Origin of the sequence: Paenibacillus oryziterrae (assembly GCF_042610485.1) — a bacterium.
GTDB lineage: Bacteria > Bacillota > Bacilli > Paenibacillales > Paenibacillaceae > Paenibacillus_AQ.
The window spans coordinates 1-40,991 of sequence record NZ_JBGJZO010000033.1; the positions used below are offsets into that span (position 1 = coordinate 1).

Genomic DNA, 40,991 nt, shown 5'->3' on the forward strand with positions numbered 1-40,991 from the left:
TTGCCTTAAGCTAATGGCTACTACTGCCTTCGCCATTCGGGACTTCAACCCTAGAGATAGCGCCCATGCTGGGCGCACTAAAAAAGACAGCCGGTTTTCGACCGGCTGTCTTTTTTCGTTATGATCCCGCTTATTCAAGCTTGTCACATTATTCGTAGGAAAGCTTCTCCATAATCAGCTTATTCAAATAGGCTTCAATGTCTGATCCATCTTCACGAATCCACTTTTCGTAAAAAATTTGGCGCTTCATCGCTTTATAGAAATCCATGAGCGCTTGCTTCAACGTCATATTTTGCATCATCAGCCACTTAGGATCCAGCAGTTTTCTGATCATTAGATCCATTTGCACCAAATAAATTTGAGTGCTCGTGATGGGATGAAATATGCCAAACTCAATGCCGCTCTCGAAGTAGGCGACGAGCTTCTTCTGAAATTGGTCCAGAGCTTGGGTAAGTTTGACGGACAATTGGGGATATGACCCATTTAAATCCTGAAGCAGTATATCCGTCAGGAAGAACGTCTGCTTAATCATCAGCCTAAACGCCTTGGCGAAAGATTCGTTATAAACCTTCAGCTCTTCTTCGGACGGCTGCGATATCCTCTCAGGTGACAGCTTTGTGGGAGCTTCCAGCAGGATCAGATTGGAAAGAAACCGGACATATTGCTCAAGTAAACGTTCCACAATTTCATCCTTGGAGTCAAAATATTTATACATGGTTGCCTTGCTGATATCCATACATTTTGCAGCATCTTCCATCTTCATCTGGCTGATGCCCTGTTTTTGGATATAGGGAATCAAACGTATGAGAAGCTTTTCTCGTTTCGAGGACAACGGATCGCAATCTACCACCGACATGTTCCAGCACCTCCTATATTGCCAATATCATTATAAAGCAAATCACGAACAATTTAAACTAGGTATACGTTTTAAACTTTTTTAATAAAATTCGTTTACTTCGTTTAGAAATTGTGCTAATTTATTTGTAGACAAATTACGAATAGTTAGGAGAGATTTCCATGCCCACAAATTCCGCAGTAAGTGAGTCCGCATCACTCCGTTCACTCATTGCTCCGTTGATCGCGATTATCGTAGGGTTGTTCATGGTTATTCTGGACAGCACGGCGGTTAACGTCGCCATCCCGGTTCTTGCCGAAGACTTTCAAAGCTCGTTGAGCCTTATTCAATGGACAATCACTGGTTATGCGCTAGCCCAGGCTTCCGTAATTCCGATAGCCGGGTGGATGTCCGACCGGTTCGGAGCCAAGCAAGTATTTATTGTATCCATCATCTTGTTCGTCAGCAGTTCGATTCTATGCTCGTTCGCGGGCTCGGCCGAAATGTTGATATTCTTCCGGATCTTGCAAGGCTTAGGTGGAGGTATGGTTACTCCGATCGCCTTCGCGATGATCTACCGAATCAGTCCTGCCGAATCGGTAGGCAGAATCATGGGCATCATGGGAGTGCCAATTCTGCTTGCACCTGCACTTGGCCCAATCGTATCCGGGTATTTGGTCGACTACGTCAGCTGGCGATGGTTGTTTCTAATCAATATTCCGGTCGGCATTGCGGGGGTTATCTTAAGCATCCTGTTGCTGCCGAATCTACCGAAAAAAGCTTTTGCTCCGCTGGATTCCTTAGGAATTATACTCGCTCCGTTAGCATTCGGCGGCCTCTCATACGGGTTAAGTGAAGGTGGCGAAGGGTGGACTACGGTGAAGACGATTACTGGTCTTGTCGTAGGCGCATTCGCTTTGATTCTGTTTGTCATCGTTGAACTCCGGAGCAAGAAGGAGCCATTGCTGGAACTGAGGGTTTTTCGTTCCAGCCAATTTACTCTTGGGATTCTGGTGCAATGGGTCTTACAGCTCGCTTTGTTCGGCATGATCTTCGCTGTTCCGTATTTCATGCAGCGGCTTATGGGAATGAGTGCTTTTGAAGCTGGCTTCTGGTCATTGCCCCAGGCTATTGCTTCCGGTCTCATGATGCCGTTCAGCGGACGGTTGTTCGACCGGGTCGGCGCACGCCCCCTAGTGGTCGGCGGCTTGATTCTCATAGCGGCTGGCGCCTATATGTTCTCCATGATCGATCCAAGCGACAGTTCGTGGACATTCCTGCTTCCACGCATACTGCTCGGACTCGGTTCCGGTATGTCTTTCATTGCATTAAACACACACTTGATCCAAACGGCGCCTAAGGAGTTGGTTGGAAGAGTCACCTCCCTGACAAGTGCCGCTCAACAAGTCGTTTCATCCTTCGCTATCGCAGGATTGACAACGTTCCTTGTCAACCGTACCAATCATTATGCGAGCAATGGCGAGGCACCCGTGCCAAATGCAATGACGCATGCTTTTCACAACACCTACCAATTACTCGCCATCATTGCGGTGGCCGGGTTATTGCTGGCAATCACATTAAAGCGTCCGGCTGCTAAGGATGCAGGCCTTACGCCTGGTGAAGTAAACCACCCTCCTGTGATTGTGATGGAGTAAAGGTTAGGAGAGCTTATTACAGCGGCAAGCGAAACGAACAGGAGGACTGCGATTTATGCGGTCCTCCTGTTTTTGTGTGAAATCGGTTTGCCGTAACTTTCCAAATTTTTAATCGTTGTACCCAGCTAGTGTTTAGTGTAACGAAAAATGAGGTTAACCAGATTAAACTGGTCAACCTCATAATACGAAAGATCTTGGCCAGACCCCTTTTCGTTGTTGCCATTCTACAGCGATGCGTTTATTCGGGTCTTATTTCAGTGATCGGAGATACATCAGGATACATTCTCAATACATCGGACGGGAAAAGTAGCTCCTTATTCATTCCCCATCGTGCTGATATCGATTACAAACCGATAACGGACATCTGAAGCGAGTACACGCTCCCAAGCTTCATCAATCCGGTCGGCAGAAATAACCTCGATCTCAGATGCAATATTGTGTTCTGCGCAGAAATTAAGCATTTCCTGTGTTTCACGGATTCCGCCAATCATCGATCCGGCAAACGAGCGGCGGTGACCGATCAGTGAGAATGCGTTAACTGACAAGGGATCAGCGGGCGCACCGACATTGACTAATGTACCATCCAGCGCCAGGAGCGAAAGATAGGCATCGATATTAATCTGTGCGCTTACTGTATTTATGATTAGGTCGAACGAACCGGCAAGCTGCTTAAATGTCTCCGGATTGCTAGTGGCATAATAATGGTTCGCACCTAATTGCAAACCGTCCTCCTTCTTCTTTAGAGACTGTGATAAAACAGTAACCTCAGCCCCCATGGCATGAGCGATCTTCACAGCCATATGTCCAAGTCCACCAAGACCTACCACAGCTACTTTTTTGCCTGGAGCAGCTCCCCAATGTCGCAGCGGTGAATAGGTTGTGATTCCGGCACACAAAAGTGGTGCAGCGGCGTCAAGCGGAATAGCATCAGGAATCCGAACCACGAAGTCCTCTGTTACCACGATATGGGTGGAATACCCGCCCTGCGTATATTGCCCGTACCGGTCGATAGCTCCGTAGGTGCCCGTATTTCCATGCAGGCAATACTGTTCCTCGCCTTTATGGCAATTACTGCACTCTCCACAGGAGTCAACCATACAACCTACCCCTACCCGGTCACCTACAGCAAATTTGGTGACATGTGATCCCACCTGACTGACAATGCCGGCAATCTCGTGTCCAGGAACGAGTGGATAGTTGACTGGCCCCCACTCTCCGCGGGCGGTATGAATGTCCGAGTGGCAGATTCCCGCGTATTTAATGTCAATAAGAACATCGTGCGGTTGCAGATCCCGGCGCTCGATGGCGGTTAGCTTGAACGGCCCCTCCTGACTGAATGTAGCGCGTGCATTAACTTTTATCATAGTATTACCTCCGCAATGGATAATGTAATTCCTGTATTACAAAGCCCATGTTATTACTTAAAGTTAACTCTAAGTCAAGTAAATATTAATTCACCCTATAACTGAAGCATGATAATGAGCAATGAGATGAACGATAGGAGATACATGATGAAGACTTACTCCATAAGTGAAGTTGCAGAATACTTTAACCTGGCACCGAATCCCTTTGCGTTATTAGACTAAGAAAGACTTATGCCTTTACAAATATTCATATCCCCCCCAACCACAACTTCCTTCTCCCGGTCATCCAGGATGTCCAGGTTGCGATAGATTTTGCTCTTCTCAATATTCAGATCCACTGTCACCAGCAGATCGTCGGCTCCCGAGCCTAAAATATCTATTAAAGTAATTTCATTACCCTCTTTGTCCGTTCCTATGGCATCGTGCAGCGACACGTCCTTGCGTGTCTTCTTCAGGGAGCGGAGATGCATTAGGATCTCATTCTCAATACACGGCAAAAGTAGCCAGCTTGGTCCCTTTGTTGGGGCGGTAGCTCTCAATCGCCTAAATGAGACCGATCGTTCCGATGGAGATCAGATCCTCCATGTCCTCGTCGGTGTTGTCGAATTTTTGAGGTTATGGACACGATACGATGTCATTATATTTCGGCTAATCGAGCAAAAGCAGCCTATCCTCTAACGAGTGAATAGACTGCTTTTGGGTATTCCTGTTACTATTGAAATCGCTGAGAATGGCTATTTGCGAACGGAGAGAATGAACTTCTCCAACGCTGCTAAATCGGTAATACTCTGATTACATTCCTGACTATTCAAACATACATATTGACCAATAGAATGGATATTACCCGGCAAAGAATTTGCAGGTTTGGTCTTGACCAATAAGTAGGCCAACTCTTGCTGTCGATTACAGAACAAACAATACCCTTTCCTGTGTATCGGTGTGAATGTTCCTTCGATACCAATAAACGTTCCTTCGAATGGATATACAATGAATAATTTGTTTGTACTAATATCACTCCAGCTCAGATAAGTCACATATCTAAAGTCGATGGAGGATAGATCCGGCATTTTCATTTTCTTATTCTTAGGGAACAGCTTCTGGATCTGTTTGAATGATATGGCAGGATAGGAATCCAGATACGGTTCCAAATCGCTGATATATTTCTGGAAGTCATGTGCCATCTCAAAGACCGATATTTGTTCCAGCATCTGCTCCTGGTTCTCTGTAAGAGAAGGGAATACTTCAATAATGTTCGTTGCAGCACGGTAGCGTACCGTTTCCAAAACTCGGCGGTCCGCAACGGTCCGCAATGTATGCAGAACAAATTTTGTTTGCTTCTTAATAAAATTATATTGATGGTTTCTAATAAATGGTGTACTCATGCTTTTCAGCTCCTTATTTATCTTAAAAGTTCATAAGGTGCAAAGCCCATTATTAGAAACGATAAGTCAGTTTGGGCGATGTAATCCAGTCCATTCTATCGCACCTCACACAAAGTATCGCCCCGAATTAGGCTTTGCATGAGGACACCCTAGCTAATGAACAATTCAATTTTGCCATCTGCACCACCCCCAATGAAATTCATCAAAAGTATAGCAAGAAACTTTGGAACGGGCAATTTAAAATGATCTTGCAGGTACAAGCGAACAGTGTTTAGAAATTGACAGCGCCTTAATCAAGGCTTTACTCTTCAGGAGGATTTCTTCATACTCTTTTTCAGGGTCCGACAGAATGATTACAGCCCCTCCAACTCCTAAAGTCGCTTCTTCCGGAGTTAATACAAGTGTGCGGATCACAATGTTTAAATCAGTTGAACCATTAAGTCCTAGAAACCCGATTGCTCCGGAGTAGATGCCTCGCGCCGTAGATTCAATTTCATCAATGTATTTCATCGTTCTTATTTTGGGTGCGCCTGTCATTGAGCCTCCCGGAAAAGCAACACGGATACAATCGATTGCTCCCAGTTCTTCTCTCAATTTGCCCTCAATGGTTGAGACTAATTGGTGTACGGTTTGATAGGATTCAATGTCCATTAATTTGGTGACCTTGATCGTTCCAATCTCGCAGACCGACCCTAAATCATTTCTGAGCAGGTCGACAATCATCAGGTTTTCCGCTCTGTCCTTGTCACTTGATTGCAGTTCATCGGCCAATTGAGCATCAATAACCGGATCATTGCTTCTGGCGATTGTGCCTTTAATCGGCTTGGCTTCAACGATGCGGTCCTGGTTTATTCTAAGAAATCTCTCCGGCGAAGAACTTAGCACATTGAAATCATTGAATTTAAAATATGCAGAGTATGGGGCAGGATTAATTTTTCTCAGAATGCGGTAGGTCCGCAAAGGATCAAATTTCTCCTTAATGCGAAGCTGATTGGTCAGGCAGACCTCATACGTCTCTCCCTCCTTTATGTAGTGCTGGCACAGCTTGATGCTCTCCAGGTACTCTTCGTATGTCTGGCTCCAGCACATTTCCAATCCCTCATTACCGGATTCTGGATTAAACTCTACGGGTACCCATTCAGGCATCGTCTGCAATCTACTCTCTGTATCATCAAACCATTGTTCCGCGTCTTGAATTCGATCTGGTGTCACCAGACTAACCAGATATATACATTTTTCCTCATGATCAAAGGCAATCAGCTGATCGGCAAGAATGAACATGGCATCGGGGTGTTCTGAAATATGCTTGATTTCGGCACCGAATTCCGCTTTTAATTCATAACCGAAATAACCCACATAACCAGCATTGAAGTCAAACGGCAAATTGTCATTTTTAGTGAACAAGTATTCTAATTGCTGATCCAGAAAATCAAAGATACTGATGGCTGTATCCCGTTGCCCGTTCTTATCGAGAATAGACAGCAACTTTTTATTGGTATCGTAACTGAGAACATGGCTTAGTGCACCCTGATTGGAGCCCATGAAGGAAAATCTTGAAAGGTTCTGGTTAACACGGCTGCTGTCGAGCCAATAGGCGTAATCTTCGTGAGCAAAAAAGTGCATAAACACTCTTTCCGGGTCAAAAAAATAATCCAGTTTTCGGCTCACTACTTGTATTTTTGAATTCGTTTGTTCCGAAGATCGGCTATGGCCGCGCGGTACTATCGATTCTTGGGGAATGGTCTTCATTAGGCAGGCTCCTTTATTGAAAATAAACCCTCACCAAATTTAGTTAGCTGTGCAAAGTTTTCCATAAGCTGCTGGCCGTAATCCGTGCAAATCGACTCCGGATGGAACTGCACACCCCAAATAGGTTTGTCGATATGCTTTAAGCCCATGATTACGCCATCGGCAGTCCATGCAGTCTTCTGCAAGCAATCCGGCAACGCCACATCTACGGCTAAGGAGTGATAACGCACAACATTAAAACCTTGTGGAATATTCGCAAACAGCTCTGAATTGTTGTGATACACTTCACTTATTCGTCCATGCATCGGCTCAGGAGCATGAATCACCTTTCCGTTAAAGGTGTGGGCAATGCCTTGATGCCCAAGGCATACGCCAAGGATAGGCACATTCGATTCCAGCAATGCTTGACGGCAAACCCCGAAGTCACTCGTTTTAGCAGGAGTACCCGGACCCGGAGATATGACGATATTGTCAAATGAAAAAGCCGATAATTCAGACCAGCTGTACTGGTCGTTTCTTATTACAATCGGATATTCATCTTGAATGGAGGCTATTAGTTGATAGAGATTAAATGTGTAGGAATCATAATTGTCGATCAATAATGTTTTCATAAACATATCCCGCTTTCATTTAAGGTAATAAAAACTAATGCATTGCTTTATCTTCCAGCCTGCAGGCCTCATCAATAATAAGAGAATACAGCCGGTCAATGAAATGGGCGTCTACTCCAAACTTTTCTCCGATTCCAATGCAGCGCTGCTTCACCATTTGTATCCGGTCCGGCTGCATCATAGGGATATCGTTTTCTTTTTTGTAATCAGCCACCTTAAGGCATATTTCAAATCTTTCCCCCAATATCTCAATCAACTGGCGGTCCAATTCATTAATGCTGGCTCTATAGGCGCTTAAGTCATGTACGGCTTCATCGGATTTGATAGGACTCAACTCTGCTCATCCTTTCGTTATGACTTTTATTGATGCCTTGGATCAGGTTTCTTGAACATTCACTTAGTTTATCCGTAAAGTATCCGCCCTCTTGAACAATGCAAATAGGAACAGAAGCTTCTTCTAGAAGTTTTCCAACTTCTAAATAAATGGAAGTCGGCAGATCCCAAGTACCGTGGTGATCGCCTTGAATAATATCGTAGCCCATGGATATAACCAGTGCAGTGCAGCCAAAACCCATAGCTTTACTGAGGAGCTGCACCAAACTTTCCAGATATTCGCGTTCCGTAGGGGTGTCCTGGTAACTGATCAATACTTGCTGCGGACCTAAGGGCTCTGTAGGCTGAAACGGGAAGTTATCGATCGTATTGCCGTGAATGGAGCCGTAAAAAATATCCGGCTTCTCCTGAAGTATAGCCGCCGATCCATTGCCGTAATGAAAATCCAAATCCAGCAATCCTACTCTGCCGTGTCCCCGCTCCTGTAATGCCAAAGCCGCGCCGACAGCGTTATTGAAATAACAATAACCTCCCGCCCAGGCAGGGCCGGCATGATGACCTGGCGGACGGCACAAGGCATAGTTGACCGATCCGGGGGCATTTCCAAGCTCAATGGCTGCTTTCACGGCTGTTCCAAATGCGGCAATTGCAGAATCATATATTCCGGCAGTTAACGGTGTATCCTGATCAACACCCGGCTCCGCTATGGAAGAGTCGATCACCAGCTCCCCTTCCCGGATGGTATCGCTGGATGTGCGGATATGATCGATGTAATCGGCATGATGCGATTTGAATAGAACAGATTGAATAATACCGTTGTCTTCCGCTTTATGTACCGCCGCAGAGTCATGGATTTGAAGATTATCATCCTTAATGGCGGCAATCCCTATTTCAATTTGTTGAATTCTTTCCTTCGTTTCGAGGCTTGGGACTTCTTGCAGGTTCCGATTGAGTATTGTGGACACTTTTTGCTCTATATTATTTTGTTTAAATACATTTATCTTCATGTCAGCTCAACTCTTTTCTTTAAACGGGGTCCCAATTCTTCGAACCCGTTGTTCATATAGAATGACAGTGTTTTAGCAAAGTTAACGAACGATTTTTTGGGAGTGCATACTTCCAGATTCGCTGTGCCGTTGTCCTCACAGTAGTGTTCGACCCTCTTAATCAGCTGCTCTCCAATGCCCGAGCTGCGAAAGTCCGGATGAACCCACAATTCTTGAATCAGCGTGTATTTCCCGCCGACGTGGATAGAGTTAACTATGCTTACCGTTATCAAGCCTGCGATTGAATCCGGAAGACTCGAAGCTTCCGCAATCCAGACAGCGCCTTCCCCAGGATGTTCAATCACATATTGATACGCTTGCTCAGACTCCGCAGGCAAAGTCACTTCTTCGACATTTCTAAGTTCAGCCAGTAAGCGCCTGATCCCCTGCAATACATTGCGACAATCCCCTTGATGCGCTGAACGGATTATCCAACCCATAAAGGTCCCTCCTTGAAATCAATTATTGTAAAATCCCGCAGGCAGCACAGACATAATATCTCCGCTAAAGGTTGAGGATTTGCTGTACACCAGCCATGTGGTCAGAATAGCGCCAATGTATCTGCGGATACGGAAACGGTTTTTATTTTCCTCATAGTATGAGATTTGAGTCAAGCCGGCATCATATTTCCCGTCAAGCAATCCCTTACCCACAACCGGCTTGCTTGGTTCGTATATAATCTCGGGATATACCAGACCATCCAAATATCCTTCAGCTGCTTTGACCAGCCCGAGTGTCCGCGGATTCTCTACTTCTTTGTTTTCAAGAATCACCAATTCCTTAGTGGGATAAATAAAGGTATCCAATATTTTCACCGTTTCGAAATACTTCTCGGTAATCAGATGGACTTCCGGATGGGCGCTGCATTGCAACAGAAAGTCTGCCTGATCCGAATAAATCAGCTCTAACCCTTCGAGAAAATTGGTAATATATATAATTTCCGCATTTGGAATCTGATGATATTGCAGATAATGGTGCAGTGCATATTCATGACAGGTGCCTTTAGGACCCAGAGTAACAAATTTCATGGTCTCCCTCCCTTCATCTCAGCGCAGATATATATTTTTCCAGCCGGTTCAAACCATTCTCCAGCTCAAGCATCGGGCTTGCAAAGGATAATCTAATATAACCTTCACCATAATCCGAAAAAGCACTGCCAGGTATAACGGCTACTCTGGCCTTCTTCAACAAATCTTCAGAGAATTGCACAGAGTTCTGTCCAAACTGTTGTATGGAAGGAAAAAAATAAAAAGTACCCTCAGGTTTGATGACCTCTAGACCCATGCCGCATAACCGTGCGTACACATAATCCCGGCGTTCCAGATAAATATCCCGCATGGCAAGAGGATCTTGACTCCCCGTGGTCAATGCTTCGATTGCAGCCATTTGGCTTATGGATGAAACCGATACAACGGAGTACTGATGGATTTTTTTCATTTGTTCAGTAATGTATTCCGGGGCAAATATCATTCCAACCCGCCAGCCGGTCATGGCATGGGACTTCGACACTCCATTGATGACTATCGTTCTGTCTCTCATTTCCTGAATATGAGATATGGAAGAGTGCGGCAGGCCATATGCAAGTTCACTATAGATTTCATCAGAGAGCACAAACACTTTATGGTCTGCCAGCACCTCGCTAATTTGCTTAATGTCTTCCCGGCTTAAAGCTACTCCCGTGGGATTCATCGGATATGAAAGAACAATGCATTTCGTTCTATCGGTAATGGCATTCTTCAAGTCCTCTGCCCTTAACTTAAAGCCTGTCTTTCTGGTATCGACGTACACCGGCTTTGCACCGGACAAAGTAATTATGGGTTCATATCCCGAGTATATGGGCGCCGGTAAAATCACCTCGTCCCCCTTCTGGAGAATCGTACACAACGCGATATATATGGCTTGAGTAGCACCATTCGTTATAACCACTTCACTCTCAGGGTTATAGACCTGTTGATATTTCGATCCGACATAACTGCATGCAGCTTTAAGCAAATCAGAATACCCTGCAGACGGGGGGTACGTCGTCCGGTTCTCCGTTATCGCCCGTTTCCCAGCTGTTTTAATATGGTCAGGTGTTAAAAAGTCAGGTTGTCCAATCGTAAAAGAGATCACATCCTCGTACTGCGCTGCCATATCTGAAAAGGCGCGTATTCTGGACGGCTCGATTTGTTGAACAAGCGGATTCAAATGCTCATGCATATCTATGCCCCTTTAAATTCGGTATATTGCGCTGCCGCTTCCACCGGGCCTTGTTCCATGATCCGGCGAATCTTCCCAAGCGCCAGTTCAATGTCTTCTTCGCTTATGCCTGAATGAGTGACAGCACGAATGCGCCCATATCCCAGTTCTGCCACATTTACGCCCGCATTTCTGGCTGATTCAACGAATGCCTGCCAGGTAAAGCGCGAATCGGCAATTTCAAAAAAGACAATGTTAGTCTCCACAGACTCCGCATCGCAACGGATTCCGTCAATGGCAGCCAACCCTTCAGCCAATTTCTTGGCATTGAAATGATCGTTCTCCAGCCGGCTAACCATACTCTTTAGAGCTATTAATCCGGGGGCGGCAATCACTCCGGCTTGGCGCATGCCGCCGCCCAGCATTTTGCGTAAGCGGTAAGCCTTCTCGATCATGACCCGACTCCCTACAATCATAGAACCAACCGGAGCAGACAACCCTTTAGACAGGCAAAATTGTACAGAGTCGGCGTATTGCGAAATTTCTGCTACAGGAACGCCGAGTGCCACAGAAGCGTTAAATATCCGCGCCCCATCCATATGTACCGGTATGCCTTTAGCTTTTGCAAAGGCTTGTACTTCGGCTAAATAGGAAAGCGGTAAAATGCGCCCGCCCTTGCGGTTATGCGGATTCTCCATACAAATCAAAGCAGGCAAGGCGAATTGGGGATCGCTGGTGTCTTCCGGAAATGCCTGTGCCAAATCTTCCAGCAACAGCCGTCCATCCGCTTGGGTAGGAATGGCTTCATAGATAATGCCGCCGCATACCGCTGCCCCGCCTGCCTCATAAATGTAAATATCCGTCTCATCTCCAACCAGCACTTTGGAGCCGCGGGGGCAATGGACCATCAATGATATCAAATTGGCCATAGTACCGCTCGGTACAAGAAGCGCCGCTTCTTTGCCGCAGACTTCGGCAGCCCGCTTCTCTAATTGCTTGACCGTCGGATCTTCGGCGTAGACATCGTCTCCAAGCTCAGACTCCAAAATGGATTGAAGCATTTCTTGTGTTGGTAGTGTGAACGTATCACTGCGCAATTCAATCATGATAAAGTCCTCCTATCTCGTATTCAGTGATCCGAATCCTTAAGAGATCAATCGCTGCCTGCAGACTGGCCCGGGTCTCCTCATAGGAGGGGCTGTGCACTATGACATATCCCAGACGGTGGTATGCATTTCTCGCCGGTTGGACTCTGACGCCTGCTTTGGCTGTTATCGCTAAACGTTTCACGAAAGCCAGCCCTTCTGCGGCCTTAGCCCCTTCGATACCCTCCAGAATCCCTTCATACTCCGCGAGCAGGAATTGAATCCCCGCTACACCCTTTGCTGCGGAATCTTCCAGAGTCGGCCGTCCCATTGCACATAAAATTTGCTGCTCCAGCACATCAACTCCGGTTGTTAAACGAATTAACTCAGGAATCATCCCTCCGGCTAAACGTGCATTGATTTCTATAATCGCCGCTCCCTCTGGGGTCCATTTCAATTCAGTATGGGTTGCACCGTACTGGATGCCGACGGCTTCAAGCGCGCGGCCAACCACATTCTTCATTTGCCGGGCGGCTTTTTCTGGAATGGGGGCAGGAAATATATGCCCTGATTCTACAAAATGGGGAAAACAGGCCAATGACTTTTGCGTGATGCCAATGCATGTTGTTTTTCCCTGCCATGTAAACATCTCCACACTAAATTCAGGTGCATCGATATATTCTTCGGCAAGAATAACCCCTTCCCGTTTCTGTCCGCGCGTGTTGAAGCCGATGCCGAGTATTCTCCTAGCGTGTTGCTTCGCTTGCTCCACCGAAGTGACCAGAATAACATCATTGGAAGCGGAATCGTCGGCAGGCTTAAGGATGCAAGGCAAACCGATCTTTTCAACGGCCTGAGAAACTTCCTGTAACGAACAGATCACTTCAAAGCGCGGTTGGTGTATGCCTGCCTCAGCCAAAGTTCGCCGCGTCAAGTCCTTGTGCCGGGCAATTCGAATGGATTCTTTCGTATTTCCCGGCAAATCAAACGTTAAAGTCAGCTCTGCCACTGTTTCCAGATAGAAATCGCTGGTAGTGACAATGCCGCAGATATCCTCGCGTTTCACTCGCTGCCTTATTAGTTCCCCTAAAGAATGTGAGTTATTGGTATCACAGACAATGATCTCACACCCTGTTTCCGCTAATCCGGCATACCGCTCGGGGTCATTGGTGAAGAACAGGGCTTCCAGCCCCCACGAAGCTGCTTTTTCCAATGCAAGCATTCCTGTGCCTGTCGTATTAGACTCAATAAACAGAAGTTTGTCGGGCATCTTTATACGCTCCCTCCTTCAAGGAAGCATAGGACCAAGCGCCAACGACAGAGTCATAAGAAACTTTGTTGGGCATTAATGAAGGCAGCCGGTTTTGCATGCCTTTAGATAACCGGTAATCGGCATTGTAAATGGTATCGGTATACCGGTCTCCGCGGTCTGGAAATATAGCAACAATCTTCGTATCCTGCTCAACCTGACCGCTGACCCAATTTGCAACAGCATAGACTGATCCGGAAGAATTGCCCGCAAAAATCTTTTCCTTCTTCGCCAACTCCAGTGTTGCAGCAAACGCTTCTTCGTCATTCAGCCAGTGCACTTCATCAACAATGGAATGATCTACATTGGAAGCGATCAGGGAATTTCCCAATCCGCCTTGCAAACGCCCGGGGCGGTCCGGCTGCCCAAAGATTACGCTCCCTGCCGCGTCGACAGCGATCACTTTCAAATTCGGATTATGTTTCTTCAATTCTTTTGCAGTTCCGGAGAGGGAACCACCGCTTCCTACCGAAGCGATCAGAATATCCACCCGCCCAAGCTCCGATATCAGCTCATGCGCAAGTTCAGCATAGGCAGCCGGATTCTCCGGATTGTCATATTGGCGTGGCCAGTAGGCACCAGGATACTGTGCAAGCAATTCGGACAACCGCTCCAGACGGGCGCTCTGCCAGCCCTGGGCTCCCATTTTATCAACGACATGAATGTGGCAGCCGAGTGATGTCAGCTTGGCAACTGTAATGGCATCCATACGCGGGTCCGTGACAATATGCACCTCATGCCCTAGATAGGTTCCGACCAGAGCTACTCCGCAAGCCATCGTTCCTGATGAGCTTTCGATAATCGGGGCGCCGTCCCGAAGTTCACCTGAACGTTTGGCCGCCAGAATACATTGCTTGGCTACACGGTCCTTCATTCCGAATGGATTCAGCAGCTCCAGCTTGGCATACACCTCTCCTTTGGTTTGATCATCCCCTTGCAGAAGAACCAGCGGGGTATGGCCGATGACGTCGATCATACTGGTATGCAGCATGTTGATTACCCCCTTCACTATTATTTCTCAGCTTATTGGCTTACAACTTGACGGTTGGCGAATTCCCGTTGACTGGCTTCAGTCCAGCTGCTCCAGGTCTGGTAAATGGTTATTTCACCGCCGAGAAGCCTTAAGGCTGTATAGGCTGTATTGAGTTTTGTCTCGTAGCCCTCGTGATCCGGGGACAGAAGAATACCTAGGCAGGTACCGCTGTGTGCAGCAACAACCCCCAGACCCTCAACCTCTGTACAGATATCCAAGATCAGATTGAAAAATTTCTTGTGCCGCAGTTTTTGATTTAACACGGCACTGCGTGTGGCCACTTCCCCGATAACTTTAATATCCCCCTGACGAATAGCTTTGGAGATTTTACGCCGAAGCTCGTCGTATTCGCTTTTTTCCTGCTGGGTAAAGGGTTTAGGCAATTTGTTAAAATCGATCGTATCCACCTCTCCGCCCTCATCGAACCCGATAATGGTTAACTTGGGAAGATCGCCAAGGAACTCATTCACTTGAACCATGCGGTGGTAGAAAGATACCACACCTTCATACATCACTCCGTCGGTAGGCTCAATATGTCTAAGGAAAGACTGTATTTCTTCGGTAGTCATCTGCAGATCAAAGCATTCATTCAGTGCGCGTGCAGTCGCCACCAAGTCCGCTGAAGAACTGGCCAGCCCTTTGCCCACCGGAATGTTGCTGTTTATCTCCAGAACTCCCCCTTCTTCATATCCGTAGTACCTTAAGATCAAAGCGGCAAGTTCTCTCGACTTCTGCTTATTGCTTGGTGAAACTATAATGCCAAGTGAGGGATAATAAGTGAATTTTGCATTCGAGAACCTGTTTATCGGAAGGGTCACCAGGAAATCTCTTTCTTTGGTATCCACTCCTTGCAGCAGCTCCCCAAATGTACCAAACGCACAACCCGTTCCTGATTTGAAAGACCGCGTCTCTCTTTGCATGGAATACACGGTTGTTACCTCCTTTAGCTATGCCAGTTATAGATGAGCCTTTACAGCTTTCTGCCACTGAATGCGTTGAATATTACGCTCGTCCTTTTGTCGAATTAGAAGCGAAGCTATTTCAACTGGATTCGTGGAACCTAGCGTTTTCTTGCTGTAAATACTATGCTCAACATTAAAAACATCCCTCAGATTCGACTCAGAAAATCCAATTGTATATCCCTCAGCTTCGCAGATCTCCTGCAAGCACTGAATATCGGTATGCTTCGGCTGACGGTCACACTCCAGCATTTTGACGATATACCGTCCGGCGATGACCTGTGCCTTTCGATACGGTATTTTTTCCTGAAAACACAGCTGATTGGCAAGTGTAAGCCCTCCGAAGAACTCTTGCGAACAGATTTGATAGGTCCGTTCTTCTTGAAAGCGGATCTGCTCTACAACCGTCGTGAACAATTGGAACAGCAGCTTGACGTTGTCTATAAGATGAATAAAATTCTTTCCTCCCTCTTTGCTTGTTTCAACCAGGTTGGTAAAGGGGGTATTGCGCTGTGCAAGCGAGAAATCCAAATAATAAGCAGTGATATGCGCCGTATTGCCACGGATTCTTTCAAGAATAGGGAAATTTTTCTTTTGCGGCATGGCCGATGATATTCCCGCTAATTGGTCCGGTAGATCCATTAACCGGTATTCACTGCTGCCCCATGTGATAAGATCTGTAACGAATCGGCTTAATGTCACAGAAAATGTTGAAAGTTCAGCTCCAATATGCAGCATCCACTCTCTGGAGGCTACACTTACCAACGCGTGGCGGCACGAACGGGCAAAACCTAATTGGCCGGCCAGCCATTCCCGGTCCCAGGCTAATTCAAGGCCCGCCATAGCACCGGCTCCCAACGGGCATTCATTAAGCTCTTCGTATACATTCATCAGGCGGTTAACCGTCTTACCGATCCGTTCATTGACCGCCGTCCAGTAGAAGCCTGCCGTAATGATTTGTGCAGATTGATAATGCGTATAACCAGGCATCGGAAGATCGACTTGCTGCTCCGCTTGTTCCAGTACAGCATCTGCCATTGCCAGCAGTTCTCCCACCAGTCCAAGCAGTTGTTCCCTCGCAAACATGAGCTGCGCTGTTGCTTGAACATCATTGCGGCTTCGATCCGCATGCCAGGCTATGATCGGATGCGTTAAGCGGGATTCCACATACCGTTCAATGGCAAAGCAAATGTCCGACATATTTTCCTGCGGCTCCGCTGTAAGGGTATGCTTATCGATCTGTCCCAGCACCAGCAATAGTTCTTGGGCTTCTTCCTCGGTAATCAGTGAAAGTCTTTGATATTCAGATACCATCACTTTTTCAATTTGGATATAAAAAGGGAGCAGGTATTCCGACTCATAAGCAAACTGCGGCTGTAAAATGGCTTCATTTATTAAAGAATTGGGGGGCTCTTTGATCCGACCCGTCAAAACTCCAGCCGGACTTTGAATTCCGTGATTCATCCTGTCCTCTCCTTCCCGTGAAACTAGTTGGCAACGTAAATCCGGGTTTCTGAATCAAGAAGATGCGGGAGATATTCCGAAAGACCGGTCTCCAGCAAATGCAGGGCATGCTCAGTCGTTTCCGGCGAATATACTAATGGAACGCGGATATACGGCCCGTTCAGTCCGGCATAATTACTTGTCGTCGTAAGGGCAAGACCATAGGTTAACAGCATAAAATCAGCGAATTCATCAATATCGTCTACAGGAAGTTTTACTAAGAACTGTGTTCCTCCAACAGGACGGTTATACTCAAGCCGGCTCATATGTCTAAGTCTCTTTTCAATCAACTCTTTTCGAGATCGAACAATTTCGACAAGCTCCCCATTGCCCTGCTGAATTAAGCAGTAGGCCTGTAATTGCGATACACCACTAATGGATACACACTCTGCCTCACATAATCCCGACAGCCTGGATATATTGTGCGCCGTTGAGGTGATCCAGCCAATTCGCAGTCCAGGTGCTCCATAATTTTTGGACATTGAGTTAACTGTATAAAGCTGATTCCAGTCCGCTGTCACAGATAAAGGAGAACATGCCGCTCTGCCCTCAAAGGTATAAGAGTCATACAACATATCGGCCACCAGTGCGATTCCTTTGTTTTGAACAAAATGAACTAATTCTTCTAAAGAGTTCTGTGGCAGAATGGTGCCCAGCGGATTGTGCGGAGTGTTGACGTAGATGAGCTGAACATCAGATGTATACAACTCTGATAAATGTTCCACATCAATCTCCCCGCTTTGGGTAGAGGAGAAGAATATAATCTTATAACCTGCCGCTGTCAGAACATCCGCTACACTGCCCAAGACTGGTGCTTGCAAGAGAGCAACCGCTCCCGGCCGGTAGAGCGAACGGAATATAAGCGACAGCGCATGCATGGCCCCGTTGGTCACCAATAAATTTTCACGCTGAAGAGGTAGTCCGTACTTATTGTGATCCCGGTTCTGCAACGCTTCAATTAAGAAATCATAACCATTGCACGGCGCGTAATCGCGGATATACATTTCCTCCGGCTGTGCTGGATGGAGCCTTGAATCCCACTGGGGAACGTTCTCTAAAAAATAAGTAAACGAGCGTTCCGGATGCTGGGCAATGTACTGCAGGCGCTGCTGGAGCACCGTGTATGGACTGTCCTGATTCGTTATACGGATCATTTTTTCACCCTCGTCTTTTTAACAGATAGCCGATCTCAAGCCCGGTTGAATCAACATTTGGATCTGTTGTCTCTTTTGCGATAATACTTAAGCCGCAGCGTTCAAAAAGCTTGTCCCAATAGGACTCCGTCTCCAGCCTTTGTTCAGTGAAATAGTGCAACAAATAGTAAGGATTATAATAAGCGAGTGAAAGGCCATGGCGCATGATCGCCGGATCGTCGATACGGTTGTCCACTTCGATAATTATGATATTGATGTCGGGATAGCGCTCAGTGACCGTATTTAAGAACTTGGCAACACCTTCTTCGCCCTCCTGTCCGAGAATTTCATGCAGCACGAATCCAAGAACTATGAAATCCGCGTCATAATCAATGTTCTGTTCAAAAAATTCAATGGCCCCCAAATTGGATACCCAGACCCGGTCGGACAGCCCGTTTTCATGGATAAGCCGCTGTGCTTCCTGATAACCGCCGATACTCGGCTCCGTCCCCCATGCCTCAATGTAAGGGAACTGCTTGCAGAACTCCACCAAATACATCCCGTTCCCGCATCCCAGATCAAGCAGCTTGCTGCACCCGCTGTCTGCCTTCTGCATTAAACGTTTAGTAAGAGGAATGGCATCATAATGGCTGATACCGCAGGAACCTATGCCGACTTTCATGGCATCACGGGTAGCCCAGCCCGCATTCTGGTATAATTTCTCTCCAATCTGGAAAAAGGTGTTCGCATACCCGCCGATCAGCATCATATACCAAGGGCGGAAGTCAGAATATTCCCGGCCCTTTTTAGTTAACGCATAAGCATCATGCTGCTCCTCGACAATTCCTTCAATCTTCAAATATTTAAGAAATCCTTGCAGCTTGTATTCATCCATCCCCAGCTGAGATGCAATGAGTGCCAGCAATATAGGGGTCTCTTCATCCAATAAATCAAACAAACCGGTATCAAAAAGATGGTATAAGGCTACTGCCAGAACATGCTGGCGGATGGGGAGCGTAGCGTCTATTAGCCGGCCCTCCAAATCTCCGTTGAACATACGTATTACCTCCTGGACATAAGTTGTTCGGTGCTTAATGCTCTACACATGCTCTTAATCTCGGCAGCGGCAACGGCGACATTGGACTGGGACAATATTGAATAGTGATTACCAAGCATACTCACAGTTCGCAGTGGATGATGAATGAGCTGCTTCCACTCTATACTAAGTTCTAAAGCGGCATCGCCGTCGCCGTCATTAGCTGCAATAAGCAAAGCAGGTACATCTAAATGGCAATTTGGTGCGTACATGCTCTCAGCTTCACTGTTTATCCTGAAAATGTGATAAAGATGATCTACCGTTTTTTGCTCAATATCATGCGGCAGGAAGCTGTTCTCTTTAAGCCACGATAAAAGCTCTGCTGTATTCTGACAGCTCTGCAGCCACTTCAATTGATCCCGTGTCATCTCGCTTCCCAGGGTCCCTACCAAATCACGTACGAAGGATTGCAACAATCTCCCTTTAAAGTATTCGTCAGTCCGGGATATTGCGAGAGGAGCGGTGCTGTCCAGCAATATCAACAAACCGATTTGTTCATTCATCGCCTGCAGCTGACGTGCGATTTCGAAGGCAATCACACCACCGAACGACCAGCCGCCAATATAATAAGGCCCTTCAGGCTGAATGCTGCGGAGTGTGTGAATATATGAAGCCGCCATCTCTTCAACATTGGTTTGAGGCTCAACATTAACATCCAGTCCAAGCGATTGAAGAGCGTAGACATTGAATGTTTCTTTCAATTCTTCTGCCAGCAGAGCATAACAGAATGAATTTCCGCCGATGGGATGAATGAGAAACAGCGGAGTCTGCACCGATGATGAAGGTGTGAAGGCTACAACCGGCGAATTTTGCCCCACTGAATGAGTTCCTTCACGGATTAATACTGCAAGCTCCTGAATGGTTGCATGCTGTATAATCGCTGACAGCGGCAGCTCAATATCGAAATGTTTTGAAATACGGGACATCAGTCTAACTGCCGCAAGTGAATGACCGCCTAGCTGGAAGAAATGATCATCTATGCTAATTGGGGTGCGGTCTAGAATTTGCGACCATATGTGCAGCAGATCTGCTTCCACGCTGTCGCGGGGTTCAATCCATTCTCGTTCACTGTCAAAAGACTGGCCTTCCCCGAGAGCAGCAAGTGCTTTTCGATCCGCCTTGCCATTATGGTTGACTGGAACATGATCAATGAATATAAGCCGCGGGATCATATAAAATGGCAATTTCCCTTTTAGCTGCTCCCATATATCCGCCCTTCGGTCCTTTTCGGCTACCACGTAGGCAACAAGTGATAACTCCCCAATATTATTGTTCGGAGCTAAAACAATGGCTTCACGAACCCCCTCTTGATTCAAAAGTGCGTTCTCGATTTCACCAAGCTCAATGCGAACGCCCAGAATCTTAACTTGATCGTCATTGCGCCCCAAATACTCAATATTGCCATCCGGTAAATAACGCGCCAAATCTCCTGTTTTATATATGCTCCCTTCTCTTCGGAAAGGGTCCGGAATAAACCGCTCTGCGGTAAGCTCTTCGCGATTAAGATAACCGCGTCCAACCTGTACTCCGCCAATATACAGCTCACCGGGTGTTCCTACGGGGACTCTCTGTAAATGATCGTCAAGTATATACATTTGTGTGTTGGCGACAGGTCGCCCAATCGGTACTATATTCTTCAGATAGTCCCGCCGGCATTTCCAATGCGTGACATCTACAGCCGCTTCTGTAGGACCGTAAAGATTATAAAGCTGGGCATTGAAGCGGGAGAGAAATTCCTCTTGCAGCTGGTAAGGCAGAGCTTCACCGCTGCAGAATACCTGCCGGAGATTGCCGCATTCTTCAGCGGATACTTGCTCCATAAACACACTCAACATTGAAGGAACGAAATGGATCGTAGTTACCTTGTGCTCCTTAATTAAATCAGCCAAATAACGCGGTTCCTTATGTCCTCCTGCCCGCGCAATGACGAGCTTGGTTCCCACAAGGAGCGGCCAGAAAAATTCCCACACGGATACATCAAAACTGTAAGGCGTTTTTTGCAAAACAGTATCACTTGCGGTCAGCCTGTACTCTTCTTGCATCCAAAGGATTCGATTACAGATATTGCGGTGGGAGATCATGGCACCCTTGGGATTGCCCGTAGAACCGGAGGTATAGATCACATAAGCTAGACGGTCCGGGTCAAATGAGTCACATACAAACTCCTCATCTTCTGCCTCACCCAGAATGTCCTCCACGATTAGTGCGGTTGCTTGGGATGGCGGTAGTTTATTCTGCCATTTGCGCTGTGTGAGCAGAACTTCAACACCCGCGTCATTTGCCAGAAACGCCAGACGGTCTTCGGGGTATTCCGGGTCAAACGGTACGTAGGCTCCCCCTGCTTTTAACGTGCCGTACAAAGAAGCCACCATCTCCAGCGACCGTTCAAACAGCACCCCGACCCTAACCTCCGGTCCAACTCCGTGCATTTTGAGCGCATGGGCGATCTGATTGGCCCTCTTATCCAACTGCTTATAGGTCCACTCTTCTCCCTCGAAGTGCAGGGCAATGCAATCGGGTGTATTTAGAACCTGCTCTTGAAAAAGGTCATGTAGACACCGAACCGGATAATCCCTCCCGGTTTTGTTCCACATACAAAGCAAATGGTTCTCCTCTTCCGATAGAAAGCTTCTGCCTGTGTAGCTGCCGTTCTCATCCTCTGCCATTAGACTGAGCACAGCCAGGTAGTAGCCGCCTATTTGCTTGACCTGTGTATGCAAGAGCTGGCTGTTGTCCCACCTTAGATCCAAATGAAGATTGGAAGTCAAAGAATCCAGGTTGAATTCTGCCCCAAAGGTAAAGCTGGTCTCCGCGTGCGATCTTTCATCAAGAATTTCCAGGTGTGTTCTATCTTGTATTTCGTGAAGCACATGGAAATTCGTGAAGTTAAAGAACACCTCAAACAGCTCCAGTCCACCGTTATCCTGTTGAATTTGTGCAAGCGGGTAATGCCGATGTGCGAAAATATTTTGTTCAAGCTCAAACACTTCGCAGATCAGCTGGCTCCACGAGCCAGACTGCAATTTATGGCGGAGCGGCAGCGTGTTGAGAAACATCCCCAGCACACGGTCACTGCCTTGCAGCTCCGGTCTTCCATGGAACACCAGTCCCGTTGTAACATCAGTCTGATTGCACACCAGACTGAGTACGCGCAGATGGGCTGCAAGCAATACGCTCTTGATGGGAACCTGCAATCTTTGTGCAAGTCCCAGTAATCGAGGGGACAGGGCAACCGGAATATCTATAGTATCCGACTGCATGTCCGTCTCGCGGGACTTGGAGTCTTCTTGTATTCTGGGCAGCTTATTGCAATCGATGCTACCCAACTGCCGCTTCCAGAACGTCCTGCTTTCGGATGAATGGATGGCCTCCTGTTCCAAACAGATGAAATCTTTATACGTAACTGCGGGTGTTTCCGGCAAAGGCTCCTCTGCCAGTCCCATGCTTTGAAAGTACAAATTAAACAGCTCTACCTGCAGGGTCGCCACACTCCAGCCGTCCAGAATCGCATGGTGCTCTGTAATCCCCAGCTGAAAGGTCTCCTGATCCAGTTTATGAACACTGAAACGGATTAGAGGGGCTGCTTCCCAATGGAAAGGTTTACCGCGTTCCTTCTGGATAAACTGTTCAAGCAGGACCTCCTGCTCCCCGATGCTGGTTCCGCTGACATCATAGAAGGACAGCGGCACATCCACTTTTTTATGCACGATTTGCATAGGCGCACTGAAACGGGTTAGCTCGAATGAGGTTCGCAGAATAGGATGACGGGCGATCAGAGCTTCAACTGCAGACTCCCATGCCGGCTTACTGTATGGAGCCCGTATCCGAAAGGTGTGCACATTGTGATAGACGGATGTCTTTGAATTCAGTTTACTGTGATACAGCATGCCCAGTTGAGATTGCGCCATTGGAAAAATATCCTCGTACTCTTCCGGCACCTGTATTGGCTCAACCGGCCACGGAGTTGCCAATTCCTGCTTCACGACAGTCGGCACATGGACCTGAACCAAACCTCTGACCGTAGGATGTTTAAAAAGATCCTGCATATGAAAGTTCAGGCCAGCCTCACGGGCTTGGTACAAAATCTGCAGGCTGCGGATTGAATCTCCGCCTAATTCAAAATAATTGTCCGTCACTCCGACCCGGTCCAGTTGCAGTACCTTTGCCCAAATCCGGCTCATCAGCACTTCGTCCTCTGTCGCCGGCTCCACATAACGGCCAGCCCCATTGCTGTGCTCAAAATTCGGCTCCGGCAAAGAATCCACATCCACCTTTCCGTTAATCGTCAACGGAATGCCGGCAATCGTTATCACTTGTGAAACGACCATATAATCAGGAAGCTGTTGTGCCAGGAAATTGCGGACCTCTTCTGTCCCCAGCTCAGCTTCAGGCGAAGCGGGAACGACATAGCCGACCAGCCCCTGGCCGCCGCCCGGGAAGGCCTTGAGCGCAACCACGGTCCCGGCAACCTGCGGGTGTTGGAGCAATACCGCCTCAATCTCGCCAAGCTCGATTCTAAAACCGCGGATTTTCACCTGCTTATCGGCGCGTCCGCGAAATTCCAGCTCACCGTCTGGCAGCCGCCGGGCTACATCGCCCGTTTTGTACAGCCGCCGGCCCGAATCTTCACTGTATGGATGAACAATGAACCGTTCCGTGGTCAGTTCCTTTCGGTTGAGGTACCCGCGTGCTAAGCCTGCTCCCTCGACGTACATTTCACCATAGATGCCCGTAGGAACGGGTTGAAGCAGATCATCTAATATGTATACTTGCAGGTCCCGGATTGGCGTTCCAATAAGACTGCCTTTTCCTTCAATGGAATCGTTCGCTTGGATGACCCGATGTGTAACGTGGACGGTTGTTTCTGTAATCCCGTACATATTAACCAGCTTAGGATGCGAATCCCCCCGGCGTTCGAACCATGAGCGCAAAACACGGTAATCCAGTGCTTCACCGCCAAAAATAACATAACGCAAGCTCATCTCTGACTTTAACCGCTGATCCACCTGGATAACTTGCCGGAAATTTGATGGCGTTTGATTCAGTACAGTAACCTTGCGCTCAACAAGAAGCTGATAAAAAGACTCAGGGGAGCGGCATACCCAATGCGGCACAATGATCAATCGTCCACCATAGAACAATGCACCCCAGATCTCCCACACCGAAAAGTCAAATGCATACGAGTGAAATAAGGTCCAGACATCCTGTTCATCGAATCCGAATAAGGGCTCTGTTTCCGTAAATAACCTGTACACATTGGCATGCTCTATCATTACACCTTTGGGTTTACCCGTAGAACCGGAAGTATAAATGACATAGGCCAGGTTGGACGGTTCTACCTTAACTGCCAAATTGTCTGCGGGAGATAAAGACAATTCCACATAAATATTATCGAGATCAATAATCTCACAGCCATTCGAAGTGTCCTGCAATGGTGAATTCAGTGTCAGAATGAGACTTGCAGCCGCATCCTCCAGAATAAACCGGATTCTTTCCGCAGGCGCAGCGGGGTCAACAGGAACATAAGCCGCCCCGGCTTTAAGCACACCAAGAATGGCAACGATCATCTTTGCTGACCGTTCCATACAAAGAACAATCATATCTTCTGTCCGAACGCCTTTATTTCTTAAAAAATGCGCCAGGCGGTTTGCCTGTTCATTTAGTTCACGGTAGGTATAGCAGCCATCATCTGCTTCTACAGCCACCGCATCCGGCGTGCGTTCCGCTTGCTCCTCGAATCGTTTGTGAATGCATTCACACTCATTGCCATCTGCAAGCTCTTCTTGGGTATGCTGCATAAATGTCTGCCACTCGCTCTTTGATAAAAGCGATATTTGCTCCGCCGGCTGATCCGGAGCACATGCAATGCCTTCCAATAATGCAACGAAATGCTCCGCCATTCTCATTATTGTTCCTTGTTCCCATAAGTCCGCATTATACTCAAACTTGCCGTAGACTTTTCCGCTTTGTTGTCGGATATACAGAGACAAATCAAACTTTGCGGTCTCCGTAGGTGTATCAATTGAAGTAATGGAGACTCCCGGCAATGACAGTTGTTCCTGGAGACTGTCTTCGTTTATGCATTCAAATAACACTTGAATCAGCGGCAAGTGATGAACGTTTCTTTTTTCGCCGACTTCATCCACGATTTTATCAAACGGCACCTCGGCATTGGATAACATATCCAAGCAATCTGCAACGACCACGGACAGAACTTCCCGGAAGCTTTGTCCATGTTTATGCTGTGCCCTGTGCACCAACGTATTGACGAAGCAACCGATGACCTCTTCTAAACCGGGTTGATTGCGGTTGGCGTTAAGCACCCCGATGCAAAGATCATCTTGGCCGCTGTAACGATGCATGAACACTTGAAAGGCGGCCAGGTAGACCATAAAGCTTGTTGCATTCAATGTCTGCCCAATCTCATTCATTGTAGCCGTTACAGAGTCCGGGATGAGAAATTCAAAGCTCCCCCCGTGTCCGAGCTGTACTGCGTGACGCGGACGGTCAACCGGCAAATCCAGAAGAGATCGATGTCCCTTAAGCCGATTGCGCCAGTATTCAATCTGGGAACGATATCCCTCAGACTTCAACCATTCCTTCTGCCATACCGAATAATCCCCATACTGGAGTTCAGGCTCCGGCAGCCCATGGCGCTTGCCTTGGCAGAAGGCTGCATAAATGTCCTCCAACTCTGAAAACATGACGTTCATAGACCAGCCATCCGTAATAATATGATGGAATGTGAGCAGCGCAACATAATCCTCGTCATCGAACATTACTACGGACGCTCGTATAAGCGGCCCTTGCGAGAGGTCAAACGGACGAAGCGACTCTTCCTTGGCAAGTGCCAATGCCCGGGCGGATCTTGCTTGTTGCGACAGTCCCTCTTCAACATAGAGAGGTACTTCCAAAGTGCAAGCAGGTGTAACCACTTGTACAAGCTCTTCTTCCTCATATGAAAACCAAGTGCGGAAAGACTCATGCCGGCGAACAAGTTCATTTAAGCTGTTTATGAATGCCGTCACGTTGAATGGGCCAATCATTCGCATGGGGAACGAAAGATAATAGGCCGGATTGTTCGCAATGAGTTCATCTAAATACCATAATCGCTTCTGTGCATCAGAGGCAGGAAAGACGAAGCTCTCCCCCTCTTTAATCTCCCCGATCGTATTCGTTGACATCAGCCTCTTCCTTTCATTCAACTATGAAGCCGCTACTTCTTCTTTAAGCGGGGGAATTTCTTTCAGCTTTGATATTGGAGAGGCCGCTATGAACAGACCGGCAATCACCATTCCGGTTGCACCAAATGCAATAGTCAGCTGAGCACCAAACAGTTCCCCGACTAAACCGCCGAGCAAGGCGCCGATTGGAATGGATCCGAAAATGATAAAGCGCATGGATGCGTTCATGCGTCCTTGCATATGATCAGGAGTAATTGCCATGCGCAATGAACGCTGGTTGATGTTGTATATGACAACCGTTGCGGCATCCATAAATTGAACTATCATGAGAAGTCCCACGGTTACTGCTGTCGGGAGTGCTTCCGTCGTAATCACCAAGTAATAAAACACCCCGGAAGCGATCAGCATTAAGTACAACGTTCTTCCCAAGCTGAACAGTTTGGCCGCTTTTTCAGCAACGGCAGCTCCCACCATGGCTCCGACTCCGCCAACGGAGAAGATTATTCCCAGTACAAGCGGGGACAGATCCAACTCTCTGGTTACATACAGGATATAAATAGACTCCATAATAAGACCCGAAAGATTGAACAAACCGGTGGAGATCGTAATGCGGGAAAGAATCGGGTTGCCGAAGACAAATTTCAATCCTTCTTTGATATTGCCGATCACATTTTGCTGCGGATCCGGATTACTTGGCTTCTCTTCCTTTTTTCTAATAATCAGCAGCGTGAACGCCGATACAAAGAAACTGATTCCGTCGCATAACATGGCAATGGGAGGCGTAAGCAGTTGAACCAGTCCCCCGCCGATCGTTTGTCCAGAAATCTGCGAAGCGGAGTTGCTGAACTCCAGCTTGCTGTTCCCCTCTATGAGCTCATCCGTTTTAACAATAGACGGTAAATAAGACATGTAGGCAATATCAAAAATAACGGAGGCCGTTCCTACGATGAAAGACACCGTGCATAACAGTTCAAACGTCATAAAATCTTGCCAAGCCGCAATTGGGATCGTTAGCAGAGCGAACCCGCGGACCAGATCCGTAATAATCATCAGCGGCTTGCGGTAAAACTGGTCTACCCATACACCGATAAATAAGCTGAACAGAATATACGGCAGATAGCCGATAGCCGTCAGGAGTCCCATTTCAAATGCGGAGGCTTTCAGTGTAATCGCTGCGACGAGCGGAAGAGCCAGCGCTGTAACTTGTGCTCCAAACATCGAAATCGTTTGCCCTGTCCATAACTTCATAAAATCAGAATGCTTCCAAAGCCCTTTTAGCTTCATAGTATCTCTCCTCTTTTTTGCCTCTGCAGGTCAAAATGTTTTCTTGGTCCGGTCAATACGCTTAAGGGATGGTACTGTCACGGGTGAAGACTCACGGATTAGGGTATCAATCTTGGGGGCTAATTCAGAGATCGTCGGCGTTTCGAAAAACAGACGCACAGGGATGTCCACGTTTAAAGCCCTTCTCATTCGTAACGCCACTTGCGTAATCAGTAAGGAATGACCTCCCAAATGAAAGAAATTATCCCCGATTCCGATTTCTTCCCGTCCCAGCAATTGGGACCATATCTCCGCGATCTGTTTCTCGGTCTCTGTACGGGGCAGGACAATCTCGCGTTTTACTTCAATATAGTTAGGAAGGGGAAGAGCTCTTCTGTCAATTTTATAGCTTTGGTTAAGCGGAATTTTATCCATGATTACAAAAGCCGCCGGGATCATATATGCGGGCAGTAATTGTGAAAGATAGTCACGCAAATCCTTCTCCTGCACGCTATCATTCTTCAAAACCACATACGCAACCAGGTACTTGCCAATTGCCGGCTCTTCCCTGTCGATTACAATGGCTTCGCTCACTGCACGATTCATTAATAAGCTGGCTTCAATTTCACCTAATTCCACACGGAAGCCCCGGATTTTAACCTGATGATCCGCACGGCCGATGAATTCAAGATTTCCATCCGCCAACCAGCGCACTAAATCGCCTGTTTTATACATTTTGGTGCCTGGGAGAAACGGATTATCCACAAATTTCTCCGCTGTTAATACCGGGTTGTTCAAATATCCGCGTGTGACACCACTTCCTGAAATATACAGCTCACCAATAACGCCCGCAGGCACGAGGTTTCCATAGCGGTCCAGCACCCAAAACTGCTCGTTATAGAGCGGAGTCCCGATAGGAATAATATCCTTCTCATTGCCTGTGTAGAGATAGGCTGTCGAAGCGATGGTTGCTTCGGTAGGCCCGTAAGAATTGTAGACCTGAACATTCTTCAGGTTAGTAATATATTGGCTCCTAAGCACATCGCCACCAGAGATCACTAATCGGAGTTGATGCTCACGCAAATGCTGATTCAATTCGTTTACCATTAAAGCGGTCGTGCTAAGTACAGTAATTCCTTTCTCCTGAATCCATCCGGTAATATACTGCATATCCAGAAGCTCGTGCTTGTTGACTATAAACAGACTTGCCCCGGACAATAAGGTAACAAAAATTTCTTCAATGGAATTATCAAATGCAAGAGTGGCCTGCTGCACAATCCGGTCATCTGTAGTGACTTGGAATTTATCAATAAATCCGTTGATATAGCTGACCAGCTGCCGGTGCTCGATCATAACCCCTTTTGGTTTTCCCGTCGTACCGGACGTATACAATAGAACACTCAGATGTTCTGGCCCATTAATCAACGGCAGATTGGCGCTGTCTCCATTGAATAAGTGGGCGTCGCTTAAATCCCATATCTTGCCTTCAAATGAAACTTCAAGAGGCGCATCAAGATAAGTCAGCAGCAGCTTTGCTCCGCTGTCCTGCATTACCGCAGATATCCGTTCAACTGGAGTCGCCGGATCAAACGGCAGTAAGGCTCCGCCTGCTTTTTGGATTGCCAGTACACCAATGATCATTTCAAGCGATGATCTGGCGATCATGCCAATAACCGAATCCGCCTGAACCCCTTCATTTCGAAGCACGCGGGCTAACTGATTGGCTTGTTGATTAAGTTCGCGGTAAGTCATTTGCCTATTCTTATACTCAACCGCCAGTTTATCCGGTGTAAGCTCTGCCTGATGCTCAAAGTGCTGTTGGATCGTTCTATGGACCGGATATTCTCTGCGGCTGTCATTCCAGGTCACCGTTATCTTATGGCGCTCAGAGTCTGTTAAAAGCGGCAAATGGGCAATACCTGACGTCGGCTCACTGACGATCCCCTGCAGCAGCGTTTCATAATGCAATGCCATGGCAGAGATCGTCGGGGAATTAAAAATGTCAGCATTATAATTGAAATCAAGCGCAAGGCCACTTTCCGTTTCTACAGCAATGAGCGTTAAATCAAATTCTGCTTCTCCGGTGTCCATGTCCTGATTCTCGACCGTCAGACCAGAGAGCTGCAGCTCCTGTCCCGGGTTGTTCTGCATAATAAACATCACTTGAAAGATCGGTGTCCGATCCACGTCGCGTTCTACCTGCAGAATCTCCACGAGTTTCTCAAAGGGCAGATGCGGATGGGCAAATGCACCAAGCGTAGTCTCACGGACTCGGCTTAACAGCTGTAAGAAGCTCGGATTGTTGGATAGATCCGTCCGCAAGGCAAGTGTATTCACGAAGAACCCGATCAGCTGTTCAGTTTCTGCCCGTGGGCGGTTGTTTATTGGCGTGCCGACAACAATATCCTCTTGCCCCGAATAACGGAACAGCAATATTTTAAAAGCTGTCAGCAAAGTCATGAACAAGGTGGCATCTTCTTCTCTGCTTAATGCTCTCAACTGGTCTGATAAATGAGGCGGCAGCTCAACACGGTAATAGGCGCCTTTATTGCTGCGAATGGCTGGGCGTGGTTTGTCCGCCGGCAGTTGCAGGACAGGAACTTCCCCGGCAAACTTCTGCTTCCAATAAGAGGCTTGCTGCTGCAAGACATCTTCCTGCAGCCACTTGCGCTCCCATACCGCATAATCTGCATATTGAACAGGCAATGGAGCAGGCAGCACCGCGCTCCCATGCAATAATGACTGGTAGTGGGCGGAGAGCTCCTGCACTAACACGGTTTGTGACCAGCCGTCGGAAATGATGTGGTGCATGACAATTAACAGGAAGTATTCCTGTTCTCCTGTCCAATACAATTTCACCCGGATAAGCGGGCCTGCGGCTAAATCGAATGGCTGGGCCGCATCCTTATGTATTTGATTGAACAGAGCTTCTTTTTCAAACCCGTCTCTCCGGTCTTCGATTTGAACAGCCCAACGAATAGAAGGCATAATTACTTGTACAGGCTCCAGATCAATCGTCTGAAACACCGTACGCAATGATTCATGGCGCCCTATGATTTCATCAAAGCTCTGCTCCAAAGCTTGGATATTCAAAGGCCCAGTCAGCCGGTATAGCGACGGGATTATATAAGGATCGCCCTCCAGGTCCAGCTGATTGTGGAACCACACCCTCTGTTGAGCAAAAGATAAAGGGATGTCCTCCGTACGGTCGATAATTTCTATCATTTCCACCTTCCGGCTTCCACTTGTTTCAACCATGCCGATATATTCAGCTATCGATGCAATTGTGGGTCTCTCAAATAAAATATGGAACGGAATATCAATGGATAGTTGCCGGCAGATTCGCGATATAGCCTGCATGGCCAGCAAAGAATGGCCGCCCATATCAAAGAAGTTATCGAACACATATATTTGTGAAAGACCCAGCAATTCTGAGAAAATGAGCTCTAGGGTCTCCTCCAGAGAATTGCGCGGCGATACTTTCTGCAAGCTATGCGATTCGTCCGGTTTATAAGAAGCTAGAGCAATACGGTCAACTTTGCCATTGGACAGAACCGGTAGCTCACTGAGTGCCACATAATGAGTAGGCAGCATATAACCGGGGAGCTTCTTCTCAAGATAGCGTTTCAGTTCAGCCGGCAATGTCTCTTTAGACTTGGGCCATACCACATAAGCGATTAATTGCCGAGTACCTTCTTTATTCAAAAGTGTATCCACATAGCTGCTAAGCACATCCGGATGGCCCATCAGTACACTGTTGATCTCCCCAAGTTCAATGCGGTGTCCCGAAATTTTAACCTGGTCATCCATTCGCCCGAGAAATTCTATGCTTCCGTTTGGCAGCCATCTCACCATATCTCCCGATCTGTACAGTTTGCTTCCATCCGCTTTGAAGGGATTGGACAGGAATCTTTCCCGCGTCAGCTCTTCTTGCCCTTTGTATGCTGCCGCTACGCTGTCTCCCCCAATGTACAGTTCGCCGGCGACACCGATAGGCACCAGTTGCCGATGCGCATCCAGTATGTACACACTTGTATTTCCCAGCGGCCGTCCGATAGGAACAACCTGGAGCGGTGACTCAGGGTCGCATTTCCAATGCGTGGCATTAATTGTAATCTCCGTCGGACCATAGCGATTATGGAGCTCTGCATCAAGCACTTCAAAAAAGAGCTGCTGCAGCTCATAAGGCAATGCCTCACCACCTGAACTGACAACACGCAGGCTTGTGCATGCTTTTACATCCTTATGCTCTAAAAAGAGGCGCAGCAAGGACGGAATAAAATGAATCATCGTGATTCCATGACGGCATATCTCTTGAATGAGATAGTCAGGGTCCTGAACCTTCTCCGGGTCCGACAGCACAAGCTTCGCACCGGAGATTAGCGGGAGGAACATTTCCCAAACCGAAACATCAAAGCTGACCGATGCTTTTTGAAGTACACAATCGCGTTCTGTAACCCGGTAGTTTTCTTTCATCCATGTCAATCGGTTGATAACATTCCGATGGGTAACGACAACTCCCTTGGGCTTCCCTGTTGAACCGGATGTATACATGATGTATAAAGGTTCGTTAGTCCGGATGGTATTGTATATTTCTTTGTTCAAAATTTCATTTCCCGTCGACATTGTCTGCTCATAGCACACGACGTTTATTGCAAGGCCGGTATACTCTTTTCTCCGCTTAAGGGTAGTAAGAAGGATGTCGATGTTCGCATCTTCCGCTATGTACCGGATACGCTCAACGGGCAGAGAAGGGTCCAGCGGGACATAAGCAGCTCCGTTCTTGATAATAGCCAACAAGGCAACCACCATTTCCAGAGAGCGGTCAACCAATAAACCAATGTTGGTCCCCGGCCTCATTCCTGCTTCATATAAATAGTTGGCACAGCGGCTGACCTGTTCATCCAATTCCCGGTAAGTTAACGAGCACTCTCCAAACACTGCCGCCTCCGCATCCGGTGTTCTTGCAACCTGGTCTTTGAATAAGCCATATACCGTTGCATCTCGCGGATAGTCCATGGCCGTGCTGTTCCATTCGAACAATAGCTGATGCTGCTCCTCTCCTGTCAACAGCGGAAGATTGGATACCGAATGCATTGGATTGGAAATACTTTCTTTTATCAGCATCTTGAAATGATCGACCATACGTTCAATGGTGCCGCGCTCAAAAAGATCACTGCTATAGTTGAAGGTTCCTGTCAGCCCCGAATCCCCTTCTTGCATGCCGAGCATCAGGTCAAACTTGGTCGACTTCAGATCCACCTCTACCTGCTCAAACTCCAGTCCATCCAAAGTAATCTTATTGTCCTGCGCACCCTGCAAAGTAAACAAGATCTGGAATAGCACGGAATGACTGAGCGAACGTTGCGGTTTGATTTCCTCAACCAGCTTTTCAAAAGGAACTTCCTGATTCGCAAAAGCTTCCAGAGCGGTATGCTTCACACGCTGCAAAAGCTCCAAAAAGTTGAGATCGCCGGATAGATCGGTACGCATGACCAGCGTGTTGACAAAGAAACCGATTAAATTCTCTGTTTCAACTGCATTTCTGTTGGCTACTGGCGAGCCCACAAGGATATCCTCTTGGCCGGAATAGCGGAAGAGCAAAGTTTTGAAGGCAGCCAGCAAAAACATGTAGAGGGATACGTTTTCCCGGCGGCATATTTCTGCAATTCCCTCACTCAGCTTTGGATCGAGCTGGAAGCGTACCTCCTCTCCCCGGAAGGTTTGCACGGGCGGTCTTTGACGGTCAGCCGGAAGTTGGATTACGGGCAGGTCTCCGCCTAATTGCTTTTTCCAGTACGCCAATGAACGTTCAAATTGCTGGTCACCGCTCACAAACTCTTTTTGCCACATAGCATAATCGCTGTACTGAATAGGCAGTTCTTTAAGTTCAGGCTTATTGCCCTGGGACAAGGCGGCGATACAAGCCGTCAACTCGCTAAAAAGCACACTGTCCGACCAGCCGTCGGACACAATATGATGCATGCTAAGCAAGAAAATACTGAGTGAATCCTCCAAGCGGAATAAAGATGCTCTAAGCAGCGGACCTTCGCATAGATCAAACGGCATCTGTGCATGCTCCATTAACAGCTCTTGCACTTTGACTTCGCGTTCCCCTTTGGGCATAGCCCGCAGATCCGTTTCATGACAGGGTACCGGCTGGGCTTGGGACACTCTTTGATAGAGCTCATCATCCCTCATCTCAAACCTTGCGCGCAGCACATCATGACGTCTGTAAATTTCATCAATGCTCAGCCGGAGAACCGCGGCATCCAATCGGCCATGAATTTTAAATATATAGGGGATGTTATAGGCTGAGGTTCCCGGATGTAACTGGTTCAGAATCCACAGCTGTTTCTGCTGAAACGATGCAGGAGCCAGCTCCGTCTTGTCATGGCGCTTAATCGATGGCCGTGCCTTACGTCCACGGAGCATCTTTTCCAGCAAAGCTTGCTTGCTTGAATCTAACCCTTCAGGTTTGATAGACATGTGTTTTCCTCCTTTACTCGATGCATAACATCGCATTCACTTCTTCTTCTGACATGCTTGCAACCATTTCGAAGACCCGCTGCTCTACTTCTTTGGCCATCTCTTGCACAGTCGGTTTCTCAAATATCAGCCGCAAAGGCAGATTTATCATAAATTGCTCCCGTATACGGGAAATGACTTGAAAAGCCAGCAAAGAATGCCCGCCGAGATCAAAGAAGTTATCCATTGTACCGATACTGTTGATCTTCAGCAATTCCTTCCAGATTATGACCAGCGCTTCTTCAACCGGACCTTCGGGTTCGCAAACCTCAGTACTTGTATAGTGGTGTTGGCTATCCACTTTGGGAAGTTTTTTACGATCCACTTTGCCGTTAGAATTCAAAGGCATTTGCTCAATGATCATTACAAAAGATGGAACCATGTAATCCGGCAGCGTTGCTCTTAGCATTAGACGAAGCTCTTCGGTATCCAATTCCTTCTGCGGTTCCAGCGCTACAATATAGGCGACCAGCCGCTTGATGCTCGCCAGGTCCTCCTGTATCAGAACAACGGCTTCCTTGACATTGTGATGGCTGAGCAAAACCGACTCGATCTCACCAAGCTCTACCCGCATACCCCGGATCTTCACTTGACTGTCTGTCCGTCCTATAAACTTAATGGCACCGTCCGGGAGCCGGTAGCCCAAATCTCCTGTCTTATACATTCGTTCACCCGGCACCGCAGGATCTGGCACAAATACATCCTTAGTACGCTCCGGTTCATTTATATAGCCCTTAGCCAGCCCGATCCCGGCTAAATAAAGTTCGCCTGTAACTCCGATTGGAACGTGCTGCAGATTGGCATCCAGCACGTAACAACGATTATTATCAATCGGTTTCCCGACACAGACGATTCCATCTTCTCTTGCATCCTGCTCTGAGCAGGTATGAATGGTCGAGTCAATCGACACTTCAGTTGCCCCCCAGGTGTTATTCAGGCTTCCCGGCATCTTCTCGAAAAAGCGTTTGACCGTGGTTGAATTCAACGCTTCCCCCGAAGAAATTGTACTTCTCAATTTATGCAGCTGAGTTCGGTCTTCAGGCGTAAGCTCATCCAATACCAAATTCAACATGCTAGGAACAAATTGGATATGAACAGCCTCGTAGCGGATCGCTGCTTCAATTATTGCTCTCGGATCCAGGTGGGCGTCCGGTTCAATGAATGCAACACGCCCCCCCGTCATTAACGGCCACAACAGCTCCACTGCCGAGTCGTCGAAGGTAAATGTGGTTTTCTGCAGAACAGTTTCTCCGGGCTGCAATTGAAACCGGTTCTGCATCCAGCACATCCGGTTAACCCATCCCTCGTGAAGATTCACTACCCCTTTGGGTTTGCCTGTTGAACCTGAGGTGTAGTACACAGATACCCTATTCTGCGGGAAGATCTGCACTTTCGGATTTTCTTTCGATTCCTGCGCAATTTCTCCCCACTCCGTATCCAGCGAGATCAGCAAAGTGCCTTCCTCCGGCAGCCGGTTTCTAAGGGCATTTTGCGTTAAACAGACAGTGGCCGACGCATCGGAGATAATTTGTTGAAGCCGCATAGCAGGCGCTTCCGGATCAAGCGGTAGGAAAGCTCCTCCTGCTTTAAGCACTCCATACACGGCAATGATCAATTCCAATGAACGCTGGATGCATACTCCTACAACACAATCCGGACCGATGCCTCTTTGGATCAGATAGCGGGCCAATTGATTCGCACGATGTTCCAGCTCCAGATAGCTTATGGCCTGTCCCTGATAAACAGCCGCAGTCAGATGCGGTGTCTTCTGAACCTGCTCATGAATGAAGTCCTGGATCAAACGCTCTGACGGCAATTTCACTTGATTGTCATTCCACTTCTCCAAGAGGACCTGTTCATTAGGTGAAACAAGCGGAAGTTTGCCGATTGCAAGAGCCGGCTCTGAAACAATTCCTTTCAGGAGAGTAATAAAGTTATCGTGCAGACGTTCAATCGTCTCTCTTTTAAAAAGCCCCGTATTATATTCGAGAATTCCATCCAGCCCGCCGGATTTGGTCTCCGTTAAAAATAAAGTCATATCAAACCGAGAAGTATTAGCGTTCACATCAATCTTTGATACCATCAGGTTGCTTAAAGCCAGTCTCTCTTCAAGTTTATTTTGAAAAGCAAACATGACCTGAACCAGCGGTGAAAAGGCTAAATTTCGCTGCACTTGCAATTTTCGGACAAGATGGTCAAATGGAACATCCTGGTTATTGTAGGCGTTAAGGCTGTATTCTTTAATCTGCTGCAAGTATTGCTCAAATGAAGCGTCACCGGCGAACGTACTGCGCATGGCGATTGTATTCACAAAAAAACCAATCATCCGTTCAAGCCCGGGAACTGTACGGTTGGCAATCGGAGAACCCGTTAGAATACTCTGCTGCCCGGAGTAGCGGTGGAGCAAAATATTGTATGCAGACAAAAGCACCATATACATCGATGCATCGTTGCGTTTGCCTAACCGTTCAAGACACGCAGCTAATTCTGCGTCCAAAGTGAAGTACAAGCGATCACCTTCATAGGTTTGGATCGGTGGCCTTGGATAATCTGTCGGGAGCTGCAGAACCGGAAGTTCACCGGAGAGCTCCTCTTCCCAGAAAGCCATCTGCTTAGGCAGAATAGCAGGTTCCATCCACTCGCGCTGCCACACGGCAAAATCCGCATAATGAAATGGAAGCTCATCCATGGCAGAGGCGTTTTTCTTAAGCATCATGTCATAGATCACGCCGAGCTCTTCCAGAAACACAACACCTGACCAAGCATCCGTTATAATGTGATGCATATTTACATAAAGTACATGCTCATCGGCTGCCAAGTGAAAGATGAATGCTCTCATCAGCAAAGGTCTGCCCAGATCAAAAGGCTGTTTGGATTCCTCTGTCATTCTTGCCTGCAGAACGCACTCAAGGTCTAGAACCGGCACTTCGGATAAATCAACCAGTGGAATATCCAGTTGGGCTGCCGGGGCAATCTTCTGAACCGGACGTCCATCCTCCAGGTCAAAGTAGGTGCGAAGGGATTCATGGCGCTTCACCACCTCTTGAATCGCTTTGTCCAGAACCTGAATATTCAAGTCTCCTCTTATTCTGTAAGCTATAGGTTCATTGTAAGCCGGACCCGTTGAATCCATTTGTTGAAGGAACCACAATCTTTCCTGGGCATAAGACAATGGCAGAGCGCTGCTACGGCTTACTCGTTGGATGCCCTGCTGCTCCAAATCCTGATCCGCCTGGCTGTAACTTCTTTCCTGGAAGCGGGCTGCCAAGCCAGCTGCATTTTTAAATTCGAATAAAACACTCAACGAAAGATGCGGGTCTACGGTGGAACGCAAGCGTGTCATGACTTGAGTAGCGGTTATCGAATCGCCGCCAAGTTCAAAAAAATCATCGAATATGCCCGCATGCTCTATGTTCAGCACATCGGCAAAAATTCCGCAAAGATAAGTTTCCATCTCGTTTCTGGGCGGCATATAATCTGTGTCTAAATCACGATTGTAACTATTGGGGATTGGCAATGCCTTACGGTCGAGCTTATCATTTCGGTTAAGAGGCATTTCATCAAGAAATAAAATTGCGTGGGGTACCATATATAGAGGCAAGTGTGCAACAAGGTAATTCCTCAGATCGCTTTTCGAAAGTGTCTGTTGATTGTGCAGAACGACATAGGCAACCAATCGTTTAACACCAGGTACATCTTCCCGCAGAACTACGGCGGCCTCCTTGACTTCTTCAACCTTTAAGAGCCGCGCCTCAATTTCACCGATCTCGACAAGAATACCGCGGACTTTTACCGTATTGTCACTGCGGCCAAGAAATTTAAGGGAGCCGTCTTCCCGAAAGTATCCTCTATCGAAAGTCTTGTACATGCGGTCTCCCGGCACAAACGGATCCAGCATAAATGCCTTTGCCGTACGCTCAGGATCATTCAGATATCCCCGCGATACGCCTACTCCAGCGATGTAAATATCTCCGTGCACTCCCGTATCGACCGGATTTAATTCCTCATCGAGCACATACACGCGGTTGTTGTCAAACGGCTTGCCAATGCAAACGGCGCCCTCTTCCTCCAAATCAGCTTCTGAGCAGATATGTATGGTTGAATCGACAGATACCTCCGTTGCCCCCCAAGTGTTGTAAAGCGTACCCGGCATTTTCTTATAAAAACGCCTTACTGTATCCGCACTTAGAGACTCTCCTCCCGCCATAACATATCGCAGCTTCAACAACTGCTTCCATTCCCCGTCTTCCATGATGTCGAGCAGACGGTTCAACATGCTTGGAACGATCATCAGCAGGCATGATTCATAACGGCTAAGCGCCTCCAGAATAGATTCCGGGTCACGGTGCAAGCCAGGCTCAATAAGCGCAACACGCCCCCCCGCCGTCAAAGGCCAGAACAGTTCAACAACGGAGTCGTCGAAGGTTAATGTGGTTTTTTGAAGTACGGTCTCCCCTGGATGCAGTCCGAAGATCCGCTGCAGAGAGTTCATCTTGTTGACCCAGCCCTTGTGAATATTAGCCACACCTTTGGGTCTGCCCGTGGAGCCGGATGTGTAGTAGATAGATACAATGTGATCCGGCGTGACTCCAGAATTATGATTATAAGACGGATACGTGCGCAACGCTTCGATAATATCCTCAAGAATAAGGATTGTTCCGGCACTATCAGGAATGCTGTCTTTAAAAACAGCATGTGCAATACAAAGCGGCTGCTGTGCCTCCTGCATAATCTGCTGAATACGCATATGGGGAGCTTCAACGTCTATGGGTACATAGGCACCACCCGATTTAAGAATTGCAAGTACTGCGACTACCATATCAATGGAGCGGTTCAGCATCATTGCAACGGGTACATCAGGGCCCACACCAAAGCTCTGCAAGTAATGGGCAAGCTGATTGGCACGCTCATTTAGTTCCCGATACGTTATCTGCCCCGTGCCATTTACTACCGCAACTTCATCCGGCCGCTGCTCTGCCTGAATTTCAAATAGCTGATGAAGGCATAGATTAGGAAATGAGATTGCTGTATTGTTCCAATCCATCATGCGATTAATCAGTTGACTTGGTTCCAATTGATTCTGCCTCCTAAAATGTGGTGCTTCATGCAAGAGAATGTATGCTCTTCATGTATACTACATCATTCAATAAATTTATTATTTTTCCATATTGCGGGTTGCAGTAGCACTGAGAGGATTGTATTGTTATTTGAGCACTGATTCTTAACCCGTTTGATAAGAATGTTTATATGTAAGAATTATGAGGGTGACAATGGACTCGGCATAGCCCACATAAATAAAAGAGGAACGACATGGATGTCATTCCTTTAATATGGAAGAGCGGTATTCCGTTTACTTAATGTATTCTGCGATCAAATTATCAATGCTGAAAGGGCAGCTCAAGTACAATAATTAGTGCCGGTACAAGAACCAATACGTTAATTGCATATTTTTTAAATAATTTCATCGATATACCTCCATTAATAAAATGAGTAATTATTAACAATATATACTATTTTTCGATTTCCTGAATTTCTCATAATTATGCTATAATTGTAGATAACTGCTATAAATCATTTGGTTTCTTACGATATCCATTTGAATTATAAGAATTCTTATAGGGATTTGATAACCGTGCAAAACAGACTTGGGGAAGTTCTGGCGGAGTTGCGTAAGGAAAAAAAGTTATCTCAACGGGCGTTGGCTGAAGGGATCTGCACACAAGCTCTCATCAGTCAGATTGAAAAAGGCAAACATCTCCCTTCCATCGAGATATGCTATCAATTAAGCCAGAGGTTGAATGTATCACTGGACTACTTGATAGATAGCAGCAGGTACCTGAACTACACATATATCCGGGAGCTTCACCATCAGATTAAAAAATTTCTGCGGGAGAGGAATTACGAAGAGATCTACTCTATCGTAAAGATTGAGAAAACCAGCCCCAATTACAAAGATTCAAACTTCAAACAATTTATTTTGTGGCAGGAAGGCATATGCACTTATTATCTGAAGAGTGACTACGCCCATAGTATCGATTTGCTAAATAAAGCAATGGAGTTGAAGCATACGTCGGATCTCCATTCTGAACGAGAAGTTGAAATTCTGCATAGTATCGGCATCATTCACGGCGAAGAAAAAAACAATGAATTGGCTCTGAAATTTTTTGAACGGGCAAAGAAACAATTAAGTAATATTACATACCTGCAAAACTCGACCATCGCTTTGAAAATCCGCTACAGCACAGCCATAATATTGACCAGAATGAGAGAATATTCGTTATCGCTTAATCATTGCGAAGAAGCAATCAAGTTGTGTTCTGAACTGGAAACCTCTTATTTATTGGGGGAATTGTATTATCACAAAGGCTATAACCTGGAGCTGCTGTCCATGTATGACGATGCTGTCGTCGAATATGAGAGATCCATTCAATTCTTCACCTTCCAAAATAATTCATCCTTTCTCAAATATACCGTTGATCGAATAAATGATATTAAGAACAAAATGTATGAACATACGTATTAAGAGTGACAGATTGTATTTTCACAAAATGATTTAATACAAAAATCCGCTGAGCCATATCTTCATCAAAGAAAAACTGTCTCTTAAAATAATTTATTACGTTCTGATATGGCTCCGATGCTTTTTGCCTTTTTCATAAACAATCGAGTAGGAGGGGGCGGCGAGCCCCCGACCTCTCACACCACCGTACGTACCGTTCGGTATACGGCGGTTCATGGAATATTC

At 47.1% G+C, this 40,991-nt stretch carries 23 protein-coding genes and 1 pseudogene; 2 read left to right on the plus strand and 22 right to left on the minus strand.

Going from position 1 to position 40,991, the window contains the following annotated elements:
- Positions 1-148: 148 nt before the first annotated feature.
- A complete protein-coding gene (locus tag ACAN55_RS22065; RefSeq protein ID WP_379138083.1) occupies positions 149-856 on the minus strand; it encodes a TetR/AcrR family transcriptional regulator in 708 nt (235 codons plus the stop codon).
- A 161-nt stretch (positions 857-1,017) separates the two neighbouring features.
- Between ACAN55_RS22065 and ACAN55_RS22070 the strand changes: the two genes are divergently transcribed.
- Positions 1,018-2,490 (plus strand): DHA2 family efflux MFS transporter permease subunit, encoded by a 1,473-nt coding sequence (locus tag ACAN55_RS22070; RefSeq protein WP_379138086.1) that lies wholly within the window; start codon positions 1,018-1,020, stop codon positions 2,488-2,490.
- 314 nt (positions 2,491-2,804) lie between these two features.
- Here the strand turns inward: ACAN55_RS22070 and ACAN55_RS22075 are convergent, their stop codons facing one another.
- The 21 genes and pseudogenes from ACAN55_RS22075 to ACAN55_RS22175 form a co-directional block, all read right to left on the minus strand.
- A complete protein-coding gene (locus ACAN55_RS22075) occupies positions 2,805-3,854 on the minus strand; it encodes an NAD(P)-dependent alcohol dehydrogenase (RefSeq protein WP_379138088.1) in 1,050 nt (349 codons plus the stop codon).
- 257 nt (positions 3,855-4,111) lie between these two features.
- Positions 4,112-4,466, minus strand: a pseudogene (locus ACAN55_RS22080) (sigma factor); the annotation flags it as partial.
- 122 nt (positions 4,467-4,588) lie between these two features.
- The gene (locus ACAN55_RS22085) at positions 4,589-5,236 is read right to left on the minus strand and encodes a FusB/FusC family EF-G-binding protein (protein ID WP_379138091.1); all 648 of its coding nucleotides are present in this window, start codon (positions 5,234-5,236) and stop codon (positions 4,589-4,591) included.
- 237 nt (positions 5,237-5,473) lie between these two features.
- Positions 5,474-6,985 carry an aminodeoxychorismate synthase component I gene (gene pabB, locus ACAN55_RS22090; protein ID WP_379138094.1) on the minus strand — a complete coding sequence of 504 codons (1,512 nt, stop codon included), beginning with the start codon at positions 6,983-6,985 and terminating at the stop codon, positions 5,474-5,476.
- Positions 6,985-7,596 (minus strand): anthranilate synthase component II, encoded by a 612-nt coding sequence (locus ACAN55_RS22095; protein WP_379138096.1) that lies wholly within the window; start codon positions 7,594-7,596, stop codon positions 6,985-6,987. The genes pabB and ACAN55_RS22095 overlap by 1 nt, the downstream gene beginning before the upstream one ends.
- A gap of 34 nt (positions 7,597-7,630) precedes the next feature.
- Entirely contained in the window at positions 7,631-7,930 is a 300-nt protein-coding gene (locus ACAN55_RS22100) for a chorismate mutase (protein WP_379138099.1), read from the minus strand.
- Positions 7,908-8,936, minus strand: coding sequence for an arginase family protein (locus ACAN55_RS22105; protein WP_379138101.1), 1,029 nt, complete (start codon positions 8,934-8,936; stop codon positions 7,908-7,910). Before ACAN55_RS22105 ends, ACAN55_RS22100 begins: the two co-directional genes overlap by 23 nt.
- Complete coding sequence (locus ACAN55_RS22110) at positions 8,933-9,415, minus strand: GNAT family N-acetyltransferase (protein ID WP_379138103.1); 483 nt, start codon at positions 9,413-9,415, stop codon at positions 8,933-8,935. The genes ACAN55_RS22105 and ACAN55_RS22110 overlap by 4 nt, the downstream gene beginning before the upstream one ends.
- An 18-nt stretch (positions 9,416-9,433) precedes the next feature.
- Positions 9,434-10,003, minus strand: a complete 570-nt coding sequence (locus ACAN55_RS22115) for a hypothetical protein (RefSeq protein WP_379138107.1) — start codon at positions 10,001-10,003, stop codon at positions 9,434-9,436.
- 13 nt (positions 10,004-10,016) lie between these two features.
- Positions 10,017-11,174, minus strand: a complete 1,158-nt coding sequence (locus ACAN55_RS22120) for an aminotransferase A (RefSeq protein WP_379138110.1) — start codon at positions 11,172-11,174, stop codon at positions 10,017-10,019.
- Positions 11,175-11,176: 2 nt separating this feature from the next.
- A complete protein-coding gene (ltaE, locus tag ACAN55_RS22125; RefSeq protein WP_379138113.1) occupies positions 11,177-12,259 on the minus strand; it encodes a low-specificity L-threonine aldolase in 1,083 nt (360 codons plus the stop codon).
- Positions 12,252-13,508 (minus strand): ATP-grasp domain-containing protein, encoded by a 1,257-nt coding sequence (locus tag ACAN55_RS22130; RefSeq protein ID WP_379138116.1) that lies wholly within the window; start codon positions 13,506-13,508, stop codon positions 12,252-12,254. The genes ltaE and ACAN55_RS22130 overlap by 8 nt, the downstream gene beginning before the upstream one ends.
- Positions 13,483-14,538, minus strand: a complete 1,056-nt coding sequence (locus ACAN55_RS22135) for a cysteine synthase family protein (protein WP_379138119.1) — start codon at positions 14,536-14,538, stop codon at positions 13,483-13,485. Before ACAN55_RS22135 ends, ACAN55_RS22130 begins: the two co-directional genes overlap by 26 nt.
- A gap of 32 nt (positions 14,539-14,570) precedes the next feature.
- A complete protein-coding gene (locus ACAN55_RS22140; RefSeq protein ID WP_379138146.1) occupies positions 14,571-15,500 on the minus strand; it encodes a GHMP family kinase ATP-binding protein in 930 nt (309 codons plus the stop codon).
- A gap of 36 nt (positions 15,501-15,536) precedes the next feature.
- The gene (locus ACAN55_RS22145; RefSeq protein WP_379138122.1) at positions 15,537-17,003 is read right to left on the minus strand and encodes an argininosuccinate lyase; all 1,467 of its coding nucleotides are present in this window, start codon (positions 17,001-17,003) and stop codon (positions 15,537-15,539) included.
- A gap of 23 nt (positions 17,004-17,026) precedes the next feature.
- Positions 17,027-18,196: a beta-methylarginine biosynthesis bifunctional aminotransferase gene (locus ACAN55_RS22150; RefSeq protein ID WP_379138126.1), complete on the minus strand. Its 1,170-nt coding sequence runs from the start codon at positions 18,194-18,196 to the stop codon at positions 17,027-17,029.
- A gap of 4 nt (positions 18,197-18,200) precedes the next feature.
- Positions 18,201-19,232 carry a 2-ketoarginine methyltransferase gene (locus ACAN55_RS22155; RefSeq protein WP_379138129.1) on the minus strand — a complete coding sequence of 344 codons (1,032 nt, stop codon included), beginning with the start codon at positions 19,230-19,232 and terminating at the stop codon, positions 18,201-18,203.
- A 5-nt stretch (positions 19,233-19,237) separates the two neighbouring features.
- Positions 19,238-26,455 (minus strand): amino acid adenylation domain-containing protein, encoded by a 7,218-nt coding sequence (locus tag ACAN55_RS22160; protein WP_379138132.1) that lies wholly within the window; start codon positions 26,453-26,455, stop codon positions 19,238-19,240.
- Positions 26,456-26,476: 21 nt separating this feature from the next.
- The gene (locus ACAN55_RS22165) at positions 26,477-27,739 is read right to left on the minus strand and encodes an MFS transporter (RefSeq protein WP_379138134.1); all 1,263 of its coding nucleotides are present in this window, start codon (positions 27,737-27,739) and stop codon (positions 26,477-26,479) included.
- A 30-nt stretch (positions 27,740-27,769) separates the two neighbouring features.
- A complete protein-coding gene (locus ACAN55_RS22170) occupies positions 27,770-34,207 on the minus strand; it encodes an amino acid adenylation domain-containing protein (RefSeq protein ID WP_379138137.1) in 6,438 nt (2,145 codons plus the stop codon).
- A 13-nt stretch (positions 34,208-34,220) separates the two neighbouring features.
- Positions 34,221-39,320, minus strand: a complete 5,100-nt coding sequence (locus ACAN55_RS22175) for an amino acid adenylation domain-containing protein (RefSeq protein WP_379138140.1) — start codon at positions 39,318-39,320, stop codon at positions 34,221-34,223.
- A 558-nt stretch (positions 39,321-39,878) separates the two neighbouring features.
- Between ACAN55_RS22175 and ACAN55_RS22180 the strand changes: the two genes are divergently transcribed.
- The gene (locus ACAN55_RS22180; protein ID WP_379138143.1) at positions 39,879-40,769 is read left to right on the plus strand and encodes a helix-turn-helix domain-containing protein; all 891 of its coding nucleotides are present in this window, start codon (positions 39,879-39,881) and stop codon (positions 40,767-40,769) included.
- Positions 40,770-40,991: the final 222 nt, after the last annotated feature.

What these genes read in the sequence shown, in the direction of transcription:
- ACAN55_RS22105 (WP_379138101.1), bottom strand. Translation starts at nt 8,936, where the DNA reads ATGAAGATAAATGTATTTAAACAAAATAATATAGAGCAAAAAGTGTCC.
- ACAN55_RS22140 (WP_379138146.1), bottom strand. Translation starts at nt 15,500, where the DNA reads ATGCAAAGAGAGACGCGGTCTTTCAAATCAGGAACGGGTTGTGCGTTT.
- ACAN55_RS22110 (WP_379138103.1), bottom strand. Translation starts at nt 9,415, where the DNA reads ATGGGTTGGATAATCCGTTCAGCGCATCAAGGGGATTGTCGCAATGTA.
- ACAN55_RS22130 (WP_379138116.1), bottom strand. Translation starts at nt 13,508, where the DNA reads ATGCCCGACAAACTTCTGTTTATTGAGTCTAATACGACAGGCACAGGA.
- ACAN55_RS22065 (WP_379138083.1), bottom strand. Translation starts at nt 856, where the DNA reads ATGTCGGTGGTAGATTGCGATCCGTTGTCCTCGAAACGAGAAAAGCTT.
- ACAN55_RS22155 (WP_379138129.1), bottom strand. Translation starts at nt 19,232, where the DNA reads ATGTTCAACGGAGATTTGGAGGGCCGGCTAATAGACGCTACGCTCCCC.
- ACAN55_RS22070 (WP_379138086.1), top strand. Translation starts at nt 1,018, where the DNA reads ATGCCCACAAATTCCGCAGTAAGTGAGTCCGCATCACTCCGTTCACTC.
- ACAN55_RS22150 (WP_379138126.1), bottom strand. Translation starts at nt 18,196, where the DNA reads ATGATCCGTATAACGAATCAGGACAGTCCATACACGGTGCTCCAGCAG.
- ACAN55_RS22135 (WP_379138119.1), bottom strand. Translation starts at nt 14,538, where the DNA reads ATGCTGCATACCAGTATGATCGACGTCATCGGCCATACCCCGCTGGTT.
- ACAN55_RS22145 (WP_379138122.1), bottom strand. Translation starts at nt 17,003, where the DNA reads ATGAATCACGGAATTCAAAGTCCGGCTGGAGTTTTGACGGGTCGGATC.
- ltaE (WP_379138113.1), bottom strand. Translation starts at nt 12,259, where the DNA reads ATGATTGAATTGCGCAGTGATACGTTCACACTACCAACACAAGAAATG.
- ACAN55_RS22085 (WP_379138091.1), bottom strand. Translation starts at nt 5,236, where the DNA reads ATGAGTACACCATTTATTAGAAACCATCAATATAATTTTATTAAGAAG.
- ACAN55_RS22160 (WP_379138132.1), bottom strand. Translation starts at nt 26,455, where the DNA reads ATGTCAACGAATACGATCGGGGAGATTAAAGAGGGGGAGAGCTTCGTC.
- ACAN55_RS22075 (WP_379138088.1), bottom strand. Translation starts at nt 3,854, where the DNA reads ATGATAAAAGTTAATGCACGCGCTACATTCAGTCAGGAGGGGCCGTTC.
- ACAN55_RS22095 (WP_379138096.1), bottom strand. Translation starts at nt 7,596, where the DNA reads ATGAAAACATTATTGATCGACAATTATGATTCCTACACATTTAATCTC.
- ACAN55_RS22120 (WP_379138110.1), bottom strand. Translation starts at nt 11,174, where the DNA reads ATGCATGAGCATTTGAATCCGCTTGTTCAACAAATCGAGCCGTCCAGA.
- ACAN55_RS22170 (WP_379138137.1), bottom strand. Translation starts at nt 34,207, where the DNA reads ATGTCTATCAAACCTGAAGGGTTAGATTCAAGCAAGCAAGCTTTGCTG.
- ACAN55_RS22165 (WP_379138134.1), bottom strand. Translation starts at nt 27,739, where the DNA reads ATGAAGCTAAAAGGGCTTTGGAAGCATTCTGATTTTATGAAGTTATGG.
- pabB (WP_379138094.1), bottom strand. Translation starts at nt 6,985, where the DNA reads ATGAAGACCATTCCCCAAGAATCGATAGTACCGCGCGGCCATAGCCGA.
- ACAN55_RS22115 (WP_379138107.1), bottom strand. Translation starts at nt 10,003, where the DNA reads ATGAAATTTGTTACTCTGGGTCCTAAAGGCACCTGTCATGAATATGCA.